The organism is Prochlorococcus marinus str. MIT 9401 (genome assembly GCF_000760095.1).
Lineage (GTDB): Bacteria > Cyanobacteriota > Cyanobacteriia > PCC-6307 > Cyanobiaceae > Prochlorococcus_A > Prochlorococcus_A marinus_I.
In genome coordinates this window covers 1-57671 of record NZ_JNAR01000001.1, presented here as the reverse complement: position 1 = coordinate 57671, position 57671 = coordinate 1, and the positions used below count along the sequence as shown (strand labels likewise).

The following is a 57671-nucleotide window of genomic DNA, read 5'->3' as shown; positions in this document are numbered from 1 at the left end:
ATTCCGGTCATTCTGCTGATACTGATGTTGTAGTTGCTGCAGCGAATGCTTACGTTAACGCTTTGAATAGGCTTGTCTTTTCTGAGAAAAAAAATTCAATCCACCCACAACTTGATAATTTAGAAAATCCCAATAAAATTTTTCTATCTAATCACGAAAATTAAATCATTTCTTAGGTATATTAAGTAGCTTTTAAAATAGTCTCTTAGTATTGTAGATTAATTTAATAGTTATAGCAGTAAATAATGAGAGAGAGGTTATTAGGATATTGGTCACTATCATGGGTTGGATTAATCAGCAATATAGTTGCACTGCCAATAATCGCATTAATAATAAGTTATGGGCCTCCACTAAAAGTTGCAAATATAACTCTTGCCATAAGTCTTGGTTGGCCTGCTGCCATTGTTGGAATAGTTTCTTCCGCAGCTCTTTTAGCAGAGAGAAAATGGGGGGTAACTTTAACTTTAGTATCTCTGTCAATGGTAATTTCTGGGATGGGTCCTTATTCAGTGGTAAGACTCATAACTCTTAAAGACATTTTTGGAATTGGTGGGTTTACTCTTTTAACAACATTATTAAGTACGTTGGCTCTTTTGTATTGGTGTAATCCAAAACATCGAAGAAATATTAGGCTATAAAATTGAAAATTAAGAAAAAGTATTATTCTTGCTAGTTGGATACTGAATTCTTCTATGTCTAATTCTTTTCCACACATTCAAGAATGCTCTTTTTATTAGAAAAATTTCTCCTTTTGATAAGTTACAGTCATCTAATTGCCCATCTTTTTCACGCGAGTAGATAATATTAGATATCGTTTCCAAAGCTTCTTTATCAGACGCATCAATATTCATAGCTCTTAGTGCTGCTTCACATCCATCTGCGAGCATTAAGATAGCTGTTTCTTTGGACTGAGGGATAGGGCCTTTGTATCTAAAATAATTTTCATTAATGTCCAGATGTTTTTCTTTAGCTTTTTGAAAAAAATATCCCATTTTTAAGGTCCCTTGATGTTCAGGTATGAAATTGGCTATCAGTTTAGGTAGTCTATTTTTTCTTGCAAATTTCAATCCTTCATCAACGTGTGCCTGCAATACTGCTGCACTTTTAATCGGATCATCTAATTCGTCGTGCGGATTTTTTGAACCATTCTGATTTTCGATAAACCAATTTGGTGCATGTAATTTACCAACATCATGATATAACGCTCCAGTTTTAATTAAATCAATATCACCACCAATCATTCTTGAAGCCTCCTCTGCTAAACCACATATAAGTAATGTATGTTCAAAAGTTCCAGGAGCTTCAAGAGACAATCTTCTAATTAGAGGTTTCTCTTTATCAGCCAATTCGAGTAATCTTGCCTTAGTTAATAATCCAAATATCGATTCAAAAATTGGAATAAATAAAATAGTAAAAAGCATTACTATTGCCAAAAGCAAGGAATCTGAAAATATATCCTCTTTAGATAAAACAAAACTTTGCTCATTAATAACAGATATTTTATCTTTACCTATAAGTATCCATTGACACAAGAACGATCCTATTGGGACAAAAATTGATAGTTGTAGTAACTGAGCTCTACTTCTTATTCTTCCTCCAAGTAGAGATACTACTGAAGCACAAACTAATAAATTAAAAATTAAATTATTATTTATAGCAACTGCTGGGTCTGGCCAACTGAGAGTTGCTATCGATACCCAGGTTAAAGCTGTTATGCTTCCCATTCCCTGAGATATTATTAACGCCGGCGGAATTATTATAGATAATGGACTAATGGTTGAAGCTAAGGCTAATTTCGCAGATTGTACGGTTAAAAGAAGAGAAATGATCAAGATAATCTGTCTTGAAGAAATTGTGGGATTCTCTTTTTTTGAAATTAATATCAAAATACCGGAACTAATCAATATTTCAGTAAAGGTTAAAAGCCAAGAAAAAATAACTGTGAAACTTAATGGAGAGATAAGAAGTAGTTTATAAGAAGAAATTATTGAAATTAAAATGCATACTAAAAAAATTATGAGATTATCTATTCTTGAAATTTTTGTTGGTTGTTTTACTGGAACTTGACTTCTCCTCCACAGATAAAAAAATTTTTTGAAGGTTGTTGTGATGTTTTGCACAGAATATAAATAAATCTATTTGAATAATTTAAAATTATAGGCATGCTAGGTGTAAAAAGGAGATGTTTTTCTAAATGTCATTAAAATTAGATGGTAAAAAATTATCTCTTGAGATTGAAGAAAGACTTAACAACTATATCTCTAGCAATAAAAAAATTGCAAAAAGACCCCCCGGCTTAGCTGTAATAAGAATAGGTGAAGACCCTGCGAGTGGTGTTTACGTTAATAACAAGGAAAAAGCATGTGCAAGGATTGGGATAAAAAGCTTCATCTTTCATCTGAAAGATAATGTAGAGCAAAAAGAAGTTGAACAATTAATAATCAAGCTTAATTCTGATAAGAATATTGATGGGATGTTGTTACAACTTCCCATCCCAAAGAAGTTTGATGAGCAAAAACTGATCAGTCATATTAATCCAAGCAAAGATGTAGATGGATTAAATGAGATAAACATTGGCAAATTAGTGAAAAATGAGCCTGCGATGAGATCATGCACACCAGCGGGAATTATAAATTTATTAAGATCCCAAAATATTACAATTGAAGGTAAGAACATTGTTGTTATTGGAAGAAGTTTACTCGTTGGGAAACCCTTATCGCTTATGCTATTGAATCTAAATGGCACTGTTACAATGACTCATTCAAAAACATTAAATTTGAATAAAGTCTGTAGAAAAGCCGACATACTAATTGCGGCCGCGGGTAAACCTAATCTTGTAGATTCGAGTTTCGTGAAAGAAGGAGCAGTAATTATTGATGTTGGAATACATAGATTAAAAAGTCCCGACAAAAACCAAACCAGATTATGTGGCGATGTATTATTAGAGGATGTCATTTCTAAAGTATTTGCATACACACCCGTACCAGGAGGTGTGGGACCAATGACAGTAACAATGTTACTTGTAAATACTATTTTTAGCTGGCAAAAACAATTTGGTTTATCATCAACTCTTAATGACCTTTTGCCATAAACTCCAAGATGAAAAAAATTTTACTAAGGGTATGAAATGACTAAAGTTATAAATAGTATTTCTGATTTTGAAAAATATCTTAAAAACACAAAAAAGGTTGTAGAAGAAGCACTTGATTTTTCCTTAGGCCCTGAGAATCCAGAAATATTAAGAGAATCCATGAGATATTCTCTTCTAGCTGGAGGGAAAAGAATACGTCCAATTTTATGTTTAGCATCTTGCTCTCTAGCTGGAGGAGAGGCGTCTCTTGCTGTTCCTACCGCAGTAGCGATAGAAATGATACATACTATGTCCTTGATTCATGATGATCTGCCCGCTATGGATAATGATGACTTGAGGAGAGGAAGACCAACAAATCATAAAGTATACGGAGATGCAATAGCTATTCTTGCTGGCGATGCTTTATTAACTAGGGCCTTTGAGATGGTATCTTTAAGAAGTCCTGGAGTAGATCCAAAAAGATTATTAAATGTAATTGGTGAATTATCCTTAGTTGCAGGCGCACCAGGCCTAGTTGGGGGACAAGTTGTTGATTTAGAATGCGAAGGGAAAAAAGTCGACCTTGAAACTCTCGAATATATTCATCTCCATAAGACTGGAGCTTTATTAAAAGCTTGTGTAAGAACAGGTGCGATGATTGCTGGCGCTAACGAAAAACTATTACAAGCACTAACAACATATGCAGAGGGAATTGGTTTAGCCTTCCAAATTATAGATGATATTCTTGACTTAACTTCTAGTAGTGAAAAGCTTGGTAAAACTGCCGGTAAAGATCTTTTAGCTGACAAAACCACTTACCCTAAATTGCTTGGAATGGAGGAGTCAAAGAAAAGAGCATTTGATTTAGTTGAAAAAGCAAAAAAAGCAATTGAACCTTGGGGTCCAGATGCAAAGTATTTAATATCATTAGCCGACTTTATTACAAATAGAGACAGATAAATAGTTTAATTTATGTCTGAGTTTTTTCCCTTTTTTAACAATTCAGTTCTTTTCTGGAGTTTATTATCCTGTTTACTTGCTCAATTTTTTAAAATCATATTCAATTTTTTATCAAATGGAGAGATAAGATTTGGGATTATGTTTGAGACTGGTGGTATGCCTTCAAGTCATTCCGCATTAATAACTGGTGCTACATCTGGTATAGGTTATGAGCTGGGATTTGATAGTTCAATATTTGCATTATCAGTTGCTGTAGCACTAATAGTTATGTATGACGCTAGTGGTGTTCGAAAATCAGCTGGGATTCAAGCTGCAGAAATCAATAAACTCTCAAAAAAACTAGACCCTAAATCTGAATTACTTTTAAAAGAAACCTTGGGCCACACAAAAATTGAAGTCATAGTGGGAAGTTTTTTAGGACCATTAATTACTTTGCCTGGCATGTTTTTTTTAGGTTCACCTCTAAAAATATTTGATTTGATAATAAATTAAGAACCCTTTTAAAAACTAATTTGGGTTGCATCTATAAAGTTTTTTGCGACTTTTGGAGAACTTGGCAAATGTAAGTGAATCCAGCTTGCATGCAATTTTTGATCAAAAAAACCTTCATTTTTATATTCAGTTTCCCAAGATTTAATTTTCCATGGGGAAGAAAGTTTCTTCTGATGATCAGCTTTTCTTAAATCAAGTTCAGATAAATTATTTTCAATTTCCCAATAATGAAATTCATGTCCTCTAATTAATTGATTTTGTCTAATGATTGGAGTGTCTTTTAGACCTTTAATATATCTATAACCTACTGTAAGCTTACTTTTTTTTGATCTAAAAGGGAGGATGCCACTCATTTTATGATTATTACCACTTTCATCTTTTATAAAGTCTCCTAGAATCATCATCCCTCCGCACTCAGCATATATAAATCCATTTTCGCGGAATTTCCTTAACGAATTTAAGCTTTTTTTAGAGTTACTTATATGCTCAGCATATTTTTCAGGAAACCCCCCAGGAATAATTAAAGAAGAAGCCTCGTTAGGTATTTCTTCATCATCATAAATACTCCATGAAATTAATGGAATACCTAGGTCACTCAAAAACTCCTTAGTTTCAGGGTATTGAAAATGAAAGATTTTATCTTCTGCAATTGCAATAGGTTTACTTTTTTCAATTTTAAAATCTTCAAAACTGGCAGAATTAAACATTTTCTTTTGAGGAGATTTCAGGAATTTAATAAGAGAAAATAAATCTAGATTTCTGTTGGCATAATTTGCAAAATATTCAACATCAATATGTTTCCCATTATCCAATGGAGAAATCAAACCTAAATTAGATTTGTTTAAAGTTATTTTTGAATCTGAAGGTAAAAAACCAAGAATTTCGATATCTTCATTTTTAAAAACTTCTTCAATTAATTTTTTATGTCTATCTGAATTAACGTTATTAAATATAATCCCTGCTATTGACAATTCACTATCAAAATCTTTAAAACCTCGAACAGTCGCTAAAAGAGAAGCTACTTGACCTCTAGCATTAACAATAAAAATTACTGGAGCATTGAGAAGTTTAGATATATTTGCTGTGCTTGAATAGGTTGTTGCTCCTAACCCATCAAATAGACCCATTGCTCCTTCAATTAATGAGAATTCATATTTCAAAGAATGTTTAAAAAAACTTTCTTGAACCCATTCCTCACCATTTAAGAAAATATCTAAATTCCTACATATAGGTTGGCCAATAGAGCTAAGTTGTTGTTGATCAAGATAATCTGGGCCAACCTTGAAGGTTTGTATCTTTATACCTTTTGATAACGCCCAACAAGATATCAAAAGGGATAATGTAGTTTTCCCACTATCAGTTGAAGGAGAAGATATTATACAAGGCATTTATTAGTTTTTAAAACCATTAAATATTTGAAGTGCTATTTTAATAGAATTTTCAAAAAGAGGGCTTGTATTACCTCTACTACTACCCAATAATTTACTAACGTCATACTCTGATGAAGAAAAAGAATTTGGAACAACTTGCTCTATTAATTCCATATTAGCCATTCCCCCTGCTTCAAGTCTCATACATTCCACTGATTCACAGCCAAGTATTACACAAGTGTTATTTTTCTGAACCTCACTAATTCTTGAAATCAACCTCAATCCAATAACTTGTCCTGAATGAATACTTGGATTCCCCAAAGATAAGGGATTAATTGACGCAGAAATTATTTCGCCATTAATTCTTTCAAACTCTATTTTTGTTGATTCTGTATCCCTTTCAACTCTTAGAAAAGACCAACCAAGTTTATCGCTAATCCATGAGATCAAAAACAAAGCCTGAATCATATGATCCCCTGCTATATCAATATCAACATCAGTAATATGATCTAAGATTGGTCTTCTCGAAGGCGGATCAAAAATCATTGCCAATGATTCCCTCCAATTTTTCAACCTAACCCAATTCAAATCATTAATAGCTTTGTCTGAATTATTTAATTGATCTAAAACTTTTAAACATCTGTATGGCGATCCAAGAGCAGTATCAATTATTAACCTTAGACCATAATTAGTAAAATATTCGAAGATTTCAGGTGATTCATCCAAGCTTCCGTTCCACCACAACCATGAAGGTAATTCATCAATAGATAATTCATCAATTATTTTTAATCCTTTATTGGATATTGAGGCTGAGTCTCCCCTAATAACTACTAAATCCCCACAGATAGGTTGCATAGTTGGAGTATCACTTAATGGACAGTAAGCGGATACAAAAGTTTTGATATCTGAATTTTTATTTAACGTTGGCGCTAGAGTTATTAATCTTCTTGGATTTAATGTACTTATTGATGATTCAAAAAATTGTCCTCTAAAGTCTTCAAAGTCTTTATTAGATAAGTTTTCCTTCAATAAATTAAATAATTCTTCACTATTAAGGGATGTAGTGATGGGGAGTCCCTGATCTAATATGAACTTTTTAGCAACTTCAATTATCTCAGGACTTAAATTTCCAGTAATTGGTCCATTTACTAATCCTTTTTGAACCAAACATTGTTCTAGCCAAGCAGGCTGCCAGACAATTAGTGTAAAAGTATTAGCTCCAGTATTATCTTTATCTTCTGAAACCCATAATTTATTAAGATAATTAGAAATCTCCTGACAAGGGAGCTCTAACGGGGTTTGGAGTGTAAGTTGAGGTTTCATTTTTAAGGTCTACGCCAGAAAATATTATCTTTTGAAAGTAATTGATCAGATTCAGGAGGTCCCCATGTCATAGATTCATAATTATAAATAGGCAACTTCCAAGGAGAATTATCCATCAATTCTATTAATGGCGTATAAAGTTTCCAGGCTGCCTCTACTTCATCGCTTCGAGTAAATAAGGTTGGGTCAGAAAGCATTGCATCCGCTAATAATCTTACATAGCCTTCATCTGATGGTTCTCCAAATGATTCATCATAAGAAAATTCCATTTCAACAGGTCTTGATTTCATTCCAGAACCAGGAGATTTTACCTCAAATTTGAAAGTCGCCCCTTCATCTGGCTGAATTCTAAGGATAAGTTGATTTGGGGCAGGATTTATTATTGTTGATTCAAATAAATGAACAGGAACGTCTTTAAAAGTCAAGACTATTTCTCCAAGTCTTTTAGGTAGTCTTTTCCCTGTTCTTAAATAAAATGGAACACCTTGCCAACGCCAGTTATCAACGAAAACTTTTGTCGCGATATAAGTTTCTGTTGTGCTATTGGAATTAACACCATCTTCATGCCTATATCCTTTAAGTTGATTTGAAATATTCCCTCCCTCTCCATATTGACCTCTTATGCAACAATTCCACGGTTCATTTTCGTCAGCAAGTTTTGAAGCTTGAAGAACCTTAGCTTTTTCATTTCTTATTGCTTCTGGCTCAAACTTCCCAGGAGGTTCCATAGCAGTAACAGCAAGCATTTGGGTCATATGGTTTTGAAGCATATCTCTTAAAGCACCTGAGCTTTCGTAATAACCTGCTCTATCTTCAACACCCACTGTTTCAGATGAAGTAATTTGAACACTTGATATGTAATTTCTGTTCCAGATTGGTTCAAAAATAGTGTTAGCAAACCTCAAAACAAGAATATTTTGAACTGTCTCTTTACCTAAATAATGATCAATCCTATAAATCTGACTTTCTTCAGCACAACTTTGAACGATCTTATTCAATTTTTTTGCACTTGAATAATCTCTTCCAAAAGGTTTTTCAATAACTAAACGACTTTTCTTAGGGTCATCTAAAAGGCCAGCTTCTTTAAGAGCTTTACATCCACTTGCATAGAAATTCGGAGATACTGATAAATAAAATGTTCTATTACCATGAGTAGCTTGTTTTTTATCAATTTCATTTAATCTTTTAGAAAGCCTTACGACATGATCACTTTGTTGTAAGTCAACAGGTTCGTAGAAAAGATAATTAGAAAATTGTTCCCACTCCCTTTTTTTACCAGATATTTGATTGGATAGCTTTATTTTCATCTTTTCCCTAAACTCATAATCAGTCCAAGGTCTTCTCGCACAACCAACTATTGCAAATTCACTAGGAATTCTTCTTTGCAAATAGAGTTCAAATAAGGCTGGTATTAATTTTCTATGAGTAAGATCTCCACTAGCACCAAATATTACTAAGCATTGTGGAGATATGACTCTTTCCTGCCGTAAACCCAATCTTAGAGGATTACTTAAAGTTGAAGGCATATTTTTCGTATTCTTTTTTTAAAATCCTCTTTTTTTCTAAAATTAGCTACATATTGTGTCTAAACCAAAAAGTATTTAATACATGCAACTTAATCTATATATTAAATATTTAGTATGTTTCTACGTGCCATCTGCCTGCTTTTTTTAGTTGAGGTCTTAACTCTGACCAATTCAAACCTTTTTCTTCTGCGGCCTTAGTCATTGCTTCATCTATTCCAGGCTCCATACCTTTTAATCCACAAAGATATATATGTGTCTTTTCATCTTCAATCATATTGAAAAGTTCGTTGGCTGACTCTAGAACTCTGTCTTGAATGTACATTCTTCCACCTTTTGTATTTTGCTGCTCACGACTAATTGCTTTTGTATATTTAAAGTTATCTGGATTATCAGTAAGGTATCTTTGAAGATCTTCTTCGTATAACAAATTAGCTGATTTTGGAGCACCCATAAATAACCAAGCTTTGCCCTTGAAATTCCATTTATTTTTTTCCTTTTCAGTTGGTTCAAACATTCTTCTTAAATAAGCCCTCATTGGTGCTATTCCAGTTCCTGTGGCCAACATAACAATGTTTGCATCCTCTTCGTCAGGAAGAAGCATTTCTTTACCTACAGGTCCGGTTATTTTTACTTTATCTCCAGGCTTAATATCGCATAAGTATGTAGAACAGACACCATTAATGGTTTCACCATCTTTTTCATACTGAAGCTGTCTCACGCAAAGAGAAACTGTATTTCCATTAAAGTCATCGCCATGTCTGGTACTAGCAATTGAGTAAAGTCTTAACTTATGAGGTTTTCCATTAGCATCTTCACCTGCAGGCATAATACCAATACTTTGACCTTCAACGTAATTTAAAAATGGATCACTATCTTTAAGATCGAAAGTTATATGATTAACTCTACCAATTGCTCCTTCTTTAAGAAGACTGTAGTTTTCAATCACTGTTCCTTCATATGGTGTTTTAGGCCTATAAATATTTACTGGTACATCTGCATGTTTTTTCTTAACTACTTTTGGAGCTTCTGTTTTTGGAGCTTCTGTTTTTGGAGCTTCTGTTTTTGGAGCTTCTGTTTTTGGAGCTTCTTTTTTAGGAGCTTCTGTTTTTGAAACAGTCACTTTTTTAGGTTCCACAGCTTTTGCCTCAGGTTTTTTTGTTTTAGCTTCTTCAACAAATTTTAAAGCTCTTTTATTAAAAGTTGTGAGTATAAAATAAAAAACAGCTATTACTACTGGTATATGAGCTAATCCGCCTGCGATTACTTTTGCTTGTGAATACATTTTTAAGATTTCTTTTATAAAAGATTATCAATTTGTAGTTTAATTTGTAGTGATTTCACAAAAATGGTTACGTTTTGAGATCGGAATAATTTAATGAAATTATTTTTATTTTTCAGTATTTATTGTTTTTATCGGTATAGTTACACAGAAATAATTTTTTATCTTATTAAAAAATTCATTTATGAATAATCCTCAAGAATCAGTAGACCATTCTAAAAGCGATGACTACAGGACAATTGAGCAAACAATGGAAAAGCTTTCTGGCGGAACAAGAAGACTTGCAGCTCAACTTACAACTTCTGCTAGCTTTGATTCTTTGTGGAATGTTTTAACAGATTATGATCGACTAAATCTTTACATACCAAATTTACTTTCAAGCAAAAAAATATATCAAAAAGACAATAATGTTCACCTTAAGCAAGTTGGAGCCCAGGATTTTCTTGGTATGAAATTTTCAGCTGAAGTAACTATTGATTTATTTGAGGATAAGGAGCTTGGCCTTTTAAAATTCAATTTGATTAAAGGCGATTTCAGAAAATTTGAAGGTAGTTGGAAAATTCAAAATATTAAGAATACTTCCAAAAATTCATTAATTTACGATCTCACTGTTCAAGGATGTCAGTGGATGCCTATTGGAATGATAGAGAAAAGATTAAAAAAAGATCTTTCAGAAAATTTGCTTGCTGTAGATAAGCAAGCAAAATCATCGATAAAATTAGTTTAGAATTTAAATAATAGCCCCAAGGGGATTCGAACCCCTGTCGCCTCCGTGAAAGGGAGGTGTCCTAGGCCTCTAGACGATGGGGCCAGGATAATAAGCATAGCAGCTTATTAAAAATTAAGAGTAAGGCGAGCCTTTCGTCAAGTATTGTTGCTCTTTGTTTTGTCCTTGCCACACAGGAACAGTAAAATGGAAGCAAGAACCGACACCAACTTCAGATACAACCCATATTCTTCCCCCATGGACTTCTACGATTCTTCTGCACACAGATAATCCAATTCCAAATCCTGAAGTTCCTTCAGAAGTCTGTGGGAGTCTAACTCTATCCAAAAAAATTCTTTTTTGTTCGCTCAAAGGAATCCCAGCACCTTTGTCACAAATTGTTATTTCTACCCATTGATTTGTCTTGTGAATCATTGTAATTTTTATAGATCCAGCGTCTTTAGAAAATTTAATAGCATTTTCAATTAAATTTAAAAATACTTGTCTCATTCTTCTTTGATCTGCAAAAACACTGGGCAAATCGGACGGAATATCAGTATCAATTTCGATATTCCTTAATCTCCAGAATTTTTCTAATTCAAGTATTACTTCAGCACTAATATTACCTAAATCAATTTTCTGAGGATTAAATAATGCCTCCCATTTTGTAGTGCCAACCTCTAGAAGATCCTGGGATAAGAGTTCGATCTCTTCCAGCCGTCTTTTAATCACGTCTTGCAATTTTGAAATATCTATTTGACCAAGCTTCTGACTTTGAACAGCTAAAGTTGCTGCAGTTAAGGGGGTTCTTAGTTCATGTGCAACCATTCTTAATAATCTTTCCTGAGATTCTATTCTTTTTGTTAATGTTTCATTTTCTTGCCTCAAGACAAGGAGTTCGTCTTCTAGAAGGAATTCTTTTTGAGTTCTTGTTGAATCAATTTTGGATGGTTGCAAATTAATCCCTAGATTCTTTGTTAATCCTTCCTGATTCCACCTTGGCAACCATGTTTGTAACTGAGAGAAAATATTACTTCCAGCAAATATCTGCTTTGGAGATGGTGATACCTTTATAAGAGCTGGAATAGCAACTAATCTATGTAATTCTAATAATTCGGGCTGTTCAGTTGGATCGGAGATTTGAAGAGATATTTCAAATTCACATTCGTCTGATTCCAAATATGATATCAAAGACTTTATATCGTTACTAGAAAGTTGATTTCTAGCCGCTATAAGTAATAGTTTTAATTCTTTTTTATCATTCAAATGATTACCCCTGAAGTGTTGAAAAGCTGTTAATCCTTATAAACACATTAAGAAATTTATCTTTATTGTACAGATAAGCTATGAATAAATAGAACTTATTTATAAATGATTGTTATTAATCACAAGAAAAATCTAAATTTTGGAAAAAATAATTCACCAGAAATAAGTGTGAATAGTAATCTAAAAAGATGGTTCTCTAGAAACATTGGGTTGTGGAAATCTAATAGAACATATTTTCTTGATGACGTTCAGAAAACTTATAATTTATGTATGAATTTAAATATACAAACTCTCAAGACAAAATCTGAATGGGAGTCACACTACAAATTCACTTGGTATCCAGAAAAAAAATATAAATTTTTTGATGATAATCCTCAATATCAAGAAAAAGGAGAAATGCGCGCATTTATAAAGGGCCACCAACTTATGAGGGAAAATTTTTATTTAAGTAATGAAGAAGGAATTTCAAATATTAAGCAAGTTGATGAACACGAAATGATTTTTGAATCTTCATATAAAGATTGGTATATTATTGAACATACAAGACTTGTAGATGCAGATAATTACAGATTCAGGGTTATATATTCATGGAACCAAAATAAGCTAAAAATAGTAGAGAATCATCACGAAATAAAAATTATTAAGTAACTTATTCCAATCAATTTATGTAAAAGTAAAAGTGTTATCTTGTATTAAATATTATTAGTTAATGGGTATTAATTTTTATACAAAAAGAAATCTGAAATTGTTTTGTATTAGCCTTATTGCGCCAATTGCACTTTTTGAGTTTTCTACAATTAACAAACCAATAAAAGCAGAAAAAAATTTAATTGCCGCTTCTGATAAAGATATTTTTTTATATCGGCAAATGGGGGCATCTTATCTTTGTATAGCTTCAAAAGCCGAGGTTGACTTTAAAAAAGGTCTGGGCATCGCTAGTGCTACTTTTGCAAATGTAATAATTGGTAAACATGGTGGTGTAATCAAAGAACTTGGTAATGAAAAACTTGACGAAAAAAGACTTTATAATGCCGGCACATTTCAGATCGTAGGAAGTGCACTTAATATTTGCCCTGAAAGCATTCCAAAGAACATAAAAAATGATTACGAAAAAAGGTTTAAGGAGCTTGTAAATAAAAACAAAAAATAAATTCGTTATTTATCTGAACATTAAGCTAACTGAACTTTCTTCATGGATTCTCCAAATAGCTTCGCCTAGCATATTGGCAACAGAAAGTACCTTTAGCTGTGGAAAATCATCCTTGACTAATACTGGTATGCTGTTTGTCACAATAACTTGTTCGAATAAATTCTTAGCACTTAGTCTTTCGTAAGAAGGGGGAGAAAATACAGCATGTGAGGCGCAAGCAAATATTCTATTAGCTCCTTCTTTTTTTAATAAATTGGCTCCAGAACATATTGTGCCGCCAGTGTCTATCATATCGTCTATAAGAATAGCAGTTTTACCTTTCACTTCTCCAATAACTGTTAAACTTTCAGCAATATTATGAGCAGATCTTCTTTTGTCAATTATAGCTAACGGAGCATCTTTCATTAATTTTGCAAATGCTCTTGCTCTCGCCACTCCACCCACATCTGGGGAAACAACCACCACTTCCTGTAAATTTAAAGAATCTAAATAATCAATTAGTACAGGTGAACCGTAAATATGATCGCATGGGATATCAAAATAACCTTGTATTTGAGCCGAATGTAAATCCATAGCAAGGACTCTATCTACTCCTGACTTCTCTAGTAGATTGGCAGTTAGTTTTGCAGTTATAGATTCTCTTCCTGAAGTTTTTCTATCTGCCCTTGCATATCCAAAATAAGGGATTACTGCGGTTATTTGTCTGGCAGATGCTCTCTTGCAAGCATCAACCATTATCATAAGTTCCATTAAACTATCGTTTACAGGAGCACATGTAGGTTGTATTAAAAATACATCACAACCTCTAATAGATTGTTGAATCTGAACATAAAGTTCTCCATCAGCGAATCTTTTAGATACTAAGGGTACATTTTCAATCCCTAAATAAGATGCAATTTCTTCGGCTAATTTAGGATTTGTTGTTCCACTAACTAGCCTTAATCTACTATTAGTTAGATTGAAATTTGATTCTTTATTCTGCACTGCCGTGATAAAACTCGTCACGAAATTAGCACTATAAACTATATCTTTATCGTAGTCGTTTATGTGGATTTCGCAAAAGATAATGTATAAATTCTTTTAAAAGCCATATCACTCTGGGAAAAAATTAACCAAGTTCACTAAAAATCAAAATTTATTATTAATTCATTTGAAAAACTTAGAGAAATATTTGTCAATTAAAAAATATTTGTATATCTTGGAATTTAGAGAATTAACAACAATTTAATTGTAAAGAATCAAAATATAATAAAAGAACATGCCAATACAAAAAGTACTTCCAAAAAAATCATTAGGAGTACTTATGCATCCCTCTTGCATACCTGGAGGAGGTGTCTGTGGGACTTTTGGAAAAGGGGCTAAAGAGTGGATAAAAAAGCTTTATAATAATGGAATTGAATACTGGCAATTTTTACCTCTTACACCTACTGACTCTAAAGGTTCTCCATATAGTTCTCCATCCAGTTTTGCACTGAACCCATGGTTTCTTGATATTGAGGATTTAATCGAGAAAGGTTTCATCTTCATATCAAATAAAGATGAATTAGTACTCACAATTGATAATAAAGATTATTTTGATTTTGCTGTTGCAGATGATCTAACAAAAAAATTGGGTCACCTCCTTTTGCAAGGTTGGAGTTCACAATCTGAAAAAAGAAAACTTAATTTTTATCAATGGATTAGTAATAATTATTGGATTGAAGATTATGCAACATTTATGGTTATCAAGGAAGAATTTAATAAATCTCCTTGGTGGCAATGGCCTCAAGAATTTAAAACCAAAAATAACAAGTTTTTGAAATCATGGATTAAGAAGAAAAGTGAAGAAATACTTATCGAAAAATTAATACAATGGCATTTAGATCAGCAATGGAGATCTATTAGAAAGTTTGCAAATTCATTAAATATAAAATTAATAGGAGATTTACCCTTTTATGTTTCTAGGGATAGCGCTGACGTCTGGAGTAATAAATCAATATTTTCAATTTTTAAAAATGGAGATTTGATTTTTCAAAGTGGAGTCCCACCTGATTATTTTTCAGCAACAGGCCAATTATGGGGAACTCCAACTTACTTTTGGTCAAAACATAAGCGTTCAAATTTTGCTTGGTGGAGAAAGAGATTTAAAAGGCAATTTGAACTTATGGACTTGTTGAGATTAGATCATTTCAGAGGTTTAGCCGGTTACTGGAGGATTAATGGTAATGCTAAATCGGCAATTTGTGGAAAATGGATAAATTCTCCAGGTAGAATGCTATTAAATAAGATAAAAAAAGATTTAGGAACAGACTATCTTCCTATTATCGCTGAGGATTTAGGGGTCATAACGCCGGATGTAGAAAAATTAAGGAAAAATTTTAAACTACCTGGCATGAAAATATTACAATTCGCTTTTGATGGCAATGAAGATAACCCATATTTACCTAAGAATATTGAGGGGGAAAATTGGGTCGTTTATTCAGGGACTCATGATAATTCTACTTCCATCTCATGGTGGGAATATTTAGACGATCAGACTAAAACAAGAATAAAAGAAGAGTATAAATTTTCAGAAAATCCCTCGCTGAGTTTAATTGAAATTGGCATGAGCACAAACGCTAATCTTTTTATCGCTCCCATACAAGATTTATTGTTTCTAGATGACTCAAGCAGATTAAATATACCTGGTACCACAAATAATAACTGGAAATGGAAGTTAAATCGTTCTTTAGATGAAATAGAAGAAAATATTAGAATTTTTAGTGAATTAGGAAATAACTTTGGGAGAATTAGAAAATAGATATATATTAAAACTATTTATTAATAATTTTATTTTCAATATTCTGAATTTCTAAAATATTTACGTTTAAAACAAAGTATCTTTTTAAAATAAAAATAATTAGAACTAATAAGAAAAAATATAAAAGACTACCTTGCCAAGTATTTATAAGATCAAATTTTCTAACCAGAAATTCTTTCTTTACTCTCTTAGAAGTTTCTTTTTCTCTAATTACTAATCCTACTAATGTATTTTTTTTTAATACTAGACATTCCTCTAATTTAATTAATATTGATCTAATAAATGGATACTTAGGTCTAATTTTTTTATTGTTATTTTCAATAGCATTAATTGTTTGCTCAGGAATTTTTGAAATCCGTGACAAATCTTTTAATGTTAGTTTTTGATGGATTCTTGCTTCTTTTACTAACTTCGCAAGTTCTTTGTAATGATCAAATACTTCATTATTAAAATCCTTATTTTTTTTAGGTTTGTTATTAAATAAAAAAAATTTTTTCAAAATATTGTTTGTACGTTATTCAATTTTAATCAATTAAAAATCATTAGTTAATAACTAGATGTAAATGTAAAAGCTAAACTGTAGAGATGATATTTTGAACTGCACTTTTTGCAATATTCAAGGGACTAAATGTATCTCTAATTAAACTTAAGAGTTTTTTTGCATCAGTTAATTCCAATTTGTCATCTTTGATAAGACTTAAAAGAAGGTTTTTTCTAACTTCGGATCCCTTTTCACTAATAAATAATCTCAAACCAGCATTAGCAACCGGTATTAAATCTGAATTAATATTATCAGAGTCTTTAAATAAAATATCTAGTAAACTCTGAACTTTTTCTAATTGAATTCGACCATTATTATCAAAAACTACTTCTAGAAGAATTTCTAAAATCTCATCTGAATTATCCGTAAGAAGTTTTTTGGCAATATAAGGATATGCGATTTTTAAAATTTTAAATTCAGGATCTAATCTCAATGCTAAACCTTCTTGACTAACAACTGCTCTTATAATTAAGGCGAACCTGCTAGGGACTCTAAAAGGATAAGAATACATTAGTTTTGAAAATTTATCAGTTACATTTTTTAGATTAAAGTTACCCACCTCAGCACCTAAAGATCCTCCAAGAACTTCTTTTAATGGTTCTACGAGTGTTTTCAGATCTTGTTCTTTAGTTAAAAAACCTAATTTCTGGAAATCTTTTGCAAGAAGATAATATTCTTCATTTATTATGTGAACAATTGCCTTAATAAGAGTGAGTCTATCTGAATTTGTAATTGTATCCATCATTCCAAAATCAACATAAGCTAAATGCCCACTTTCCGCATTACCTCCTTTCAGAGCAAACATATTACCAGGGTGAGGATCTGCATGAAAATATCCATATTCAAATAATTGTTGAAGTCCACTTATTACACAAGTTTTTATAAAAGAAGAAGGTATTAAGTTATTTTCCTCCAATAAAGACTTATCTCTTAATTTAACTCCATCAATCCAAGAGGTTGTGATAATCCTTTTTGATGAGTACCGTTTTTCCAATTTAGGGATAAAAACATTAGGATTTTTTTTGAACAGGTTTGCAAACTTCAAAGCATTTTCGCCTTCTTTTTCATAGTCAATTTCGTCAAAAAGAGCTTTTCCAAATTCATCTATTATTTCACCAATCCCAACACCAATATTAAGTGGTAAAAAAGGTGAAAAAATAATTGCTAAAACTCGTAAAATTACAACATCTCTTCTTATGAGAAAGTATAAATTGGGCCTTTGTACTTTCACAGCTAGATAAGTATTTTCTTTTGTTTTTGCTTTGTATACTTGACCTAAGCTTGCTGAAGCAATAGGCCTATCCGGGAATTCATCAAATAACTCATTAGCTGGTGAACCAAGTTCCTCTTCAATAATTTTTAGAGCAATTTTGTGATCAAATGCTGGAAGATTATCTTGTAAGTTTGTAAGTTCTGTAAGCCAATCTTGTCTAACAAGATCTGGTCTGGTTGAGAGTGCCTGGCCTAATTTTATGAAGCAGGGTCCTAAATCTGTTATTACGTCGAAGAGATATTTTGAGAGGTTTTTTTGTACATTTTTATTTTTACTGTTACCTTGAAAAAGTACTCTTAAAAAAAGAAAAATAAAAGTTAAAAGGATATATAAAACTCTTGGTATAAAAACCCATGGTCTCAACATCAACCAAATTAAGTCATCTTTTGCTGAATATTTTGAATAAGAACTTGTCATTAAAGTTAAAAAAATATCAAAGAAGAATTCTTTTTAAAACATTCTATATGTGTCAATAATACTTTATGAGCATTTCATCTTTTCTAACTAAAAAATTTTTAAAGTCACTTTTCTTTCCCGCTCATAATAGAGGGGTAGCTTTACCCAAGAAATTAGTAAAGTTATTAAAAAATCCACCCGGCTATTGGGACTTACCGGAACTACCAGAAATTGGCTCGCCTTTATCCCAAAAAGGATTAATTGCTAAATCCCAAAGAGAATTCTCTGAAAGATTTAAGGCAAAAGGATGCTTTTTTGGAGTTAATGGCGCATCTGGATTAATACAATCAGGGATAATTGCAATTGCGAAACCAGGTGAAAATATTCTGATGCCTAGAAATGTTCATATAAGTGTTATAAAAATCTGTGCGATGCAGAATATACATCCAATATTCTTTGACCTAGATGTTTCATCAGAAACTGGTCATTACAAACCCTTAACAAAAAAGTGGTTGGGCGATGTATTTAAAAAAATAAATTTTGATGAAAAAAAAATTGTAGGTGTGATTCTTGTAAGTCCCTCATATCACGGGTATGCAGAGGATTTAGAGCCTTTAATAGATCTTTGTCATCAAAAAAAATTACCTGTTTTGGTTGATGAAGCCCATGGTTCTTATCTACTTTTTTGTGAGAACCTTAATCTACCAAAATCCGCTTTATTATCAAAAGCTGATTTAGTAGTTCACTCATTGCATAAATCGCTAAATGGTTTGACTCAAACAGCTGCACTTTGGTACAGAGGGAATCTAGTAAATGAACAAAATTTAATCAATAGTATTAATTTGTTGCAAACCACGAGTCCAAGTTCCTTATTACTTTCATCTTGTGAAGAGTCAATTAAAGATTGGCTCAATAAAAAAAGTTTATCAAAATATCAAACAAGAATTTTAGAGGCAAAAAGTATCTACAAAAAGTTAATCCAGAAGAAAGTCCCTCTAATAGAAACACAAGATCCCTTAAAAATAGTATTAAATACCTCCAAGGCTGGAATTGATGGTTTTACTGCTGATAAATTTTTTTATAAAAATGGTCTTATTGCTGAATTACCTGAAATGATGACACTTACTTTTTGCTTAGGATTTGCAAATCAAAAAGATTTTCTCAATATATTTGAAAAGGTGTGGAATAAATTACTATTAAATTCTAAAAAATCAAAAAGTTTAGAATTACTCCAATCTCCTTTTAAATTAGTTCAAACACCCGAAGTTGAAATCGGAATTGCTTGGAGAAGTGATACTAGAATTATTCCCTTCTCCCAATCATTAAATAAAATATCTGGAGATATTATTTGTCCTTATCCTCCTGGGATACCTTTATTAGTTCCTGGAGAAAAAATTGACATTGATAGGTTTAATTGGATAAATAATCAAAGTTTATGGAACAAAGATCTGGTAAATTTTAATATTAGAGTCATATAATCATGGAAATTTAATATGAGATTGAGAAGTGGATTACTAATAGGAATATTTGGTTTAATTGTTGTTTTGTTGGGGGGGTGGTTTTTTACTTTAGCAACAGCAATGCTTACTTATTTAGCATTATTAGAATTTTTTAGAATGGCAGAATTTAAAGGAATTAAACCTGCCACAAAAACAACCTTATTTTCATCTTTCGTCATTATAATCTCTACTTATCTTGAGACCATAGGTTTCCTTGAAGGAGAAATATCAAATTCAATTTTGCCTATTTGTTCAGTTGGGATATGCACTTGGTTACTATTGCAACCAAAGCCTGGGACAATTTCAGATATTGCAGCTTCTATTTTTGGTTTATTCTATTTAGGTTTTTTGCCAAGTTACTGGATAAAGTTAAGAGGATTAGAGTCAGTAATAATAAGTTCCAATCAAGATTTTATTTCGTTTGAAAACTTATCAAATACCACAGGTCTTCAACTAACATTAACTTCTTGTCTTTTAATTGTAGCTAGTGATATTGGTTCTTATTTTATTGGAAAATCATTTGGTAAAAAATCTCTTTCTCCAATATCTCCGAGCAAAACTATAGAAGGTTTAATTGGAGGAATATCCTTTTCAATTTTATTAGCAATATTTTTCGCATTTTTACTAAATTGGGAAAATCCATTACAAATTGGGATTTTATATGGGACTTTAATTTCTCTTATGGCATTAGTTGGAGATTTAATTGAATCAATGATGAAGAGAGATGCAAAAATTAAAGACTCCGGAACTTTTTTGCCGGGTCATGGAGGTATCTTGGACAGAATTGATAGCTACATTTTTACTCCATCTGTTTTGTATTACATTTTTATTATTCTTAAATATCTTAATTAATTACGAAATTTTTTATAACAAAAAATAATCTTCGATAATTTTGCTAGTTAATGATGGTAAATCTACATGCGGAAGATGACCACAATTTTGTAACTCTACTAAATTTAATTTATCAATTTTTCTTATATTTTTAATCTCATTTTTTCCAAGAATGCGATCATTTTCTCCACATACTGCTTTAATTGGAATATTTTTAATATATTTATGTGTTCCAGCAAACCCGCCACTTTTTGCAAACGATGCAAGTGAATTCCTCCATCCCTTACAACCCAAATGAATTGAAGCAATTTGCTCTTCCATTTCACCAACACATTCATCTGGGAAAGCAAATGCTTGCCTGCAAAGACTTTTTCTAACTTGTGGCAATCCAAGAAAAAAAGCCCCAATTTGGTTAAGAGGGAAAGGGATACTTTTAGGTTCTCCGTACAATCCAGCGGGAGATAAGAGGATAATTTTATCAACAGAATCAGTGATTTCAAAAGAAAGTTTTAAAGCTGTTGAGCCTCCCATAGAGGCACCAATAATTTTTAGATTATTTGTTATTTTTAAGTTCTTAAGAATATCAATTAAAAATGAAATTATTCTCGAAGGATTGTATTCATCTGTTGCACACCTTGGACTAAAACCAAAACCTAACAAGTCAGGGATAATTACTTGGAAATTTCTTTTTAATGATTGATATATCCTCCTAAACTCTAAAAAACTACTATCAAAGCCATGCAGTAGAAGGATAGGTGGACCTTTTCCTCCAACAACAACAGGAAATTTCAATGAATTCCAATTCTCATTGAGTTTGATCCACTTAACATCATTTGCCAAATTAATACCTAGCGGGTCTAACAATGACTTTTTGGCACTTTCAAAAAAATCAATATTTGATTCACTTAATTGTTCGAAATTTGTTTTAGTCAAAAAAATAATTAAAGTTTTATTTTTTGTAGTTCAAAATTTGCAATAAGCTCAATCATATCCTGTTTATTAATTTCAAAAGGCAAGAAGTGAATTTCTGATTTTTCTCGACAAGTAAAATTAGCAATTTTCTCTAAATTATTATTTTCAAAAACATTTATCCCAAGTTGTGCAATAGTAGTTGGCAAATTCAATTCTTTCATAAGTACTAACAATTGTTTAATTAATTGATCAGCTAATTTATTATTATTTTTCATTTCTTCTAGTCTTAATTGCAGTAGTAAGCCAACACCCACAATCTCACCATGTAAAAATTTATTTGGGGTAATTATCTGAGTAATTGCGTTATGAATAGCATGTGCGGCTGCAGTCCTACATTTTTCTCCACCAATACCACCTACTAATCCTGCTGTAAGTCCGCATGCTTCTACAGTATTTCGCCAAGAAATATTATTTTCAAATTCACCCTTAAATGCTTTTTTTCCATCAATTAAAAGTTGATCTCTTAAAACTCTCGATATCTGAATAGCTTGTTGAACAAGACCATCTTCAATTGTTGAACTTGTTATTGAGGATTCATACCATTTTGCCAAAGCATCCGCTATTCCACTTGCAAGTGTTCTTGATGGAGCTGTTTGGATAAATTTATGATCAAAAACTAGGATTTTTGGACAAGACCCTAGTGCAACATCTTTTATGAATTGTCCATTTTTTGTATATATATTTGATAATGCTGTCCAACCTGCACATGTAGAGGCACTAAGAGGGACTGTGATGCAGGGGATATTAAGCAAGTCTGCAATATATTTCCCGGAGTCAAGAACTTTGCCACCTCCAGCTGCGATAACGGAATCATGATTATTCTTTAAAATGATATTCTTAATTCTTGAAATATCTTCATAACAACAATCAAATTGTAAATTGGCAGAATTGACATCAAGATTTTGATTTTTTAAATCAGAAGAGATTTTGTTTTTAAGGTTACTAGTATTAACCCCTCTACCTAAAATTAATGGGCACTGAGTTAATTTAGAAATATGAGGTAGAGATTTTTCCCATGCAAAGTTTCCCCTAAATATAGTTTCTGGAGAGATCGACTGCATATTTAAGTAATTGCTAGAAATTAGCGCTTGCTAATTCCTGAGGTGATTCTTCCGAAGAGATATTAATTGTGACTTTTTTATTATCATCTATGTCAACTAATGCCTTATCTCCATCTTTTATTCTGCCTGAGAGAACTTCTTCAGCTAAACTATCTTCTAATAAACGCATAACAGCCCTTCTTAAAGGTCTGGCTCCATATGAAGGATTGTAGCCCTCTTCAACAAGTCTTTCTTTGAAAGCATCAGTTACACTTAATTTAATTCCCTTATCTTGTAATCTTGCAAAAACCTCATGCAACATTATTTCAGCAATATCTTTAACCTCATTTTTAGATAGTTGCCTAAATACTATGATTTCATCAAGTCTATTTAAAAACTCAGGTCTGAAATATTGCTTTAATTCTTCATTAACTAAAGATTTGATTCTATTATATTGGCTGTCTTCAACAGAGTCCCCAGAAAACTCAAATCCTAAACCACCACCACCTTTCTCAATCACTTTTGAACCAATGTTAGAAGTCATTATTAACAAAGTATTTTTGAAATCAACAGTTCTTCCCTTGGAATCTGTTAATCTGCCATCCTCAAGAAGTTGCAGTAATAAATTGAATACATCTGGATGAGCTTTTTCTACTTCATCAAATAAAACAACTGTATAAGGTCTTCTCCTGACGGCTTCGGTAAGTTGACCTCCTTCATTAAAGCCAACATATCCCGGAGGAGAACCAATCAGTTTACTAACAGTATGTCTTTCCATAAATTCTGACATATCTAATCTGATCATTGCTTCCTCACTACCGAAAAAATATGAAGCTAACGATTTAGTCAATTCAGTTTTACCAACTCCAGTGGGGCCCGAAAAGATGAAACTTGCGATAGGCCTATTAGGATTTTTTAAACCAACTCTTGCTCTTCTTATAGCTTTAGAAACTGCTTTTACAGCTTCATCTTGTCCAATTAATCTTTGGTGAAGAGTTTCCTCCATGTTAAGAAGTTTTACTGATTCTGTTTCAGTTAATTTTTGAACAGGTACACCGGTCCAAGATGCAACAATATGTGCCACATCCTCTTCTTTAACCATAGGATTTTGTAAAAGTTTTGGATCATCTTTTACCAAAGTTGCATCAACACTAGATTCATCCTCAACGGTAGATTCTTTTTTATTTTCAAGAACTTCTTTAATTTTGGCAGATAATTCAATTTCTTTCTCTCTTAACTGGCCAGCTTGATCAAAGTTTTGATCTCTTACAGATTCTTCTTTCTGTTTTTGAACTTGTCTTAATTCTTTATCTATCTGCTTAGCTTCAGGAGGAAGTTTAGAGTTTATTAAGCGAACTCTACTTCCGGCCTCATCAATAAGGTCAATAGCCTTATCAGGCAAAAACCTATCTGATATATAGCGGTCACCCAAGTGAGCCGCCGCTTCTAAAGCATCATCAGTAATTTTAAGACGATGATGTTGTTCATAACGTTCCCTAAGACCTTTTAAAATTTCGATTGTATCTTCAATAGATGGTTCTCCAACCATAACAGGTTGGAATCTTCTTTCTAGAGCAGCATCTCTCTCAATATGTTTTCTATATTCATCAAGTGTTGTTGCTCCAATACATTGGAGTTCTCCTCGAGCCAATGCTGGCTTAAGAATATTAGCTGCGTCTATAGCACCTTCGGCAGCTCCAGCACCTATTAATGTATGAACTTCATCAATAACAAGGATTACATTACCAGCAGATTTAATTTCTTCCATTATCTTTTTTAATCTCTCTTCAAATTCTCCTCTGTATTTTGTGCCAGCAACCAAAAGACCAATATCAAGAGTTAGCACTCTTTTATCTTCAAGTATATCGGGAATATCTCCTAGTTGTATCCTTTGGGCTAAACCCTCTGCAATAGCTGTTTTACCTACTCCAGGTTCTCCAATAAGAACTGGATTGTTTTTAGTCCTTCTACCTAATATTTGAACTACACGATCTATTTCTTCATAACGACCAACTACTGGATCAAGTTTTGATTCACTAGCTAACTTTGTTAAATTTGTTCCAAATTCATCAAGAGTAGCAGTTTTTAAGTTCCCCTTATTTGAATTAGCTCCACTACCCACTTCGGCTGTTTCACCTAACATCCTAATGACCTGAGTTCTTACTTTTGAAAGATCAATACTAAGATTTTCTAGAACCCTGGCAGCTACACCCTCACCTTCTCTTATTAACCCTAGTAAAAGATGTTCAGTTCCTATATAATTGTGACCTAATTGACGAGCTTCTTCAAGTGATAATTCTAAAACTCTTTTTGCCCTAGGAGTAAAAGGTATTTCTACAGCTACAAAACCAGAACCTCTACCTATTATTTTTTCAACTTCAATTCTTGAATCCTTTAAATTAACCCCAAGTGATTTAAGAACTTTTGCTGCTACACCAGTACCTTCTCCAATTAAACCAAGTAGAATTTGTTCAGTTCCAACGAAATTATGACCGAGTCTTCTAGCTTCCTCTTGAGCAAGCATGATGACCTTTATAGCCTTTTCTGTAAATCTTTCAAACATTAGAAGATTAAATTCCTACTAATAACCTACCAGTAATATGCCAATTTTGTGTTCAGAATGAGCTTTTGTGAATACCCAAAAGCATATTTTATTGAATTAAATTTAACTTTTTTAATGATATAGCAATAAATTATAGTAATTTCAAGCATTCTGGTTATCCGAACAATTAGTTTTTTTTAATTATTTACTTGTTAATTTTTTTTCTTTTAAGAGAGCATCTGAACCGTCTTTGTAATAATTTCTCCTAATCCCAACAGTGGAAAAATCGAAGCTACTATAAAATTTCTCAGCAATTGAGTTATTATGCGAAACTTCTAAATACAACTTATTTATCTTAAATTCTTCACAGTGTTTTATTAAATAACTCATAAGTTGAGTTCCAAAACCTTTTTTTCTATATTTCTGTTTTACTACAAAAAAATTTATTTGCGCTTCATCAAGAACAACATGTAAAACGCAAATTCCCACTAAAAAATCAGAAAGTAATAATCCAAAAACTTTTATGCCTTTTTTTTTGAATTCTTCAGCCCATTGTTTTTTGCTCCATAGCGAAAGAGTTTTTGAATCTAATTCATAACATAAATCAATATCTTTATCGTTAATTTGTTTAATGGATATCATCTTATAATAAAAAAAGTATTATAAAAATTTTAATTTTAAAGTCATAATAAAATGACAGTTTTAGCATAACTTTTTTTAAAGACTCTCTCATGGAAGGAAAAAAATCATTTTTAAAACAAAAGATTGATCACAATAGCCCGAACAAAAATATTGTGCCTATTACTACATCAATTGGAAGTGACGGAAAATTATCAATTGGTGGGTGCTCTATTGAAGAATTAGTAAAAAAATATGATTCTCCTCTTTATATTTTGGATGAAGTTACATTGAGAAACTCTTGTAGAGCATACAAAAAAGCATTAGAAAAGTATTACCCTGGTAAATCGCTACCCATATATGCTTCAAAGGCAAATAGTTCTATTTTCATGAGTAGCCTAGTTTCTTCAGAAGGTTTAGGACTTGATGCCGTATCAGAAGGAGAACTATTAACTGCTCTCAAAGGTGGGGTCCCAAATGAAAACATTGTTTTTCACGGTAATAATAAATCAGACAAAGAAATTGAGTTTGCAATTAGAAATAACATTAAAGTTATTGTAGATAATGATTATGACTTAGATAGATTAGAAGAAATCTCAAATGCACATAAACATGATATAGAAATAATGATTCGCTTTACTCCTGGAATAGAATGCCATACACATGAATATATAAGAACAGGATCATTCGATAGCAAATTTGGATTTGGAATTGAATATTTAAATATTTTATTTAACAAAATAACCAACACGAAACATCTCAAATTAAAAGGATTACATGCTCATATTGGTTCCCAGATTTTTGAACTAGATCCACATAAGGATCTTGGAGAAATAATGGTAAATGTTATAATTGATGCCAAAAATTTTGGTCATGACATTCAAGAATTGAATGTGGGTGGAGGTTTAGGCATTAAATATACAGAAAATGACGATCCTCCTTCGATTGATGAATGGGTAAAAACAATATCTAAATCTGTTGTTAAAGCTTGTAAAAAACATAATTTAGATCTACCTACATTGATGTGCGAGCCTGGAAGATCTATCGTATCTACAGCAGGAATAACAATTTACAAAATCGGGGCTTTTAAAGAAATTCCTGGGATTAGAACATATTTCTCAGTAGATGGTGGGATGAGTGACAATCCAAGACCAATAACTTATCAATCAAATTATTCTGCATGTTTGGTAAGTAATCCATTTAATATTAATTCAAAAAATAAATATACTATTGCAGGTAAGCACTGCGAATCTGGAGATGTATTATTTAAGGAGATAGAACTTGCAAATTGCAAAACAGGAGATCTTATATGTGTTTTCGGGACTGGTGCTTACAATAATTCAATGAGTTCCAATTACAATAGAATCCCTAGGCCTGCAGCTCTTCTAGTTTTTAATGGAGAAGCAGATATTATTCAAAAAAGAGAAAGTCCATTTGATCTTTTACAATATGATGTTTTACCTGATCGCTTTATTAAATAAAGTTAGGTACATTTAAATTAATTTTATTTTTAGTGTGAATTTCTGGGGGATTATAAATTTTAAGCTTTTATTAGATGTCTTATTTGCTGTTGGTTTTGGACTTTTATTATTTTCTAGAGTCAAAGAACAAAGAACATTATGGCTTTTAAGGGGATATTTATTTTTAGTTTCAACCGCATGGTTTATTCAAAGATATGCATACTTACCACTAACATCAAAATTAATTGATGCTGTAGTTCTCGCTTGCTCTCTCTCATTAGCGATCCTTTGGCAAGGAGAGTTAAGAAGATTAATGGAATTACTTGGCACTGGGAGGCTAGCTGTATTACTAGGGAATCCACCAAAGGAATTTAGAGCAACTTCAACTACCATTACACAGTTAGTTGATACTGCCGGTAAACTCTCTCAAAATAGAAGAGGTGCTTTAATCGTTGTAGATTTGGGGAGTGATTTAAGACCTGAAGATTTTTTATATTCAGGTACCAATATTGAGGCACAATTATCAACTGACCTTTTAATAAATCTTTTTGCTACAGATACGCCTTTACATGATGGAGCAGTTCTTGTGAAAGGAAATAAAATAATTTCTGCTGGCGTAATACTTCCTCTCTCAAGACAAGGAATAAGTAGATATGGCACAAGACATTTAGCAGCATTAGGTATTACAGAAAGATTTGATAGATGTATTTGTATTGTTGTTTCTGAAGAAACAGGTACGTTATCATTAGCGAACCAAGGCAAACTTGAAAGGCCAATTACCAGCAGCAGGTTACAAGAACTTCTTGCAAAATTGATTGGAAATCAAAACTCTATGGGAGCAAATAAAGCATCTTTAAGTAAAAATGTTTTATCCCAAAAGACAGACTCGAGTGATAATATCATCAGTGATATTAATAAAAAAGAGTCAGAAAAATCAGAAATTTTTATTAACAAAAAGGATTAATTCATGAGTTTAGAAAAAGTAATAGACGATAAAATTACTGACTTATTAATGAAAATAGATAAGCAAAAATTGCCCAAGCATATAGCAATAATTATGGATGGCAATGGGAGATGGGCGACTAGAAAAGGTTTACCCAGATCATTTGGACATAAACAGGGCGTAAGTGTATTAAAAAAAATTCTCAAAGCTGCAAAAAATTTAGGTTGTAAAGTAATTACTGTTTATGCTTTTTCAACTGAGAATTGGACAAGACCAACAAAAGAAGTTGATTTTCTTATAAATCTTTTTAGCGAAGTTTTAAAAAATGAAATTAAAGAGATACATGAAGAATCAACAAAAATAAAATTTATTGGAGATTTAACTCCTTTCCCAAAAAATTTAAAAGAAATAATATCTAGTTCAGAATCACTTACTAAAAACAATAATAAATTTTTATTCAATGTTTGTGTTAATTACGGGGGCAGACAAGAAATAGTAAAAGTTGCAAAAGAACTAGCATTAAAATCTTCTTCTGGAGAAATAAAACCAAGTGAAATTAATGAAGAATTATTCAATTCAGAGTTATTAACTAGAGGAATTAAGGATCCAGAATTACTAATAAGAACTAGTGGTGAAAAAAGGATAAGTAATTTTTTATTGTGGCAATTAGCATATTCAGAAATTTATATATCTGACGTACTTTGGCCAGAATTCAATGAGCATGAATTTCTTAAAGCAATAATTGATTACCAATCAAGAAATAGACGTTTTGGCGGTATAGAATCATTACCAAATGAATCTTTTGAAGATTCTCAATATATTTCCTAATAAAAATGGCTAATTCGAATAATCAGTTATTAAAAGAAATTAGGTTTGATTGGAATAAAGAGGAGATTTTGAAAATTCTTAATATGCCTCTTATTGATTTAATGTGGGAATCCCAAACCGTTCACAGGAAATTCAACAAATACGATATTCAATTAGCATCATTGTTCAGTGTAAAAACTGGTGGATGCGAGGAAAATTGTTCGTACTGTAGCCAATCAATTTATAGTGCTAGCGAAATCAAAAGTCATCCACAGTTTCAAGTTGAAGAGGTTTTAGCAAAAGCTCAAGTAGCCAAAAATGAGGGTGCAGATAGGTTTTGTATGGGTTGGGCGTGGAGAGAAATTAGAGATGGGAAATCTTTTAATGCAATGTTGGAGATGGTTAGCGGGGTAAGAGATTTAGGGATGGAAGCATGCGTTACTGCGGGGATGCTTACAGAAGAACAAGCTTCCAGACTGGCTGATGCAGGCTTGACCGCTTATAACCATAATCTTGATACTAGTCCTGAGCATTATAAAAATATTATTACGACTAGAACTTATCAAGACAGACTAGACACTATCAAAAGAGTAAGAAATGCAGGAATAAATGTTTGTTGTGGAGGAATAATAGGCTTGGGTGAAACTAATGGCGATAGAGCATCTCTTTTGGAAGTGCTTTCAAACATGAACCCACACCCTGAAAGTGTTCCTATAAATTCATTAGTTGCTATTGAAGGCACTGGTTTAGAAGATAATGAAGATATTGATTCTATTGAAATGATAAGGATGATCGCTACAGCCAGAATTCTTATGCCTAAAAGTAAAATAAGATTAAGTGCAGGGCGAGAAAAGCTTTCAAAAGAAGCCCAAATTTTATGTTTTCAATGTGGCGCAAATTCAATTTTTTATGGAGATGAGTTACTCACAACTTCAAATCCATCATTTCAATCAGACAGAAAACTTCTTAAAGAGGTTGGAGTATCATTCAACAAAGATTTTGAAACTTGTGAAAAAACATTATCTTCTTTATGAAAGGCAAAAATTATAAAATAGTTTCTCTTTACTCTTTCTTCCCATTTCAAGAAAACTTAATTCTTGATCTAAAAAATAAATTATTAGAAATCGAAAATGAAAATGATCTTTCAGGTTTGTTAATTTTTGCAAGTGAGGGTATTAATGGAACTATTTGTGCCGAGAAAAATGTAATTGATTTTGTTATCAATTTACTTAATAAATATGCAGGTAATAGAAATTTGAATATTAAAGTAAACTTTTCAAAAAAGAAAGTCTTCAAAAAATTAAAAATAAAAATAAAGAAAGAAATAGTTACCATGGGTGTAAATGGAATAAACCCTTCACAAGATAATGGTACTTATATTGACTCAGCCAATTGGAATAAGTTAATCAAGCATCAAAATACAATAGTCATTGATACTAGGAATCACTATGAGGTTTCTATAGGGACATTTCATAATTCTATTAACCCAAATACGAGAAACTTTAGCGAATTTCCCAGATGGGTAGATGATCATTTAGATAGTTATTTAAAAAATAAAGAGTCTACAAATATAGCAATGTTTTGTACCGGAGGTATCAGATGTGAAAAAGCTACAAGTTTACTTAAAAAGAAAGGCTATAAAAATATTTATCACTTAGAAGGGGGCATCCTTAAATACCTTGATGACATATCAGAAGAAGAAAACTTATTTGAAGGTGAATGTTACGTTTTTGATAAAAGAGTTGCTTTAGATCAAGAATTAGAAGAGGGGTCCTACTCCATTTGTCATGCATGTGGAATGCCAGTGTCAATTCAAGATCAAAAAAGAAAAGAATATAGAAAAGGCATCCAATGTCATTTCTGCGTAGATCAATTCAGTGATGATGATAGGAAAAGGTTTGAAGAAAGGCAAAAACAGATCGATAGATTAAAAGGGGTAGAACAGTCAATTAATAAAAATTAATTTCCCAAAAATATGAAAGTTGAAGAATTAGACAAATTATCAAGTTCCTTGGGACTATCAATTAAAATACAGGTTAGAGAAACACTCGGGTTATGTTTCTTCAGAATCGTTGTTGCAGAAAAAAAAGATAACATCATAAAGATTTGGGCCGAAATGAAAGGTTGGACTTATTTAAATAAACAAGGTATTCAGCTTGATACATTAAGAATCCTTAGTAAAGCTCCCGCTTATGTTTCAGAATTAATTTGGGCAACAACTATGGCTTGGGCAATTGAAAAAAAATCAAGCAATAAAGCAAGACTTTTAGCTATTTTTGATAGTGAAGGGTATAGTAAAAAACTCGTAAGATATTTCAAGTTAATAGGCTTCAAAGTTGTTAAAGAAGTTGGTTCCAGCCCAGTAGATCTTTTTTTAAGATTGGTCTGGGGAGGTGCTGGCACACTTATGAACGGTGAATGTAATTCAATTTTAAAAAAACTTGAAAAGAAACTTTCATGTATTGGAGAAAGTTAACCCGCATGATAACTACTTCTAACTAAGGGCCCAGAAGAGACTTTCTTGAATCCTAATTCCTTAGAGAAGCGATATAAATATTCAAACTCTGATGGATCCCAATATTTCTTAACTGCCAAATGATTTAATGAGGGCCTTAAATATTGGCCAATTGTAATTTGATCACAATCTATTTTTTTAAGATCATAAATTGTATTTTTTATTTCATCCAATGTTTCCCCAAGACCTAACATAATTCCTGATTTAGTTTGAATATGAGGAGCAATATCTTTTGACTTTTTCAATAAACTAAGAGATTTTTTATAATTAGCACCTCTCCTAACTTCTTTTTGCAGTCTTTCAACAGTTTCAAGATTGTGATTAAAGCATATTGGATCTTTTTCTAAAATCATCTTTAATCTCTCAGTCTGAAGGTTATTAGTTTCATCAAAATTTTTGCCACCACCCCATAAATCAGGAGTTAAAACCTCTATTTTGATTGTTGAATCAATTTTTCTAATCTCATCAATTGTAGATATAAATAAATTTGCACCATGATCAGGGAGATCGTCTCTAGCTACAGATGTTAAAACTACATATTTCAAATTTAATACTTTCACTGCTTCAGCGACTTGAATACATTCATCAATATTGATAGAAGTAGGTCTACCTTTATTTACCTGACAAAAAGCACAAGAACGAGAACATATCGATCCACCCAGTAAGAAAGTGGCTGTCCCTGAGGCATAACATTCTGCTCTATTTGGACATCTTGCTTCTTCACAAATAGTATGAATATTTGATTTTTTGATGAGTGTTTGTATTTTTTCGAACTCGGAAGCTTTACTAATAGGAAATTTTATCCAAGAGGGAAGTCTTAAGATTTTTTCTTTCTTGATTAGATTATTTTTTCTCATTGTCTAATTTAGTTTTGTTCTTCCTTCTAAGGCTCTCGCAAGTGTAACTTCATCCACATATTCAAGTTCGCTACCCATTGGGAGACCATATGCAATCCTCGTAACTTTAGTGAAAGGTGCTAACAATTTTCCAATATAAAGACTTGTTGTATCTCCCTCAACACTGGGAGTCAATGCCAATATGATCTCATCTATTTCAGACTTACTAACTCTTTCTACCAAGCTTCTTATTTCTAAGAGTTCGGGACCAACAGAATCCATTGGGGATATTAAACCACCAATAACGTGGTAAACACCTTTAAATTCTCTAGCGCGCTCCAAAGCAAGCAAATCTTTAGTTTCTGCTACTACACAGATTAGTTTTTGATTTCTTTCAGTATTTTTACAAATTTCACATTCATCTTCTGAAGTCAAATTGAAACATTTTTTGCAACGACCAACATTACTATGTGCTTCTAACAAAGCCTTTGAAAAATCTCTTATTGTACTTTCAGGTTGTTTTAAAATAAACAGGGCTAATCGTTGCGCTGTTCTTGGACCAATCCCTGGGAATTTCTCAAAATGACCAATTAATTTTGAAAGCGGTTTGGTATAAGTAATCAAAATCAAACTATTTCTAGGGATAATTTAGACGCAAAATTCTGAATTGCCATAATTGTTTGCTTTTAATGTCTTATTATGTTTTTAGTTAGTAATTTCAAACAAAATGAAAAATATTAAATTTAACCCTTTCAAATATTTATTTTTGATTTTTTTGTGTTTAACACTGAGTGCTTGTAGTGGCGGACTAAATGCAGGATTAGAAGCTTATCAAAGTCCAGATGGAAGATATGCATTTTTGTATCCAACAGGATGGACGAGAGTAAAAGTCGATGGAGGACCTGAAATTATTTATCATGATCTAATAAATAGTAATGAGACCTTAAGCCTAGTTATTTCTGATGTAAAGAAAGAGGTTCAATTAGAGCAATTAGGAAGCCCAAGTGAAGTAGGTCAAACATTAATTGATAAAGTCATTGCTCCCGAAGGTTCAGGCAGAGAGGTAAAACTTATAAATGCCAATAAGAGGGAGGCATCCAATCATATTTTCTATGATTTAGAATATGAATTAAATTTAAATGAACAGGCGAGACACGAATTAGCTACTGTCGTAATTGATAGAGGAACACTTTACACTTTCGCTGTGGGAACAAATGAAGAGAGATGGAATAAAGTTGATGGTATGTTTAGTAATGTAATTGAATCATTTAACTTTTTAATATAGTTTAGAAATTCTATACTAAATTCCTACTTGAACATTCCATAAATCAGCATATATGTTGTTCTGATCTAATAGTCTTTCATGTTTTCCGCTTTCAACTATTTTACCTTTATCTATAACAATAATATTATCCGCATTTTTTATAGTGCTTAATCTATGAGCTATTACTATAGTTGTTCTTTCTTTTGTGATTTTAGATAACGATTTTTGAATTAAAGCCTCTGTTTCATTATCAACCGAAGCTGTAGCTTCATCTAATATTAATATTGGAGCATCTTTTAAAACAGCTCTCGCCAAGGCAATTCTTTGACGTTGCCCGCCTGAGAGTCTTTGGCCCCTTTCTCCCACTATAGTTTTATAACCATCTGGTAATTGTTCAATAAATTTATGAGCTTCCGCAATCTTTGAAGATTTAATAATATCTTTAAGACTTGGGTTGATTGAGCCATAAGCAATATTTTCTTGTACACTACCATGAAATAAATAAGTTTCTTGACTTACTAAAGAGATACACTTTCTTAAATCCCTCAAATTTATTTTTTTAATAGAAACCCCATCCAAGGTTATTAACCCATTATTACTATCATAAATTCTTAGTAGTAGTTTTATTATTGTACTTTTCCCAGAACCTGTTAAACCAACAATGCCTAATGTTGAGTTATTTTCAATTTTGAAATTTATGTTTTTTAAAGTTAAATCTCGTCCTGGATAATTAAAATTTACATTATTAAAAATAATTTCTCCTTTGATATCTTTAGGTTCAATTTTTAATTTTCCATCTTTTATTTTTATAGGCGTATCTATGAGATCAATTACTCTATCTATTGAAGCCATAGATCTCTGAAAATCATCTAAAACATGCCCCAAAGTAGTTAAAGGCCATAATAGTCTTTGTGTAATAAACACTAAAAAACTATAAGTACCTACATCAAGTGTCTTATTCCAGGTTTGGAAACCTCCAATTAATAGAATCGCTATAAAGGCAAATAAAATTGCAAATCTTATTAGAGGGATAAAAGCAGAAGATAATTTTATTGCAGCCTTATTACTTCTTTGATAATCGAGACTTTCTTTATTTAATCTATTTAGTTCCCATTTTTCTTTAGTAAAACTCTTTATGGTTAGAATTCCACTTAAATTATTATTAAGCCTTGATGCCAACAGTCCAGCTTTATTTCTAACATCTCTGTATTTTGGAGCAAGCTTCCTTTGAAATTTTATTGATCCTAAAAATATAATTGGAATAGGAAAGAAAGCAAATAAAGCGATTTTTGGAGCGACAAAAATCATAGTACCCCCAATTATTAAGACAGTTATAAATAACTGGATAATCTGATTAGCCCCTTGGTCTAGAAATCTCTCGAGTTGATTTATATCATCATTCAAAATAGATAATAGCCTTCCAGTATTATCATTTTCAAAAAAATCCATATCTAATTCCTGGATATGCTCATAAGCTTTTATTCTTAATTTATGTTGCGATAGCTGAGCCAAATTTCTCCATAAAATCGAATATAAATATTCAAACGAGGATTCACCAGACCATACTATTCCTGAAGCAAATGCAAGAAAAATCAATTGTGTTGGAACTTCTTTTATTCCAAAACCTGCAATCCATGAATTCTGTTCCTTAACAACGATATCTACTGCAAGACCAATTATTACGGGGGGTGCTAAATCTAATATTTTATTAATTATGGAACTAAGAAAAGCAAAAAATAGTAACCTTCTTTCCTCAATCAGATTTAAATAAAGTCTAATTATTGGATTTTGATTTTTTTTAGACCTCATAAAAATAATAATTAAATTTTTCTATTATGATTTAAATTTTCTTTAGTTTCTAATTTACATTTCGTTTTTGCATCTTGATGACTTGCAGTTTGCATAAATTCCTCGTAGTAACAATCACAAGTTTCATTCGCAATTTCTTCACTATATTCCATTTCTGCTTTCATCATCTCCTCTTTGACACTCTGAAGACAAAATAATTTTATAATTGAATTTTGTTTAGTTTGAGCTAAATAATAACTATTAAAGGAGTTGAATAGTATTATCAGATTGACAAAAATAAAGAAATTATATTTGTTAGCTTTCATTTTCTATTACTAGTTTCTGAATTTAATTTTTTTTAATTTATTTTTAGTTTCTCTATGCAGGTCTCTGGGTAAATCCACCAAACTGTAATCATTAAAAATCTGTATCTTACCTATGGATCTACCATTTATATTAGTTGAATTACAGATTGAGGATATAATGTTTGCAACTCTAACTCCATCAAATTTACCAAAGTTAAATTTGTAGGTTTCAAAAGAATCATTTTGATAATTATTTCTTCTATTTGAATTCCTCATACGATTGTTACTATTTCTATTTGATCTATTTCGATCAGTATTATTTTGTTTATTAATCCAAGAATCATCCTCATTAACAAAAAATGATTTATTACCTATTACTAAATTAATCGCGGCCATTGCAATATTTGAGTCATCCATAGAGTGTTTTTCTTTTAAATTATCTAGTACATCAATAATCAAGGCTTTATTTTCTTCATTTTCTTCTTTAGCTAAAGAACTCTCATTAACATTCTCTATAAGTTTTTCCATCCTTTTTTCATTAATTAATTTATTACTTGGTATGTTAATTTCCTCAATCTTAGTTCTTGTTGAGTTTTCTAAGTTTCTTAGAAAATGTTTTTCTCTATGATTAACAAATAAAATTGCCTCTCCTGATCTTCCTGCCCTTCCTGTTCTTCCAATTCTATGAGTATATGTTTCCTTATCAAAAGGGAAATCGTAATTAACAACAAGTTTTATCCTCTCAACATCTAATCCTCTAGCTGCTACATCAGTCGCAACAAGGATGTCAATGAATCCTTTTTTTAATCTATCTACAGTATTTTCTCTTTGATTTTGAGGTATATCTCCATTAAGAACTGCTACTGTATGACCTGAATTCTCTAAAGCTTCAGCAATTGAATTAGTAAGTAGTTTTGTCCTCACAAAAATTATTACTCCCTCGTTATTAAGTTCTAATATTCTTTTTAAAGCATCTAATTTATGATGCCTTTGTACATATAGAAATTTTTGAGAAATTAACTGTGTTTCTTTTTTGATACTTTTGATCAATATTTCGGCAGGATCATTCAGATATTTTTTTGCTATATTTTTTATCTCACTAGGCATTGTTGCTGAAAACAATACCATCTGCTTATTTTCCGGGAGTTGGTCTATTATCCATTCAATATCTTCAAGGAAACCCATATTTAACATTTCATCGGCCTCATCTAAAACAAGACAATTTATATCTTTAATTTTAAAAGTTCCCTGCCTTATATGATCCATTATTCGTCCAGGGGTCCCAACTACTACGTCAACTTTTCTTTTCAATGCAGAAATTTGATTTCGATAGTCGGTACCTCCATATATAGCAACAGTCTTAAAATTACTAGATTCAGAACTATAACTCTTAAAAGATTCTGCCACTTGAGTTGCCAATTCTCTAGTAGGAGTCATAACTAAAACCTTGGCATTTAATTCTTTATTATCTGCAAGTTTTTCTATTAATGGCAATGCAAAAGCTGCAGTCTTTCCAGTTCCTGTTTGTGCTTGGCCTAGTAAATCTCTGCCTAACATTAGTTCAGGAATTGCAGCTTTTTGGATAGGAGTTGGATTTTTGTACCCTTTTTTTCTTAACGAATTTAAAATCGATTGATTAAAACCAAAATCGAGAAATCCATTCTCATTATCATTTCCTTGCGATACTTCCAATTGTTGAGATTTATTTTCTGATTTATTCTCTAATTTCCTTAACTCTATCAGAGAAACATCTTTACTCTGAGATTTATCCTGATCACTATCAGGAGAGTTACTATCCTTTTTTAAAGCCATCTTAAATGCCCAATGATCTTCTGATTAGGCATTCAACAAATATCTAAATTTACTTAAATTGTTGACTAGCCTTGCAGAGCCGAGTTATCAATCTAACATCTTGGGGTTAAAATCTCACTAATCTCTCTAAAATTAAATTTAATTTAAATAATATATATTTAGAAATTTCTTCGCTCTTGTAACAGCAGTATAAAATAATCTTTTTTCAAAATTATCTCTCCAAAACATATTTTCACTGTCTTTTTTTTCTTTTAAAGCATATTGATTTCTTCTATATTTTTGGGACCACAAAATGCTTACTTTATCAGATTCACTTCCTTGAGATTTATGTATAGTAATTGCTATTGCAGGAACAACATTTTCTAAATTATATGGATCAATTAATTCAACAATTTCTTCATTGTTATCATTAAATTTTCTAAAAAGATATTTTCTCTCATTTTTTAAACCTATAAGTACGCCGATATCGCCATTTGACAATCCAAGTTCATTGTTATTTTTTGTACACATGATCGGGACACCCTCTTTAAGAGTTTTAAGATCATATGGTTTTTTTTGACCAAAAACAATTTCATTCAAATATTCAACACTCCATATCCCAGAATTTTTTTCACATAAAATCAAGTGACTTTGCAAATCTAGAAATATCTTATCTACTAAATCTTTTTCATGAAGCAATAAATTATCAATACCTTCATCAAATATATATTTTTTTTTACTTAAATTTGAAGTTGAAAGATTTAACTTATTTAGATGACTTTTAATTGAAAAAAATAGATGTTTTGGAATATCTTTGTCTATACTTTTTAAAAAATTAACTTCTTTTGATTTATTATTTTTTGCTAATTCTTTTATCTTTTGATTAACTAAAGAATAATCATTATTAAATATTAAATTACTAATTAATGCTATATCTCCAAAATTTCTATAAGTTTTTTCTAAATTTACTACACAAGATTTAATTGAACTGTTTTCACAATATTCAAACAAGTAATTCCAGATAGAACAGTTATTTACTGGAGACAATTGATTTTTATCTCCAACTAAAATAATTTTACAGTCCTTTGCTAGTAAACTTAAAACTGATTCAATCAAATCGATATTGACCATTGACATTTCATCAATTATGAAAATATCAAGTTGATTTAGTTTAAATTTCAACTTTAGAGATTTATTTTGAGAATTTAAAATCCATCTATGTAAAGTTTGAAATTCTATTTGGTCTAAAAATTTGCTGAAGGAAATATTTTTTTTATCATTAAGAGCTTCTTTTAGACGAGCTGTAGCTTTACCCGTTGGAGATGACAAGCCAATATTTAAAAAGTTATCAATTCGAAGAAATTCTAGTATTAAGCTTATTATTAAAGTTGTTTTACCTGTGCCTGGCCCGCCTTGAAGAAAAACTAAGTTGGAATATTTGAATATATTTTTAATTTGATCAATTTTATTATCATCTTCATAAATTATCGAATTGATTAAATTATCGGTATCTATTTTTTTTAAAAATGAATTAATAACTCTTTCTATCTTTCTTGACCATTTTGCAAGAGATAATTTTCTATCTACTAATACAAAGGGAGAATTAAATGAGCCTATCAAGTCTATATTTTTAAGAATATCTAGATGTTTATTTGGCCAGCCATCCTCAAATAATTCAACGATAATTAAACTATTATCTACATCAATAATAGTCTCACCATTTTTTTCATAATCTAATAAAATTCTTATTACATCTTTTACGAAATTACCATATTTTTTTTCATTGAATTTAAAAATATCTAAAATTAAATTAAATATATAATCATATTGGTACTTTTCAATATCAATAGTTGTTTTTGTCATTCTAAAAAAGGTTATCTAAATAACTAATTCTCTTTATAGGGGCATTACTAATAAAAACACCTGGAGATATATCTTTCGAATTAGATTTTTCAAATAATTCAATATCTGGCAATCCCTTTAAAAACAAATAAATATATCCTCCTAGATTTTTATGTGGTTGATAATTTTTAAGTCTCCACTTTAATAATCTATGTAAAGCTAATAAATAAAGATGAGATTGCAAGGGATAATGATGTTTAATCATTTCATCTCTCATATTTTTATAGTTATAGTTTTTTGGTAAACAATCACTATTATCACTTCCAGAAATCAAATTACTTTTCCAATCAAGTACCCACCATTTGCTATCTTCTAATGTATTACCTACAGGGAAAACACAATCAATACATCCTGAATGAAAGCCTTTATTCATAATTTGAAGATCATTTATTTTGTCTGCATATTCTCCTCCAAATTCATATTCCGGATCTAAAAGAAAGCATCTTGATATATCATGAGATTCTATATTTCTTCCTTCATATGATAGTGTTAGATCATATTTAACTTCCTTGAGTAAATATTCATTTGGGATATCAACTAGTTTCTTATTTTGTAATTCAGTTCCTAAAGATATATTTATAATTCTTAAAATTGCATCTTTTACTTTAGAAGCAAATGAAGTATCGATTTGATGAAAATCCAATTCCTCAATAATTAAATCAATTAATTCTTGATTAGTATCGTTTCTGAAATCAAATCTTTCTATTATTTTGTGCAAGCAAGTCCCAGCAATATTTCCTTTTGGAAATTCACTTAAGGGATTTGGAAAAGAAAAATAATTAGGATAATTCTTTGATTTCTTAAAGTTAGACTCTTTGACAATTGATATATTGTCTTCATAATGCTTATATTGATTAATTACAGCTTCAATATTTTTATCTTTACGTATCCAAGAAGAATAACTTGAATAAGAAATCAATTGATCAGAATTAAATTCTTTAGATATTTTTTTATTAACTTTATCGATTTTCCAAAGATTATTATTAAATTGGTTAATTTTGAACTTAGAAAAAATTTCTTTAATTTTCTCTTTTTCTAAACTACTATCTTCAAAATTAGACTTATAAATATCAATATTTTCCAAATTATTAAGTAAATCATTATTTAAGATATTATTTGTATCTTCTAAATCATTAAAAACTATAAGTTTATATTTACTCCTTGTAAGTGCTACATAAACTAACCTCTCACTTTCTTTAAATAAATCTTCTTCTTCTAGAAATTTAAATTTTTCAACCTTCGAGTAATTATTAGAAATATTAATATATATATTTTTATCAATATTTGATTTCCAAATAGGTCCTTTAATTTTATTTGACTTTTTTGAAATAATTGAGAGATATGGACATAGAACCATTTCGAATTCTAAGCCCTTACTACTGTGAATGGTAGAAAGATTTATTCCATTTTGAAGATTATAATCTTTCGTCAAAAAATCTTCTCCAGTACAAATTCTTAAAGAATGATCTAACTGATTTTTATACCAGTAAAAAACTTTATTGAGATTAAAATCATTTTTTATTAATTCTTCTTCAACAATTTCTGAAAGTTGAAATAAATTTGAATTTAAATCTGAATCATGAATAATTGAAGATGATTTATAATTTATAAGAAGTTCGTTAACAATATTTAAAAACCCTTTTTCTCTAAGTTCCTGAGACCAAGTAATGCAATTATTCATCAAAATTTCTGAACTATTACTAATTCCATCATTAAAAAATTCTACTAATTTAATTTCTATAAACTTTGAAGTAGAAAGCAAATTTATATTTTTAATAACCCTGGGATTTAATAAACATTCAATCAATAAAAATATTAAAGAACTTGCTTCTGTATCAAAAATATTTTGTTTATTTTGAATTTTGCATGGGAGATTAAGCTGATTTAATTTGTTTTTCAAATCTAAGCATTGAGAATTATTTAATGTAAGGATCGCAATTTTATTAATATCAATTTCCTTATTATTTAAAATAAAGTCAACTATGTAATGAATTACAAGATCCTCTATATTGGTCTCTTTTTTTGAAAATTCTACAATTTCAAATACATCTTGGAATTTAAATTCAGAATTATTATTTTCATTGATTCTAGAGTTTAATTTCCTATAGTTTAGTTTTGATAATTTAAGTCCATTGCTATAAAGTTTATTAATAACATCAATTAACTTTTTTGAGGATCTATAATTATCTGTAAGACTAAAAACTTCGATTGCATTAGATCTTGCATCTAAGTATGTCTCAATATCTCCACCTCTAAATTTGTAGATGGCTTGTTTTGGATCACCTACACATAGCAAAAAATGATTTTTAGTATTAAAGAACTTTTTTATTAAATTCCACTGAGTATTATCTGTATCTTGAAATTCATCTACTAAGACACATTTAAATCTTTTTTGAATCTTAGATAGCGTACTAATATTGCTAATTTCTGAATTTAGAAATTTATTTTCTACAGTCTTAATAAGATCATTAAAGTTCAATATAGAAAATTTTTTCTTTAATTCAATTAATTTTATATAAGCTAATTGGGTAAATATTCTTACAAATTCGGTATAGAACCCTTCTTTTATTTTATAAATTTTATCTTGTAATGAATTAAATTTAGTAAAATCTAATTCCAGATTATGTTTTTTGATTTCTTTAGATATATTTTCATTAGAAAAATATTTAAATAAAAGATCATCTTTAGAAATTTCATATATAAAATCAATACAATTTTGATAATTAAGCCTTTTGTTGATTTCTTGAATCCAACAAATTACTTGATTAAACTTATCTTTTCTAGGGTTTGCTGAATATATTTGACTTTTACCACCACCATCCTTAATTAATTTTCCTAACTCTATAAGTTGTAAAAATAATGCCTTACCTTTCTTATTCCATTCATCACAAAACTCGTTCCAATTTAAATAAAAAAATTCAATAAAATAATTATTTATATCAATTATCTTATATTTATTATTTATTTGAAATTTACAAATATTTTCTTGATCTATATTTTTAAGAATTTCCACGAAAAATGACTTATTGATTCTTCCTCCAAATCTAGAATTTATTTTTTTGTGGCTTACTGCTGCAATTAGCGCAGGATTAAGATTTAGAAAATCATCAATCCACAAATTATCTATTACATCTTTGTACAAGTTATCTATATTATTCTCAATATACGGATCTTGAGTTACACCTATTTCAATACTATATTCATCAATAATATTATTGCAAAACCCATGGAATGTAGTTACTTGTAATTTATAAATTTCATTAACAAAATTATCAATTTCGGATATAGTTTTGTCCTTAGATTTTTGATTCTCCTTAAATTTCAGATACCAATCCTTAAGAGTATTATCTATCTTAATTTCATTATGATTTTGCAAATATAATTTTAAATCCATAAATCTCAAAAGTATTTTATCTCGTAATTCATAACACGTATTTTTTGTAAAACTTAATAAGAGTATCTCATCTGGTTTAATTTTTTTTTCCAAAACGTTTCTTAAAACTAGGTGAGCCAAAGTAAAACTTTTGCCAGTTCCTGCACTTGCCTCTACTAATTTAAATTTATTATCTAATTTAATTTGGTTAATATCCATATCTTTATTGAATTAATATTTAACCTCATTTTTATAAAGCAAATATTTTTTAAATTTATTGTTTAAATATTTCTCTTCTAAAGCAATCTTAAATTTAATTATTAAACCCAGACTTAGTGTTAAAAATAAATAATAAGTAGATAGCTTTGTTATAAAAATGCCAAAGGAAACAAATATTAAAGAATAGTACATTGGGTGACGAGTAAAGCTATAAATTCCTGTAGTAACAAGATTGCTATTTTTTATAGGTGTTGGGAAAGGGGATAAATTTCTACCTAAATCTTTAATCGAAATTAACAATATTATGAAAGAGATTATAATAATAAAAAAACCCGATAAATAAGATAAAGAACTAACTCGAATTATTTGTATTTGTGGAATAAAATCCCATTTAAAAAAATGGAGACTAATAATAAAGAACTGTAAAAAAACAAGTATTAGTTCATAGGCAGCATTTAAAAAATTTTTTAATTGAAATTTATACATTTTTATTTCTTTAATGCTTCAATAAGAGGACCATATAATCTGAATGATAATTTATCAAAATTATTATTTCCAAAAAAGAAATCTGGTTCTTTTTCATCTCCAAAACACAATTTCATTTCGATATTATCTTTTTCACCTTTAGAAAAAAATTTATTACCAATCCATCTATCAGTAAAAGCTTTTTTCTCATTTTTTGATTTTATTTTTGCTTCTACGTATTTATAAGTACTTTCTGGAGGGAGAGGTAAACATTTTTCAGAATAATTTTTAAAAATATTAATGTAGTCTTCCAAAATTAAATTTGATTCAATTACTCCGGGCGGTTGAATAATTTGCGAATTATAATGATTTTCTGTTCTAAAAATTACTTTAGTATTTTTTATATTCTTTTTTAAAGAAGAAATGAATAGTGATTTTATCCAAGCCTCTATCAAACGACTTAAACTTAGCTTCGCATGAATTATTTCAATTACGGTATCATCAGCGACGAAATATTCTTCTTTATTTCCATTTGATTTAGCATAAATTCTATTAATCTCGTTATGTTGAGTCAAAATTGCAGATAAACTCTCTAATAGATCTTTGATTTCTTTTTCTTTTATAGGAAAACTATTTTTGGGCATAATAATCCCATTTTCAACCAATTGATCATTAATATTCAATTTTTTTACATCACCAATAAAATTTTGGTTATCAATTTCTAATTCCTGGATAATTTTTGTAATTAGTTGCGACTTTTGCAAATTACTTACATACTCCTCATCTGGATGATGAACAAATATTTGCTTGGGAGAAATATTTTTTTTATTTAACCAATATTTTTGTGGATTCTTGAACCAATAAATCAGTTCTGATAATTTATAGTTTTTAATATCATATTTTTTTTCATTCCAATCTAAAAATTCTACTAAAGAGTAATTACTTTTAATAATCTTAGAACTAGCAAGATGAATTATTTCTTTTTTATTTAAATCATAATATTTAATTATTAGTTCTCTTTGGCCTTTGTTTAAAAATCTATCAAAAAAAGAAATTAACTCTTTTATAGGAAAAGAAACATCCAATTTTTTATTGTTTTTGTCATTCTTTACCCAAGTAATTATAAATTTATCTCTACAGGCAATTAACAACTCAAGAAATGCATATTTCTCTCTTTCAAAAACTGATGGATCGCCGAGGTGATATTTATTATTTAATAAATTTATATTTTCATTCTTTGATAATTTGGGATAATAAACACTATTCATGTTTATGAGAAAGATAACCTTATGTGGAATAAGCCGTGAATTTTCAATATCACTTACTAGGATCTTGTTAATACGTGATTTTCTTTGATATTTTGCTTTATTTATGCAAGAAATTAATATCTCTCTAAAAACATTTAACAAAATAAGATCATTAGGTATTAAAGGTATTTCGTAATTATCAAAAATTCTATTTATTTCACTTATTTCTAAATTAAACTTTGCATTAGAATCAGCAATACTTTTTAATATAAACTTTATCTTTTCAATCCAAGATCTATATGAAAAAGATCCCCTTAGCAAATTAATATATTTTTTAAAATCAATTAATAATTTAACCCATTTTTTTAAATCCAAACTTATATTATTTAGGCTAAATGGTTTTAAATTAAAATTTATTAAATTGTCTTCTTTGTCATAAATTAAACCTAAAGTAATTCTATTTATACACCACTCAAGGGTATTTTTTTCTTCACCTAATCTTTCATTGGAATCTAATCCCCAATGAAAACCAACTTGGGTAAGTAAGAAAATAATTTCATCCTTCTCAGTAATATCAAAATCAAAAATGTTCTGAGTTACTTTTTTAGAAAGAAAATAATCTATTTTTTCAAGTGTAATTTTCTCATTTGCTATGTCTATAATATCAATTAAAAATTTATAAATCTCTGGAGAATCATTATTATCCTCATCTATAAAAAAATAAGGTATCTTTTCACCATTAATTAACTCATTATTAAAGATATACTTGAGATAAGGTTTAATTTGATTAGTTTGTGGAGATAAAACAGCTATATCACTATATTTAATATTCTCGCAAGAATTTATTATTTCTATAATTTTTTTTCTTATATATTCTAATTGGCTATGCTGATTAAAATGCTCACAAAGTATTATTGAATCATCCCTTTCATTTACTATAAAATCATTTCTATTATTATCAATTAGTCTTTTTTGTATTTGATTAAGAAGAGGAATATCCTTCTTATCATGAAAATTTGTTGGATCAATGTATATTTGATTATTTTTATAATTTATACCTTCCTCATAAATATTTTCCTCAATTAATTTCTGAAAGTTCGCTCCAAATTTGCCAAATATTTTCTCTATATTTGTATTATTTAAATTAAATTTGCTTTCATTATCATCGAATTCCAACTTACCTTCAAGACAATTTATTCTGTTCCATAAATCATCTCCTGCAGATAATAAATATAAATTTACCTTAGTAAATTTTGAAAGTTCTGAATAAAATTTAATATGTAGTCTAGATAAGTTATTATCGGAAATAATATAAATTTGATTAGGTACTTTAATTTGAAATTTCTTAATTTTTCTTAAATTCTTTATTACTTCAATCATGTATAAACATGAAGGCTTTTCAGATATTTTTTTCTCTAAGAGTTTATATAAAATAGGTTGCCAATATTGATTCGAATTTAAATTCTTAAAAAGATTTACAGAATCTATTTTATATCTATTCCATTCACTAATAATTTCAGGTCTAAAAATAAGATAATCAATAAAATTATTCGTGATTTTTTTTATAAGATTATATATGTCTCCATCAATCGTCTTTTTATTATCCAAATATTTATTAATCCAATGGCTAAGTGGCGATGATTCTTTAAAGCTATTTAATTCTTCTAGTGAATCAATAATGCCCCATTTAATTGACTCAAAATTCCATAAACTCATATCAATTTCAGGAAAAAATTTTATCAATAATGATTCGGTATAACTGGATATTGTCTTTAATTCATAAAGAGCACTTATCTTGTTTTTAATAGTTATTTGTTCACGTAACCAATTGCCCAAAAAATAATTTGGAACCGCTATCTCTAATTTCTCAGTTATTAGAGGAGGACATATTTTTAATTCTTCAGCCAACAGATCACTTATTACTTCAATTTTGTTTGACTTATATAGATTGAGCAATTTATTAGTTGGATATATTACTCAACTTTAAATGGATCAGTTATTTCTGCATTAGGAAATTCGAATTCCCCAACAGCAACAAACTCTAAACGAAGCTTCAAGAAAGTTATAAATTTTTTATCTGTCGATATGACAGCTGCTGGGGGTGATGGAATCTTTGATTTTAGATCAAAAAATTGAGTAGTTTGCAAAAATGATGGGTTTTTTAAAAGCCAAAAATCTATTTCTTTGTTATTTTCTTTATAATTCCTCTCCCTCTCTTTCAAAATTTCTTCAAGTGGTTCCTCAACCGTTAAAAATTTTTCACTTGCTGCAACGAAGTAATATGTTTTCATTTTAATATTTAATTTATGGTAATAAGTGACTTCATTTCACGAACAGATTTTTCTAATCCTACCGCTAAAGCCCTTGCAACAATACTATGACCTATGTTTAGCTCGTTCATATTGTTAATTGATGCAATTTTTTTAACATTATTGTAGTTAAGTCCATGCCCAGCATTAACAACTAAACCTAGATCATTAGCTTCATATGTAGACTCAATAATCTTTTGAAGCTCTTCATATTGGCTGTACCCAGTAAGTTCAGCATATTTGCCAGTATGTAACTCTATAAAATCAAAGCCTATTTCTTTGGAATAATTAATCTGTTCAGAGAGTGGATCAATAAATGCACTTACCTCTATTCTGGAATCTTTTAAACTTTTTACGAACTTCTTAAGATGTTTTAAATTACTTTTAACATCCAACCCTCCTTCAGTAGTAACCTCCTCTCTTTTTTCAGGTACGAGTGTTACGTAATTTGGAAGAAGTTTTTTAGCAATTTCTAACATTTCTTCTGTAGCAGCCATTTCTAAATTAAGTTTTGTTTTTATTGTTTCTTTTAAAAGAAATACATCTCTATCTTGAATATGTCTTCTATCTTCTCTCAGGTGAACTGTTATTGAATCTGCACCTCCTAATTCAGCTAAAAAAGCATATTGTACAGGGTCAGGTTCTATAGTTTTCCTCGCTTGCCTTACATTTGCAATATGGTCAATGTTTACTCCTAAAGTAGTCATAATTCTAAAATCTTAGTTTCTAGACAATCTATTAACCGCCCAATAATAGCTAATAAAAAATTACAAACCTATAAATTATTAATATATAGTTAACCGAAATTGAAGAAAAAATCTATAGATACTCATTATGGTATAAATCCTCTTCTAGGTTTTTTAGCAATGTTTATTACCCAAAACATTGTCATAAAAGCTTTTTTTACTGAAATAAAAATAATAAATAAAAGTTTTGCAATACCCAAAAATTCTTCAATTATTTTAGCCCCAACCCATAGATCTAGATGGGATGGATTAATTCTTACTAGGGCAATGGGTAGAAGGGTAACTAATAAAGATTGCAGATTTATGGTTACAAAATCTGAAATGAAAGGGATCCAAGGTTGGTTCCTAAAAAGACTTGGTTGTTTTCCCATTGATCAATTATCTCCTTCTCTTTCAGTATTGAGGTATGCTGTTGAACTAATAGAAAAAAAGAATCAACTAGTAGTTTTCCCTGAAGGCAAAATTAATAAATATGGTAAAAAGTTAATTCTTAAGGAGGGTTTATATAGACTGGCTTTATTGGCAGCAAAAAAGTCAAGCTCAATTTTTATAATTCCAATTGGAATTGCATACAGCCAGGTCTCTCCTAAAATTAGAGGTAAAGCCTCCTTATGCTTTGGAGATCCTTTGTTAGTAACTAAAAATCCAAATTTATCAACAAGAGACTTTAATGACATTTTGTATAAAAGAATGTACAAAGCAGAAAAAATCGCTTTGAAAAATGTAGGTCGATAAATCCATTATCAGTTAATATTAAACTTAATAAATTATGAGAATATGAAATTCTTAAAAATGATCCCAATATTTTTTATTTTTCTTGGGATACCAACTTATATGAACTTTTCTTATGCAGAAAGTAAAAATCCAAATGAATATAAGGTTCTTTCCAGTACAAATAAAAAACTTTCAATCTCTGATGTCAAAGATTACATAGATGAGGGCGACAAATTTGTAAAGGATGGAGATTTTGAAAAAGCGAAGAAGGCTTACGATAAAGCGAGGAATTTAGCAAAACAACTTGCTGGATTCTATAGAGATCTAAACGGTTCATTTAAAGGTTTGGATGCAAGAATACCACTTGAGATGGATAAAAAAGGAAGAAAATCTATAAAAATCTGGGCACAATCAAATGCTAGACTAGCTTCTTTATATAAAAGAAAAGAACAACCAGAGGTAGCAGTACCTCTACTGGTTGAAATAATTAGATTAATGACTCCAAATAGTACTGAAGGTAAAGAAGCATATGAGAATTTATTACAATTGGGGTTCGTTGAAACAACTTACAAGGGTTTTTAAAATAATAATCATGATTACAAAATCAAAAGTTATAGATTTAATAACTAAGAAGTTGCCAGATTCCCAAGTAAAAGTTGAAAATCTTAAAGGTAATGATCACTTACAAGTAACAGTAATTTCATCAAGGTTTGATGGATTATCATTGGTTAAACAACATCAACTAGTCTATTCTGCCCTTAAAGATGAATTAGCATCAGAGGCTATTCACGCACTGGCTCTAAAAACAGAAACTCCAATTTGAATTATGGAAAATCACACTAAAGATAAAATCCAAAACTTAATAGAATCTAATCCGATTATGGTTTTTATGAAGGGTACTAAATTAATGCCTCAATGCGGATTCTCAAACAACGTTGTTCAAATTCTTAACTCTCTAGGTGTTGAATTTAGTACTTTTGATGTTCTTAGTGATTTTGATATAAGAGAGGGTATTAAAGAATATTCAGATTGGCCCACAATACCTCAAGTTTATTTAAAAGGAGAATTTCTTGGAGGATCTGACATACTTATCGAAATGTATAACTCTGGCACCTTAAAAGAAAAAATTGAAATTGAATTAGCATCCTAAAACATTCAATAAGTATAAATACTGATATTAGTTAATAAAAATTAATATTTTAAACTCTTTTTTTATCAAAAAAACCCTTATTTTCATCCTCACCGGGTTCTATAAAACTAGATGGATCTAAAATCCATCTTTCTATTAATCTTTCTAATTTATCTTGATCTCTCTGCTCTAAACTACTGCAATTCCTTAATGCTTGCAGATAACCATCACAATATAACCGAAGGTCTGTTGGTGTATGAAAACGACTAACCAAGTCCTGGCAACTATCGCAAATTGATTGAAAATGACGAATTGCCCTAGGATTTTCAAATGATGTCATAATTCGATAGATTTCTGATTTTTATTTAGCATTTGTTATACCTTATTAAGGATGATAATAAATTGCCTGGCCCAACAGTAATTAAGAATGCAATCAACTGAGCAAATCTTAGCTTCAACTCCTGGCAGTTCACAATTGCCTTCGAGCTCTCAAACACCCTCAAGAGTTCTTGTTGTTGAACCTCACCCCACACTTAGGACGGTCCTTGTTCAAAGACTTCGTCAAGATGGTCACTTAGCTGCTGCAGTTGGATCTGCCACAGAAGCAATTGACCTATGCAGAGAGCAATCACCTGACCTATTGGTCAGCGCAGAAATTCTCGAACAAAATACTGCAATGAGGCTTGCTCAACAATTGGGGTGCTCAGTAATAGTTTTAACTGCCAGATCAGGTGTAGAAGCATTAGTTAATTTATTAGACGAAGGAGCGGATGATGTTCTTAGAAAGCCATTTGGTCTTGAAGAGTTAGCCGCAAGATGTAGAACTCTCTTAAAAAGAGGCAGAATAGGACTTCAAGAGAAAGTTGAAGTCGGACCATTAGAAGTACATCTGCTTCTAAGGCAGGTTACACTAAGCGAGAAACCCGTAGAATTAAGTCCTAGGGAGTTTGCTTTGCTTTGTGCGCTACTAATGCCTCCAGGAATGGTAAGAAGTAGACAGGAGCTTTTGAGAATGGCCTGGCCACCTTTTAGTGGCGGACCAAGGTCGGTAGATACTCAAGTATTAACCTTACGGAGAAAACTAGAACAGGCTGGCTTAGGAGAAGGTGGTGGTATTACAACAGTAAGACAGCAAGGATATAGATTTAGCCTCGATAATATCTAAAGCAAAAATAAGCTGATTTCTCCTACTAACATCAAAACTGATAAAATCGTTAGTAATTTATAAGTCCATAAAGGGGAGAGATAATTTATGCTTTCCGTTTTGATATTAGTTTTTTCCTCAATTTTTCCTAAAAAATTATCAAAATTTTCAATTCTTTGTGGTATGAGAAAACCTTTACCTTTTACATCTATAAAATAAAAAACCTTACTGCCTTGGCTGGTTGGAAAGGATTTTATAAACTTAATTTCTTCCCAAAAAATTTCCCAATTTTTTTTTCCAAGCACTTTAGAAATAAAACTTGTTTTATAAGTAATTTTTTTTTCACAAGTTTCTACATAATCACTAGTAATATTTGAAATCAAAAATAAACCTAATATAAAGAAAAATAATGAGGGAATTTTTAATTGATCACTTGAAATAAATGCGATAGGAAAAGTAAGAGCTATATATAATGAAATAAGAGAGCTTTTTACCGAGAAAAGTGTTTCAAATTTTTCTTTCATAATTTTATTTTTTTTCAATCAGGCAACTTAAAATCGTTAATATTTAATCTTGATCCAATTTTATGTGCACAGGCATATCCACTAAAGGCTACAGCATTTAAGCCTTGCCCTGGGAAACAAGAGTCCCCGACACAATAAAGATTTTTAATATTAGTTGTATTAAAAGGCATTGGAAGAAGTCCTAGTAACTTTTTATTAGGAATTGGACCATAACTGCCCTCAAATCTACCAAGAAACTTTCTATGAGTTCTAGGAGTGCCAATTTCTTTATGGTCAATATTTTGGTCTAATTTTGGGATTATCTTAGAAATCTTTTCAATTAAAAACGAATAATAATTTTCTTTTTTAGTAAGATATTCTTTTCTTGAAAGGTTGTCCCACTCACTTATAGAAGAAGGGGTAAAAGCATGAATGATGTGTTTGCCATCTGGAGCTAAAGATGAATCTAGAAGTGTGGGAATAGAAATGAAAATTACTCCTTTTTCATTTTCTAATTCTTCCCAATTCTCAACAATAATATGATGACAATTAAAATTTTTATCAATCAATTCTTCTGCTACACCTAAGTGTATTGAAACAAATGATGGAGAAGGCTTATAAGTTTTAGACCACTTATATTCACTCTTTGGGACGTAATCTTTTGGAATTAAACCTTTATCGTAATTGTTAAGACCAAAAGTATCCCATCTAGTGGAATTAGAAACAATGATATCAGCGTGAATTTTCTCTCCATTTGATAGTTTCACTCCAACAGCTTTTTTATCCTTTATAAGTATCTCTGTAACATTAGCTCCATAACGTATCTCACTACCTAATTTTTCAATACCAGTAACTAATTTCTCTGCAATCTTACCTACCCCTCCTTTAGGATAATTAATACCTCCAGCATGTCTATCTGTAAAAACCATTCCTGCATTGATCATTGGAGTTTTAAGGGCAGGCATTACTGACCAACAAAAACATTCAATATCAATAAACCTTAATAGTTCAGCATCTTTAATATATTTTCTTGCAACATCTCCAGCGTTTACTGGTAGCCATCTTGCAAGACCAAGACAAGATAATGGAGCTTTAAAAAAGACCTTTAAAAGATAGCCAGGATCTTCAATTGATAAAAGAGGCATAGAATCAAGACAATTAAATACCTTTTTACAAGTTCCATAAAATTTCCTAATGCCTTCTTTTTCTCTAGGAAAGCGATCAGATAATTTACTAATAAATTTTTCATATTCTCTATCAACTGAAATACTCAAATTATTTGGGAGATGGTACTCTAACTGAACAGGATCAGGAATAGTTTCACATTTTTCATTTACATCTTTTAGAGCTCTGGTTAATAAATTTGTATAACCTTTCTCTCCAAATCCGAAAATCATTGATGCTCCAACATCAAAGGTATAGCCTTTTCTCTTAAAAGATCCCCCACTTCCACCAGGAATAATATATTTTTCAAGAACTAATACTTTCGCACCCTTTGCAGCCAACTGTGAAGCTGTAACCAATCCACCTATTCCCGAACCAATAATTATTGCGTTAAAGGTTTTTTTATTGGATTCCATTTTTAAATTTTTGAGTAATTCACTTTAATTAATCTAAACAAGTAAATGATCTTTTTCGAGGAGTGAATCTAATATTTTTTTAAAACCTTGTAAAGCTTCAATAGATCTCTCTTGGTAAGCTTTATATCGCTTATTTTTTTCCTTTATTCTATAAGTTAATTCTGGAACTAATCCAAATGACGGAGGCATTGGTTGAAATTTATTTTTTTTCTGATTAGACATTATTATATTTTTATTACTAATGAAGTTCATTAAAGAACCTATCATTGATTCCTTAGGAAATGTAACTGGACTTTTATCCATTGCGAGGAGAGCGGCATTAATACCAGCTAATAAACCTCCTGCTACTGCTGCTGCGTAGCCCTCAGTCCCTGTAATTTGGCCAGCGGCAAGAAGTGAATCTCTATTTAAAAATTGAAGTGTTGGTAAAAGCAGTTTGGGAGATTCTAGAAATGTATTTCTGTGCATTACACCAAAACGAACAAACTCAGCTTTTTCTAAACCAGGTATCATTCTAAATATTCTTTTTTGTTCTGACCACTTAAGGTTAGTCTGAAAACCAACCATATTAAGTAATTTGCCTTCTAAATCTTCTTTTCTTAATTGAACAATTGCATGAGGCCTCTTTTTTAATCTATTTTCTCTGTCGAACAAATCGCCCCATTCTGGATTCCATAAACCGATAGATTTCAAAGGTCCATATCGCATTGTCTCTACACCTCTTCTTGCTATTTCTTCAATTGGCAAACAAGCTTCAAAGAAATTTGCAGATTCTTTTTCAAAATCCTTCAAATAGGCCTGCTGACCTTTAATTAATTCATCCCTAAATTTTATATATTCAATTTCGTTCATTGGGCAATTAAAATATGCTGGATCACCTTTGTCGTATCTACTTGCTTTAAAGACTATTTTTTTATTAATGGTTTCTCCGTAGATAATTGGGCTAGCCGCATCAAAAAAATGGCAAGAATCAATACCTGTGAAATTTTTAATTTTTGCAGCTAATGCATTAGAAGTTAATGGTCCAGTAGCAATTATGGAAATAGTTTCACTTTTGGGGAGCTCTAATTGTTCAATCCTTTCTATTTGAATCAGTGGATGTGAAGATAAAACCTCAGTCAAAGACTTACTAAATTTTGATCTATCGACAGCCAAAGCTCCTCCAGCGGGAACAGCGCATCTGTCTGCTGTTTTAATCACAAGTGAATTAAATGTCCTTAATTCTTCTTGCAAAAGTCCAGCGGCTCTATCTTTACTTAAAGCCCCAAAACTATTACTACAAACTAGTTCACCAAACTCACTTGTATGGTGAGCTGGAGTTGAAGATAGTGGTCTCATTTCGACTAACTTAACCGCTATTCCAGCGTTTGCTATTTGCCAGGCCGCCTCAGATCCAGCTAGACCTGCCCCTATTACTACTACCTCTTTATCTATCAAATTAAATTAATCCTTTCCCAAAAAATCTCTATTGAATTGTTCCCTTGCAGGTTTTTGTATATTGAAAATGACCCACGCAAGAGCTGCAATAATTGGCGCGAAAACGACAATAGTTCTTAACATCTTAAAAAATTAATAATTCATATAATACTTTAACTTTCCACAGAAGATAAAGAGAGATTTTTTAATCTTTTATCTTATAAGTTAAGAATTGTATTTCAATTGTACAAGTTAAGATAATAAGTTGTTTTTTTTGCCTTAAAAAGGGATAATTTTTAATGTACTCAATTTTACAAAATGGGTCGCTAGCTCAGCGGTAGAGCATCCGGCTTTTAACCGGCTGGTCCTGAGTTCGAATCTCAGGCGACCCACATCAATTTAAATTGAGTTCATTATTGAAGTATTAAATACCAAAAAACTATAAAAACTTCTATTGACTTAAAAACCTTTTCTAAAATATTGCATAACAATATTAATAATCTTAGTTGTTTCAGATAGGGCAAATTTTTTTCGAAAAATGAATTATCTGAGTGTGAGTATTTATTAAAGGCTTACTCAGCAGGTTTATAAAAAAATCTAAACAAAATCGATTGTACTTATTCCTAAAAATTGTTTATTTAAAAAACTATGTTGTGAGCGACTTTAAAATTAGCATTGATTACTTAATCTCAATAAAGGAGAATTAAATATTTAATCTAAAATTTTTCTGATCTTGATAATCTAGAAATATTAAACCTCAATACTCACGAAATTATTGAATAAAAATAAAATCCGACACAAATATGCAACAACTTTGTGTAAAAAATAAATTATTTTGATTGTAAATCTATGTTGTTCAAAAATTAAATAAAAAATACTTTACAAAGCTTCATGAAACCTGTTACAATCATTAACATAAAATTCATTCTTTTATCATGACTCCAGAAGCAGAACGTTTTAACGGTTGGGCAGCAATGTTAGGTTTCGTAGCAGCAGTTGGTGCATACGTAACAACAGGACAAATCATTCCTGGTTGGTTCTAAATTTAATTCTTAATATCACTGATTGTTTTCTGAAAGACCAACATGTAATTTAGCCAAGTCTTTTAGATTGATAATCGTAAAGTATTTTTAATTAAATTTGTTCTAAGACCCTTTAATTTTAAATCAATAAAATAAAGCTCTGTTTATACAGAGTTTTTTTTTGTAAAAGTTTAAATTAATCCAATTTTTTTTCAATATTGTCAAGACAAGTAGAACATAACAAATGACCTTTTTTCTTCCAAAAAGTTCTTGTTGACCTTTCTATATCCTTCCTACATATTAAACATTTAAATATTGGTGACATTTATAACTTTTAGATTAATAAGAGTAATGATGATATTAATGTTATAAATTTTTTTACGAATAATGGCAAGAATTATCTTTCTAATATTCTTAACATTTTCTTTAAATCAAGCTTACGCATCGAAAATACAGGAAGTCATCATTAAAAATTGCTATGACGGTGACACTTGCACAACATCCAAAGGAGAAAAAATTCGATTGGCTTGTATAGATACTCCTGAATTAAAAGGACCTAAAGCTAAGCCTATAGAAGCAAAAAGATCAAAAGATTTCTTAAATAACTTAGTAGCTAATAAACAAATTTCACTTAAAAGAATTACAAAGGATAGATATGGCAGAACAGTTGGTGAATTATTTAAAAATAGATTAAATATTCAAAAAATGATAGTTGAAAAAGGTTATGGAAAAATATATAAAAAATATTCACATCAATGCGAGTGGTCAAGATGATAGTTTTAAAAATTGCTCAATCTCATACTGTAATTAAAATTTAAAACTAAATATTCTTTTAATTATTTTTTTCAGGCTTGCTTAGTTTTACTCCTTTAAATAAAAGTTTTCCATCCTCTACCCAACTAAAACCAGGAAGAGATAAATTTTCTATTCTTCCATGAAAGACCAATTGATTCTTTTTATCACAATCATCCCTGTAATAACCATCGATAGCAGTTGTTATTTTATCCCCAGCCAATTCTGTACCAAGTGGGATAATATAATCCTTAATCCAAAAATCATCTGCATCTTTAAACCTTAATCTCACAGAATTATCCTGATTAGCAACCAAATTCTCTAATTCTTTTTCTTTTTCGGAAGAAAATCTACAGTCAGGAGATTGTCCTTTGTTTATGGTCTTAACTGGGGCTTTAATAGCAAGTCTATAAAGCATCTCACCTTCAAGAGCTCTATACTTGATGCGAGTATTTATGTCGAAGTCTTTCCATTGATCATCAACACTAAATATCTCTCCTGATCTGACATCATTTTTATTAACACTCACAACAGGTGCCGATGATCCCTTAGCTTGTGCTCTAGCTATCGCTTTTTCCTCATTTATTTTTTCCTGTCTAACTTTGTTTTCAGAGTTTTTATCCATCTTGACAAATCTGGTTTCCCCTCTTGGTCCATCTATATATCCATACATATCCCCTGTTTCTTTATCAGTATAAATAGAAAACAATTCGCTTTCTTGCATTCGCTCATTTTTTAAAGGCTTAAGGTTTCTTGCAGTCCAAGGAGCAGAAATTACTATTGCAAAAGATCCCAAACCAATTGATCCAGCTAAAGCATATTTTAATAAATTGTTCATATGTAGAATTTAGAGTATTCTTATAACTTAGAATTATCTACTGTTGCTTAATCATAAAAGTTTTATATTAAAATTTTTTTACAAAGTTAAATTCAATTTTTAACAAATGAAACTAAAAAGAAATATAAATAAATACCTTTTTTTTATAGTAACCCTAGCTTCATTAACAAATCCAATATTCGCTGGTTATGGAGGGGAAGGCACTAAGAACAAAGCCGAAAAAATTTCAAAATACAGAACTCAAGAATTAATTAACTATGTAAATCTCACAATCTACTACCTATATTCAGCAGAAAATAAAAATGAACGGCATGTAATATTATTCAAAAGTTGTCAGAAATTACTAAATAGCAATAAAAAAACAGTTAAGGGGAAAGATAAAAAGAACTTAATATCATGTACAAATCTCATGAACATGGGAACTTACAAAAATGAAAGGTCCAGTATAAATTCGAATTCATCAGAAAATAGTATTAAAACTAACGAAGAGGTTAAAAGAGAAGAAGAGGCGAGAAGAGAAAAGGCGAGAAGGGAAGAAAAGGCAAGAAGAGAAGAAGAGGCTAAAGCTAAAAGGGAAGCAGATGCTAAGAGAAGAGAAGAGGCGAGAAGGGAAGAGGAGGCGAGAAGAGAAGAGGCGAGAAGAGAAGAGGCGAGAAGAGAAGAGGCGAGAAGGGAAGAGGAGGCGAGAAGAGAAGAGGCGAGAAGAGAAGAGGCGAGAAGGGAAGAGGAGGCGAGAAGAGAAGAGGCGAGAAGAGAAGAAGAGGCTAAAGCTAAAAGGGAAGCAGATGCTAAAAGGAGACAAGAGGCTAAAGCTAAAAGGGAAGCAGATGCTAAGAGGAGAGAAGAGGCTAAAGCTAAAAGGGAGGCAGATGCTAAGAGGAGAGAAGAGGCTAAAGCTAAAAGGGAAGCAGATGCTAAAAGGAGACAAGA

General features: G+C 30.6%; 56 protein-coding genes and 2 tRNA genes (1 of these 58 running past the window's edge). 27 read left to right on the top strand and 31 right to left on the bottom strand.

The window, feature by feature from the left end:
- Both EV01_RS08420 and EV01_RS08425 read left to right on the top strand, forming a co-directional pair.
- A protein-coding gene (locus tag EV01_RS08420; RefSeq protein WP_032516706.1) for a 2-isopropylmalate synthase crosses the window boundary here: on the top strand, positions 1-164 show its 3' end. It extends 1477 nt beyond the left edge of the window; 164 of the gene's 1641 nt are visible here — the last part of the coding sequence; the start codon falls outside the window, past its left edge; its stop codon occupies positions 162-164.
- A gap of 81 nt (positions 165-245) precedes the next feature.
- Positions 246-638, top strand: a complete 393-nt coding sequence (locus tag EV01_RS08425) for a hypothetical protein (protein ID WP_032516705.1) — start codon at positions 246-248, stop codon at positions 636-638.
- 9 nt (positions 639-647) lie between these two features.
- On the opposite strand, the gene EV01_RS08430 is transcribed toward EV01_RS08425, so the two are convergent.
- Complete coding sequence (locus EV01_RS08430) at positions 648-2120, bottom strand: HDIG domain-containing metalloprotein (protein ID WP_032516704.1); 1473 nt, start codon at positions 2118-2120, stop codon at positions 648-650.
- A gap of 74 nt (positions 2121-2194) precedes the next feature.
- On the opposite strand from EV01_RS08430, the gene folD reads away from it, so the two are divergent.
- Genes folD through EV01_RS08445 form a run of 3 tightly spaced genes read left to right on the top strand, consistent with a single transcriptional unit; the run spans position 2195 to position 4522 of the window.
- Positions 2195-3091 (top strand): bifunctional methylenetetrahydrofolate dehydrogenase/methenyltetrahydrofolate cyclohydrolase FolD, encoded by an 897-nt coding sequence (gene folD, locus EV01_RS08435; protein WP_032516703.1) that lies wholly within the window; start codon positions 2195-2197, stop codon positions 3089-3091.
- Positions 3092-3127: 36 nt separating this feature from the next.
- Complete coding sequence (crtE, locus tag EV01_RS08440) at positions 3128-4030, top strand: geranylgeranyl diphosphate synthase CrtE (protein WP_032516702.1); 903 nt, start codon at positions 3128-3130, stop codon at positions 4028-4030.
- 12 nt (positions 4031-4042) lie between these two features.
- On the top strand, positions 4043-4522 hold the full coding sequence (locus EV01_RS08445; protein WP_032516701.1) for a divergent PAP2 family protein: 480 nt from the start codon (positions 4043-4045) through the stop codon (positions 4520-4522).
- An 8-nt stretch (positions 4523-4530) separates the two neighbouring features.
- Here EV01_RS08445 and EV01_RS08450 read toward each other — a convergent pair whose 3' ends face one another.
- The 4 genes from EV01_RS08450 to EV01_RS08465 form a co-directional block, all read right to left on the bottom strand.
- Positions 4531-5910, bottom strand: a complete 1380-nt coding sequence (locus EV01_RS08450; RefSeq protein ID WP_032516700.1) for a cobyrinate a,c-diamide synthase — start codon at positions 5908-5910, stop codon at positions 4531-4533.
- A gap of 3 nt (positions 5911-5913) precedes the next feature.
- On the bottom strand, positions 5914-7215 hold the full coding sequence (locus tag EV01_RS08455; protein ID WP_032516699.1) for a glucose-6-phosphate dehydrogenase assembly protein OpcA: 1302 nt from the start codon (positions 7213-7215) through the stop codon (positions 5914-5916).
- Positions 7216-7217: 2 nt separating this feature from the next.
- Positions 7218-8741, bottom strand: coding sequence for a glucose-6-phosphate dehydrogenase (gene zwf, locus EV01_RS08460; protein ID WP_032516698.1), 1524 nt, complete (start codon positions 8739-8741; stop codon positions 7218-7220).
- A 109-nt stretch (positions 8742-8850) separates the two neighbouring features.
- Complete coding sequence (locus tag EV01_RS08465) at positions 8851-10023, bottom strand: FAD-binding oxidoreductase (protein ID WP_032516697.1); 1173 nt, start codon at positions 10021-10023, stop codon at positions 8851-8853.
- Between the two features lie 181 nt (positions 10024-10204).
- On the opposite strand from EV01_RS08465, the gene EV01_RS08470 reads away from it, so the two are divergent.
- Positions 10205-10747, top strand: coding sequence for an SRPBCC family protein (locus tag EV01_RS08470; protein WP_032516696.1), 543 nt, complete (start codon positions 10205-10207; stop codon positions 10745-10747).
- A gap of 11 nt (positions 10748-10758) precedes the next feature.
- On the opposite strand, the gene EV01_RS08475 is transcribed toward EV01_RS08470, so the two are convergent.
- Together EV01_RS08475 and EV01_RS08480 are read right to left on the bottom strand one after the other, a co-directional pair.
- Positions 10759-10831 (bottom strand) — tRNA-Glu (locus tag EV01_RS08475).
- A gap of 30 nt (positions 10832-10861) precedes the next feature.
- Positions 10862-11992: a histidine kinase gene (locus tag EV01_RS08480; protein ID WP_032516695.1), complete on the bottom strand. Its 1131-nt coding sequence runs from the start codon at positions 11990-11992 to the stop codon at positions 10862-10864.
- A gap of 105 nt (positions 11993-12097) precedes the next feature.
- On the opposite strand from EV01_RS08480, the gene EV01_RS08485 reads away from it, so the two are divergent.
- Positions 12098-12640 carry a hypothetical protein gene (locus tag EV01_RS08485; RefSeq protein ID WP_032516694.1) on the top strand — a complete coding sequence of 181 codons (543 nt, stop codon included), beginning with the start codon at positions 12098-12100 and terminating at the stop codon, positions 12638-12640.
- 61 nt (positions 12641-12701) lie between these two features.
- Positions 12702-13142: a hypothetical protein gene (locus EV01_RS08490; protein ID WP_032516693.1), complete on the top strand. Its 441-nt coding sequence runs from the start codon at positions 12702-12704 to the stop codon at positions 13140-13142.
- Between the two features lie 9 nt (positions 13143-13151).
- Here EV01_RS08490 and EV01_RS08495 read toward each other — a convergent pair whose 3' ends face one another.
- A complete protein-coding gene (locus EV01_RS08495) occupies positions 13152-14147 on the bottom strand; it encodes a ribose-phosphate pyrophosphokinase (protein ID WP_032523255.1) in 996 nt (331 codons plus the stop codon).
- 253 nt (positions 14148-14400) lie between these two features.
- Here EV01_RS08495 and malQ point away from each other — a divergent pair, with 253 nt between their 5' ends.
- Positions 14401-15921: a 4-alpha-glucanotransferase gene (malQ, locus tag EV01_RS08500; protein ID WP_032516691.1), complete on the top strand. Its 1521-nt coding sequence runs from the start codon at positions 14401-14403 to the stop codon at positions 15919-15921.
- A 13-nt stretch (positions 15922-15934) separates the two neighbouring features.
- Here malQ and EV01_RS08505 read toward each other — a convergent pair whose 3' ends face one another.
- Both EV01_RS08505 and EV01_RS08510 read right to left on the bottom strand, forming a co-directional pair.
- Positions 15935-16420 carry a helix-turn-helix domain-containing protein gene (locus EV01_RS08505; protein WP_342625970.1) on the bottom strand — a complete coding sequence of 162 codons (486 nt, stop codon included), beginning with the start codon at positions 16418-16420 and terminating at the stop codon, positions 15935-15937.
- 73 nt (positions 16421-16493) lie between these two features.
- On the bottom strand, positions 16494-18152 hold the full coding sequence (locus EV01_RS08510) for an ABC1 kinase family protein (protein ID WP_032518544.1): 1659 nt from the start codon (positions 18150-18152) through the stop codon (positions 16494-16496).
- A gap of 65 nt (positions 18153-18217) precedes the next feature.
- On the opposite strand from EV01_RS08510, the gene EV01_RS08515 reads away from it, so the two are divergent.
- Together EV01_RS08515 and EV01_RS08520 are read left to right on the top strand one after the other, a co-directional pair.
- A complete protein-coding gene (locus tag EV01_RS08515; protein ID WP_032518543.1) occupies positions 18218-19609 on the top strand; it encodes an aminotransferase class I/II-fold pyridoxal phosphate-dependent enzyme in 1392 nt (463 codons plus the stop codon).
- 15 nt (positions 19610-19624) lie between these two features.
- Positions 19625-20482 (top strand): phosphatidate cytidylyltransferase, encoded by an 858-nt coding sequence (locus tag EV01_RS08520; RefSeq protein WP_032516687.1) that lies wholly within the window; start codon positions 19625-19627, stop codon positions 20480-20482.
- Between the two features lie 12 nt (positions 20483-20494).
- Here EV01_RS08520 and EV01_RS08525 read toward each other — a convergent pair whose 3' ends face one another.
- The 4 genes from EV01_RS08525 to rimI form a co-directional block, all read right to left on the bottom strand.
- Positions 20495-21394: an alpha/beta fold hydrolase gene (locus EV01_RS08525; RefSeq protein WP_032516686.1), complete on the bottom strand. Its 900-nt coding sequence runs from the start codon at positions 21392-21394 to the stop codon at positions 20495-20497.
- A gap of 8 nt (positions 21395-21402) precedes the next feature.
- Entirely contained in the window at positions 21403-22494 is a 1092-nt protein-coding gene (locus tag EV01_RS08530) for an iron-containing alcohol dehydrogenase (RefSeq protein WP_032516685.1), read from the bottom strand.
- Positions 22495-22507: 13 nt separating this feature from the next.
- Positions 22508-25036, bottom strand: coding sequence for an ATP-dependent Clp protease ATP-binding subunit (locus EV01_RS08535; protein WP_032516684.1), 2529 nt, complete (start codon positions 25034-25036; stop codon positions 22508-22510).
- 180 nt (positions 25037-25216) lie between these two features.
- Positions 25217-25657: a ribosomal protein S18-alanine N-acetyltransferase gene (gene rimI / locus EV01_RS08540; RefSeq protein WP_032516683.1), complete on the bottom strand. Its 441-nt coding sequence runs from the start codon at positions 25655-25657 to the stop codon at positions 25217-25219.
- Between the two features lie 89 nt (positions 25658-25746).
- Between rimI and lysA the strand changes: the two genes are divergently transcribed.
- The 6 genes from lysA to EV01_RS08570 are packed head-to-tail and all read left to right on the top strand — an operon-like array spanning position 25747 to position 31319.
- Positions 25747-27114, top strand: a complete 1368-nt coding sequence (gene lysA, locus EV01_RS08545) for a diaminopimelate decarboxylase (RefSeq protein WP_032516682.1) — start codon at positions 25747-25749, stop codon at positions 27112-27114.
- Between the two features lie 34 nt (positions 27115-27148).
- The gene (cdaA, locus tag EV01_RS08550; RefSeq protein ID WP_032516681.1) at positions 27149-28057 is read left to right on the top strand and encodes a diadenylate cyclase CdaA; all 909 of its coding nucleotides are present in this window, start codon (positions 27149-27151) and stop codon (positions 28055-28057) included.
- A 3-nt stretch (positions 28058-28060) separates the two neighbouring features.
- Positions 28061-28864, top strand: coding sequence for an isoprenyl transferase (locus EV01_RS08555; protein ID WP_032516680.1), 804 nt, complete (start codon positions 28061-28063; stop codon positions 28862-28864).
- A gap of 5 nt (positions 28865-28869) precedes the next feature.
- Positions 28870-29877: a biotin synthase BioB gene (gene bioB / locus EV01_RS08560; protein WP_032516679.1), complete on the top strand. Its 1008-nt coding sequence runs from the start codon at positions 28870-28872 to the stop codon at positions 29875-29877.
- Positions 29874-30806, top strand: coding sequence for a rhodanese-related sulfurtransferase (locus EV01_RS08565; protein WP_032516678.1), 933 nt, complete (start codon positions 29874-29876; stop codon positions 30804-30806). The genes bioB and EV01_RS08565 overlap by 4 nt, the downstream gene beginning before the upstream one ends.
- 12 nt (positions 30807-30818) lie before the next feature.
- Positions 30819-31319 (top strand): hypothetical protein, encoded by a 501-nt coding sequence (locus tag EV01_RS08570; protein ID WP_032516677.1) that lies wholly within the window; start codon positions 30819-30821, stop codon positions 31317-31319.
- On the opposite strand, the gene lipA is transcribed toward EV01_RS08570, so the two are convergent.
- Positions 31316-32215: a lipoyl synthase gene (lipA, locus tag EV01_RS08575; protein WP_032516675.1), complete on the bottom strand. Its 900-nt coding sequence runs from the start codon at positions 32213-32215 to the stop codon at positions 31316-31318. The genes EV01_RS08570 and lipA overlap by 4 nt on opposite strands.
- Before the next feature lie 3 nt (positions 32216-32218).
- On the bottom strand, positions 32219-32818 hold the full coding sequence (recR, locus tag EV01_RS08580; protein ID WP_025938485.1) for a recombination mediator RecR: 600 nt from the start codon (positions 32816-32818) through the stop codon (positions 32219-32221).
- A 103-nt stretch (positions 32819-32921) separates the two neighbouring features.
- Here recR and psbP point away from each other — a divergent pair, with 103 nt between their 5' ends.
- Positions 32922-33479: a photosystem II reaction center PsbP gene (psbP, locus tag EV01_RS08585; RefSeq protein WP_032516674.1), complete on the top strand. Its 558-nt coding sequence runs from the start codon at positions 32922-32924 to the stop codon at positions 33477-33479.
- 15 nt (positions 33480-33494) lie between these two features.
- Here the strand turns inward: psbP and EV01_RS08590 are convergent, their stop codons facing one another.
- From EV01_RS08590 to EV01_RS08625, 9 genes are all read right to left on the bottom strand, one after another.
- Positions 33495-35267, bottom strand: coding sequence for an ABC transporter ATP-binding protein (locus EV01_RS08590; RefSeq protein WP_032516673.1), 1773 nt, complete (start codon positions 35265-35267; stop codon positions 33495-33497).
- Between the two features lie 11 nt (positions 35268-35278).
- Positions 35279-35434, bottom strand: a complete 156-nt coding sequence (locus tag EV01_RS09955; protein WP_241433410.1) for a hypothetical protein — start codon at positions 35432-35434, stop codon at positions 35279-35281.
- 147 nt (positions 35435-35581) lie between these two features.
- The gene (locus EV01_RS08595; protein ID WP_032518542.1) at positions 35582-37363 is read right to left on the bottom strand and encodes a DEAD/DEAH box helicase; all 1782 of its coding nucleotides are present in this window, start codon (positions 37361-37363) and stop codon (positions 35582-35584) included.
- A 138-nt stretch (positions 37364-37501) separates the two neighbouring features.
- On the bottom strand, positions 37502-39205 hold the full coding sequence (locus tag EV01_RS08600; RefSeq protein ID WP_032516670.1) for an ATP-dependent DNA helicase: 1704 nt from the start codon (positions 39203-39205) through the stop codon (positions 37502-37504).
- Between the two features lies 1 nt (position 39206).
- The gene (locus EV01_RS08605) at positions 39207-42836 is read right to left on the bottom strand and encodes a UvrD-helicase domain-containing protein (RefSeq protein ID WP_032518541.1); all 3630 of its coding nucleotides are present in this window, start codon (positions 42834-42836) and stop codon (positions 39207-39209) included.
- Positions 42837-42848: 12 nt separating this feature from the next.
- Positions 42849-43322, bottom strand: coding sequence for a methyltransferase family protein (locus tag EV01_RS08610; RefSeq protein ID WP_032516667.1), 474 nt, complete (start codon positions 43320-43322; stop codon positions 42849-42851).
- 2 nt (positions 43323-43324) lie between these two features.
- Positions 43325-46456, bottom strand: coding sequence for an exodeoxyribonuclease V subunit gamma (locus EV01_RS08615; protein WP_241433409.1), 3132 nt, complete (start codon positions 46454-46456; stop codon positions 43325-43327).
- A 65-nt stretch (positions 46457-46521) separates the two neighbouring features.
- Positions 46522-46839, bottom strand: coding sequence for an MgPME-cyclase complex family protein (locus tag EV01_RS08620; protein ID WP_032516665.1), 318 nt, complete (start codon positions 46837-46839; stop codon positions 46522-46524).
- An 8-nt stretch (positions 46840-46847) separates the two neighbouring features.
- On the bottom strand, positions 46848-47564 hold the full coding sequence (locus tag EV01_RS08625) for a pyridoxine 5'-phosphate synthase (protein WP_032516664.1): 717 nt from the start codon (positions 47562-47564) through the stop codon (positions 46848-46850).
- A gap of 159 nt (positions 47565-47723) precedes the next feature.
- Between EV01_RS08625 and EV01_RS08630 the strand changes: the two genes are divergently transcribed.
- Genes EV01_RS08630 through grxD form a run of 4 tightly spaced genes read left to right on the top strand, consistent with a single transcriptional unit; the run spans position 47724 to position 49467 of the window.
- A complete protein-coding gene (locus tag EV01_RS08630) occupies positions 47724-48338 on the top strand; it encodes a lysophospholipid acyltransferase family protein (protein WP_032516769.1) in 615 nt (204 codons plus the stop codon).
- A 42-nt stretch (positions 48339-48380) separates the two neighbouring features.
- Positions 48381-48899: a hypothetical protein gene (locus tag EV01_RS08635; protein ID WP_032516663.1), complete on the top strand. Its 519-nt coding sequence runs from the start codon at positions 48381-48383 to the stop codon at positions 48897-48899.
- Between the two features lie 10 nt (positions 48900-48909).
- Positions 48910-49140, top strand: a complete 231-nt coding sequence (locus EV01_RS08640; RefSeq protein ID WP_032516662.1) for a BolA family protein — start codon at positions 48910-48912, stop codon at positions 49138-49140.
- A 3-nt stretch (positions 49141-49143) separates the two neighbouring features.
- Positions 49144-49467: a Grx4 family monothiol glutaredoxin gene (gene grxD / locus EV01_RS08645; protein ID WP_032516661.1), complete on the top strand. Its 324-nt coding sequence runs from the start codon at positions 49144-49146 to the stop codon at positions 49465-49467.
- A 49-nt stretch (positions 49468-49516) separates the two neighbouring features.
- Here the strand turns inward: grxD and EV01_RS08650 are convergent, their stop codons facing one another.
- Positions 49517-49786 carry a DUF6761 family protein gene (locus EV01_RS08650; protein WP_032516660.1) on the bottom strand — a complete coding sequence of 90 codons (270 nt, stop codon included), beginning with the start codon at positions 49784-49786 and terminating at the stop codon, positions 49517-49519.
- Between the two features lie 87 nt (positions 49787-49873).
- On the opposite strand from EV01_RS08650, the gene EV01_RS08655 reads away from it, so the two are divergent.
- On the top strand, positions 49874-50611 hold the full coding sequence (locus EV01_RS08655) for a response regulator transcription factor (protein WP_032516658.1): 738 nt from the start codon (positions 49874-49876) through the stop codon (positions 50609-50611).
- Here EV01_RS08655 and EV01_RS08660 read toward each other — a convergent pair.
- From EV01_RS08660 to EV01_RS08675, 4 genes are read right to left on the bottom strand one after another with little or no spacing between them, the layout of a single operon-like run.
- A complete protein-coding gene (locus EV01_RS08660) occupies positions 50608-51114 on the bottom strand; it encodes a hypothetical protein (RefSeq protein ID WP_032516768.1) in 507 nt (168 codons plus the stop codon). The two genes, EV01_RS08655 and EV01_RS08660, sit on opposite strands and share 4 nt — an antisense overlap.
- 14 nt (positions 51115-51128) lie before the next feature.
- The gene (crtH, locus tag EV01_RS08665) at positions 51129-52673 is read right to left on the bottom strand and encodes a carotenoid isomerase (RefSeq protein WP_032516657.1); all 1545 of its coding nucleotides are present in this window, start codon (positions 52671-52673) and stop codon (positions 51129-51131) included.
- 33 nt (positions 52674-52706) lie between these two features.
- The gene (gene trmFO / locus EV01_RS08670) at positions 52707-54110 is read right to left on the bottom strand and encodes a methylenetetrahydrofolate--tRNA-(uracil(54)-C(5))-methyltransferase (FADH(2)-oxidizing) TrmFO (protein ID WP_032516656.1); all 1404 of its coding nucleotides are present in this window, start codon (positions 54108-54110) and stop codon (positions 52707-52709) included.
- Between the two features lie 6 nt (positions 54111-54116).
- A complete protein-coding gene (locus EV01_RS08675; protein ID WP_011818654.1) occupies positions 54117-54233 on the bottom strand; it encodes a photosystem II protein Y in 117 nt (38 codons plus the stop codon).
- A gap of 176 nt (positions 54234-54409) precedes the next feature.
- On the opposite strand from EV01_RS08675, the gene EV01_RS08680 reads away from it, so the two are divergent.
- The 3 genes from EV01_RS08680 to EV01_RS0108695 all read left to right on the top strand — a co-directional run bounded on the left by EV01_RS08680 (position 54410) and on the right by EV01_RS0108695 (position 55885).
- A tRNA-Lys gene (locus EV01_RS08680) sits at positions 54410-54481 on the top strand.
- A 543-nt stretch (positions 54482-55024) separates the two neighbouring features.
- Positions 55025-55132 (top strand): high light inducible protein, encoded by a 108-nt coding sequence (locus tag EV01_RS0108700; RefSeq protein ID WP_011132751.1) that lies wholly within the window; start codon positions 55025-55027, stop codon positions 55130-55132.
- Between the two features lie 366 nt (positions 55133-55498).
- The gene (locus EV01_RS0108695; RefSeq protein ID WP_072013453.1) at positions 55499-55885 is read left to right on the top strand and encodes a thermonuclease family protein; all 387 of its coding nucleotides are present in this window, start codon (positions 55499-55501) and stop codon (positions 55883-55885) included.
- A 58-nt stretch (positions 55886-55943) separates the two neighbouring features.
- Here the strand turns inward: EV01_RS0108695 and EV01_RS08685 are convergent, their stop codons facing one another.
- Positions 55944-56741 carry a hypothetical protein gene (locus EV01_RS08685; protein ID WP_032516654.1) on the bottom strand — a complete coding sequence of 266 codons (798 nt, stop codon included), beginning with the start codon at positions 56739-56741 and terminating at the stop codon, positions 55944-55946.
- A 106-nt stretch (positions 56742-56847) separates the two neighbouring features.
- Here EV01_RS08685 and EV01_RS09570 point away from each other — a divergent pair.
- Positions 56848-57671 (top strand): cell envelope integrity protein TolA (locus tag EV01_RS09570; RefSeq protein ID WP_193742570.1); only part of this gene is annotated, 824 nt, incomplete at its 3' end.

Bases quoted from the DNA above. Each gene is read 5' to 3' on its own strand.
- EV01_RS08425 (WP_032516705.1), top strand. From the start codon at position 246: ATGAGAGAGAGGTTATTAGGATATTGGTCACTATCATGGGTTGGATTA.
- folD (WP_032516703.1), top strand. From the start codon at position 2,195: ATGTCATTAAAATTAGATGGTAAAAAATTATCTCTTGAGATTGAAGAA.
- crtE (WP_032516702.1), top strand. From the start codon at position 3,128: ATGACTAAAGTTATAAATAGTATTTCTGATTTTGAAAAATATCTTAAA.
- EV01_RS08445 (WP_032516701.1), top strand. From the start codon at position 4,043: ATGTCTGAGTTTTTTCCCTTTTTTAACAATTCAGTTCTTTTCTGGAGT.
- EV01_RS08450 (WP_032516700.1), bottom strand. From the start codon at position 5,910: ATGCCTTGTATAATATCTTCTCCTTCAACTGATAGTGGGAAAACTACA.
- EV01_RS08455 (WP_032516699.1), bottom strand. From the start codon at position 7,215: ATGAAACCTCAACTTACACTCCAAACCCCGTTAGAGCTCCCTTGTCAG.
- zwf (WP_032516698.1), bottom strand. From the start codon at position 8,741: ATGCCTTCAACTTTAAGTAATCCTCTAAGATTGGGTTTACGGCAGGAA.
- EV01_RS08465 (WP_032516697.1), bottom strand. From the start codon at position 10,023: ATGTATTCACAAGCAAAAGTAATCGCAGGCGGATTAGCTCATATACCA.
- EV01_RS08470 (WP_032516696.1), top strand. From the start codon at position 10,205: ATGAATAATCCTCAAGAATCAGTAGACCATTCTAAAAGCGATGACTAC.
- EV01_RS08485 (WP_032516694.1), top strand. From the start codon at position 12,098: ATGATTGTTATTAATCACAAGAAAAATCTAAATTTTGGAAAAAATAAT.
- EV01_RS08490 (WP_032516693.1), top strand. From the start codon at position 12,702: ATGGGTATTAATTTTTATACAAAAAGAAATCTGAAATTGTTTTGTATT.
- malQ (WP_032516691.1), top strand. From the start codon at position 14,401: ATGCCAATACAAAAAGTACTTCCAAAAAAATCATTAGGAGTACTTATG.
- EV01_RS08510 (WP_032518544.1), bottom strand. From the start codon at position 18,152: ATGACAAGTTCTTATTCAAAATATTCAGCAAAAGATGACTTAATTTGG.
- EV01_RS08515 (WP_032518543.1), top strand. From the start codon at position 18,218: ATGAGCATTTCATCTTTTCTAACTAAAAAATTTTTAAAGTCACTTTTC.
- EV01_RS08520 (WP_032516687.1), top strand. From the start codon at position 19,625: ATGAGATTGAGAAGTGGATTACTAATAGGAATATTTGGTTTAATTGTT.
- EV01_RS08530 (WP_032516685.1), bottom strand. From the start codon at position 22,494: ATGCAGTCGATCTCTCCAGAAACTATATTTAGGGGAAACTTTGCATGG.
- EV01_RS08535 (WP_032516684.1), bottom strand. From the start codon at position 25,036: ATGTTTGAAAGATTTACAGAAAAGGCTATAAAGGTCATCATGCTTGCT.
- rimI (WP_032516683.1), bottom strand. From the start codon at position 25,657: ATGATATCCATTAAACAAATTAACGATAAAGATATTGATTTATGTTAT.
- lysA (WP_032516682.1), top strand. From the start codon at position 25,747: ATGGAAGGAAAAAAATCATTTTTAAAACAAAAGATTGATCACAATAGC.
- EV01_RS08555 (WP_032516680.1), top strand. From the start codon at position 28,061: ATGAGTTTAGAAAAAGTAATAGACGATAAAATTACTGACTTATTAATG.
- bioB (WP_032516679.1), top strand. From the start codon at position 28,870: ATGGCTAATTCGAATAATCAGTTATTAAAAGAAATTAGGTTTGATTGG.
- EV01_RS08565 (WP_032516678.1), top strand. From the start codon at position 29,874: ATGAAAGGCAAAAATTATAAAATAGTTTCTCTTTACTCTTTCTTCCCA.
- EV01_RS08570 (WP_032516677.1), top strand. From the start codon at position 30,819: ATGAAAGTTGAAGAATTAGACAAATTATCAAGTTCCTTGGGACTATCA.
- lipA (WP_032516675.1), bottom strand. From the start codon at position 32,215: ATGAGAAAAAATAATCTAATCAAGAAAGAAAAAATCTTAAGACTTCCC.
- psbP (WP_032516674.1), top strand. From the start codon at position 32,922: ATGAAAAATATTAAATTTAACCCTTTCAAATATTTATTTTTGATTTTT.
- EV01_RS08590 (WP_032516673.1), bottom strand. From the start codon at position 35,267: ATGAGGTCTAAAAAAAATCAAAATCCAATAATTAGACTTTATTTAAAT.
- EV01_RS09955 (WP_241433410.1), bottom strand. From the start codon at position 35,434: ATGATGAAAGCAGAAATGGAATATAGTGAAGAAATTGCGAATGAAACT.
- EV01_RS08595 (WP_032518542.1), bottom strand. From the start codon at position 37,363: ATGGCTTTAAAAAAGGATAGTAACTCTCCTGATAGTGATCAGGATAAA.
- EV01_RS08600 (WP_032516670.1), bottom strand. From the start codon at position 39,205: ATGACAAAAACAACTATTGATATTGAAAAGTACCAATATGATTATATA.
- EV01_RS08605 (WP_032518541.1), bottom strand. From the start codon at position 42,836: ATGGATATTAACCAAATTAAATTAGATAATAAATTTAAATTAGTAGAG.
- EV01_RS08610 (WP_032516667.1), bottom strand. From the start codon at position 43,322: ATGTATAAATTTCAATTAAAAAATTTTTTAAATGCTGCCTATGAACTA.
- EV01_RS08620 (WP_032516665.1), bottom strand. From the start codon at position 46,839: ATGAAAACATATTACTTCGTTGCAGCAAGTGAAAAATTTTTAACGGTT.
- EV01_RS08625 (WP_032516664.1), bottom strand. From the start codon at position 47,564: ATGACTACTTTAGGAGTAAACATTGACCATATTGCAAATGTAAGGCAA.
- EV01_RS08630 (WP_032516769.1), top strand. From the start codon at position 47,724: ATGTTTATTACCCAAAACATTGTCATAAAAGCTTTTTTTACTGAAATA.
- EV01_RS08635 (WP_032516663.1), top strand. From the start codon at position 48,381: ATGAAATTCTTAAAAATGATCCCAATATTTTTTATTTTTCTTGGGATA.
- EV01_RS08640 (WP_032516662.1), top strand. From the start codon at position 48,910: ATGATTACAAAATCAAAAGTTATAGATTTAATAACTAAGAAGTTGCCA.
- grxD (WP_032516661.1), top strand. From the start codon at position 49,144: ATGGAAAATCACACTAAAGATAAAATCCAAAACTTAATAGAATCTAAT.
- EV01_RS08650 (WP_032516660.1), bottom strand. From the start codon at position 49,786: ATGACATCATTTGAAAATCCTAGGGCAATTCGTCATTTTCAATCAATT.
- EV01_RS08655 (WP_032516658.1), top strand. From the start codon at position 49,874: ATGCAATCAACTGAGCAAATCTTAGCTTCAACTCCTGGCAGTTCACAA.
- EV01_RS08660 (WP_032516768.1), bottom strand. From the start codon at position 51,114: ATGAAAGAAAAATTTGAAACACTTTTCTCGGTAAAAAGCTCTCTTATT.
- crtH (WP_032516657.1), bottom strand. From the start codon at position 52,673: ATGGAATCCAATAAAAAAACCTTTAACGCAATAATTATTGGTTCGGGA.
- EV01_RS08675 (WP_011818654.1), bottom strand. From the start codon at position 54,233: ATGTTAAGAACTATTGTCGTTTTCGCGCCAATTATTGCAGCTCTTGCG.
- EV01_RS0108700 (WP_011132751.1), top strand. From the start codon at position 55,025: ATGACTCCAGAAGCAGAACGTTTTAACGGTTGGGCAGCAATGTTAGGT.
- EV01_RS0108695 (WP_072013453.1), top strand. From the start codon at position 55,499: ATGGCAAGAATTATCTTTCTAATATTCTTAACATTTTCTTTAAATCAA.
- EV01_RS08685 (WP_032516654.1), bottom strand. From the start codon at position 56,741: ATGAACAATTTATTAAAATATGCTTTAGCTGGATCAATTGGTTTGGGA.